Annotated in this window: 57 protein-coding genes and 1 tRNA gene (1 of these 58 running past the window's edge); 25 read left to right on the top strand and 33 right to left on the bottom strand. The window is 71.3% G+C overall.

Annotated elements, in window-relative coordinates:
- A protein-coding gene (locus tag GCL84_RS08315) for an NAD(P)/FAD-dependent oxidoreductase (protein ID WP_197523099.1) crosses the window boundary here: on the bottom strand, positions 1-246 show its 5' end (the start). The gene continues 735 nt to the left of window position 1, outside the view; the window shows 246 of its 981 coding nt (coding positions 1-246); it begins with the start codon at positions 244-246; the stop codon falls past the left edge of the window.
- A 90-nt stretch (positions 247-336) separates the two neighbouring features.
- Here GCL84_RS08315 and GCL84_RS08310 point away from each other — a divergent pair, with 90 nt between their 5' ends.
- Positions 337-1,728, top strand: a complete 1,392-nt coding sequence (locus GCL84_RS08310; RefSeq protein ID WP_156754791.1) for a class II fumarate hydratase — start codon at positions 337-339, stop codon at positions 1,726-1,728.
- Positions 1,729-1,746: 18 nt separating this feature from the next.
- On the opposite strand, the gene GCL84_RS08305 is transcribed toward GCL84_RS08310, so the two are convergent.
- From GCL84_RS08305 to GCL84_RS08285, 5 genes are all read right to left on the bottom strand, one after another.
- Positions 1,747-2,208: a DUF3558 family protein gene (locus tag GCL84_RS08305; RefSeq protein WP_268891339.1), complete on the bottom strand. Its 462-nt coding sequence runs from the start codon at positions 2,206-2,208 to the stop codon at positions 1,747-1,749.
- A 340-nt stretch (positions 2,209-2,548) separates the two neighbouring features.
- Positions 2,549-3,082 (bottom strand): DUF3558 family protein, encoded by a 534-nt coding sequence (locus tag GCL84_RS08300; RefSeq protein ID WP_268891338.1) that lies wholly within the window; start codon positions 3,080-3,082, stop codon positions 2,549-2,551.
- A gap of 62 nt (positions 3,083-3,144) precedes the next feature.
- Positions 3,145-3,528, bottom strand: a complete 384-nt coding sequence (locus tag GCL84_RS08295) for a hypothetical protein (protein ID WP_156754788.1) — start codon at positions 3,526-3,528, stop codon at positions 3,145-3,147.
- A gap of 135 nt (positions 3,529-3,663) precedes the next feature.
- Positions 3,664-3,849, bottom strand: coding sequence for a DUF397 domain-containing protein (locus GCL84_RS08290; RefSeq protein WP_156754787.1), 186 nt, complete (start codon positions 3,847-3,849; stop codon positions 3,664-3,666).
- A gap of 11 nt (positions 3,850-3,860) precedes the next feature.
- Complete coding sequence (locus GCL84_RS08285; protein ID WP_156754848.1) at positions 3,861-4,712, bottom strand: helix-turn-helix domain-containing protein; 852 nt, start codon at positions 4,710-4,712, stop codon at positions 3,861-3,863.
- 88 nt (positions 4,713-4,800) lie between these two features.
- Here GCL84_RS08285 and GCL84_RS08280 point away from each other — a divergent pair, with 88 nt between their 5' ends.
- The 6 genes from GCL84_RS08280 to GCL84_RS08255 all read left to right on the top strand — a co-directional run bounded on the left by GCL84_RS08280 (position 4,801) and on the right by GCL84_RS08255 (position 10,593).
- A complete protein-coding gene (locus tag GCL84_RS08280) occupies positions 4,801-5,061 on the top strand; it encodes a hypothetical protein (protein WP_156754786.1) in 261 nt (86 codons plus the stop codon).
- A 44-nt stretch (positions 5,062-5,105) separates the two neighbouring features.
- Entirely contained in the window at positions 5,106-6,623 is a 1,518-nt protein-coding gene (locus tag GCL84_RS08275) for an ATP-dependent DNA ligase (RefSeq protein WP_156754847.1), read from the top strand.
- An 8-nt stretch (positions 6,624-6,631) separates the two neighbouring features.
- Positions 6,632-7,234: a LysE family translocator gene (locus GCL84_RS29180; protein WP_197523097.1), complete on the top strand. Its 603-nt coding sequence runs from the start codon at positions 6,632-6,634 to the stop codon at positions 7,232-7,234.
- Positions 7,235-7,261: 27 nt separating this feature from the next.
- Positions 7,262-8,695: a GuaB1 family IMP dehydrogenase-related protein gene (locus GCL84_RS08265; protein ID WP_156754784.1), complete on the top strand. Its 1,434-nt coding sequence runs from the start codon at positions 7,262-7,264 to the stop codon at positions 8,693-8,695.
- A gap of 63 nt (positions 8,696-8,758) precedes the next feature.
- Complete coding sequence (locus GCL84_RS08260; RefSeq protein ID WP_156754783.1) at positions 8,759-9,760, top strand: ABC transporter ATP-binding protein; 1,002 nt, start codon at positions 8,759-8,761, stop codon at positions 9,758-9,760.
- Entirely contained in the window at positions 9,757-10,593 is an 837-nt protein-coding gene (locus GCL84_RS08255; RefSeq protein WP_156754782.1) for an ABC transporter permease, read from the top strand. The genes GCL84_RS08260 and GCL84_RS08255 overlap by 4 nt, the downstream gene beginning before the upstream one ends.
- 64 nt (positions 10,594-10,657) lie before the next feature.
- Here the strand turns inward: GCL84_RS08255 and GCL84_RS08250 are convergent, their stop codons facing one another.
- The 3 genes from GCL84_RS08250 to GCL84_RS08240 form a co-directional block, all read right to left on the bottom strand.
- Complete coding sequence (locus tag GCL84_RS08250; protein ID WP_156754781.1) at positions 10,658-11,521, bottom strand: SGNH/GDSL hydrolase family protein; 864 nt, start codon at positions 11,519-11,521, stop codon at positions 10,658-10,660.
- A 151-nt stretch (positions 11,522-11,672) separates the two neighbouring features.
- Positions 11,673-13,067, bottom strand: a complete 1,395-nt coding sequence (locus GCL84_RS08245) for a PhoH family protein (RefSeq protein ID WP_156754780.1) — start codon at positions 13,065-13,067, stop codon at positions 11,673-11,675.
- Between the two features lie 479 nt (positions 13,068-13,546).
- Positions 13,547-14,323: an isoprenyl transferase gene (locus GCL84_RS08240; protein ID WP_235926076.1), complete on the bottom strand. Its 777-nt coding sequence runs from the start codon at positions 14,321-14,323 to the stop codon at positions 13,547-13,549.
- Positions 14,324-14,375: 52 nt separating this feature from the next.
- Between GCL84_RS08240 and GCL84_RS08235 the strand changes: the two genes are divergently transcribed.
- The 5 genes from GCL84_RS08235 (at position 14,376) to GCL84_RS08215 (ending at position 20,413) form a co-directional block, all read left to right on the top strand.
- Entirely contained in the window at positions 14,376-14,813 is a 438-nt protein-coding gene (locus tag GCL84_RS08235) for a CoA-binding protein (protein ID WP_156754778.1), read from the top strand.
- Between the two features lie 118 nt (positions 14,814-14,931).
- A complete protein-coding gene (trhA, locus tag GCL84_RS08230) occupies positions 14,932-15,552 on the top strand; it encodes a PAQR family membrane homeostasis protein TrhA (protein ID WP_235926089.1) in 621 nt (206 codons plus the stop codon).
- 59 nt (positions 15,553-15,611) lie between these two features.
- Positions 15,612-16,466, top strand: a complete 855-nt coding sequence (locus tag GCL84_RS08225; protein WP_156754776.1) for a class I SAM-dependent methyltransferase — start codon at positions 15,612-15,614, stop codon at positions 16,464-16,466.
- A gap of 48 nt (positions 16,467-16,514) precedes the next feature.
- Entirely contained in the window at positions 16,515-17,900 is a 1,386-nt protein-coding gene (locus tag GCL84_RS08220; RefSeq protein ID WP_156754775.1) for a 3' terminal RNA ribose 2'-O-methyltransferase Hen1, read from the top strand.
- Positions 17,900-20,413 carry a polynucleotide kinase-phosphatase gene (locus GCL84_RS08215; protein ID WP_156754774.1) on the top strand — a complete coding sequence of 838 codons (2,514 nt, stop codon included), beginning with the start codon at positions 17,900-17,902 and terminating at the stop codon, positions 20,411-20,413. The genes GCL84_RS08220 and GCL84_RS08215 overlap by 1 nt, the downstream gene beginning before the upstream one ends.
- 39 nt (positions 20,414-20,452) lie before the next feature.
- Here the strand turns inward: GCL84_RS08215 and GCL84_RS08210 are convergent, their stop codons facing one another.
- Positions 20,453-20,743, bottom strand: a complete 291-nt coding sequence (locus tag GCL84_RS08210; protein WP_407924376.1) for a hypothetical protein — start codon at positions 20,741-20,743, stop codon at positions 20,453-20,455.
- Positions 20,740-21,621 carry a mycothiol conjugate amidase Mca gene (gene mca, locus GCL84_RS08205; protein ID WP_156754773.1) on the bottom strand — a complete coding sequence of 294 codons (882 nt, stop codon included), beginning with the start codon at positions 21,619-21,621 and terminating at the stop codon, positions 20,740-20,742. Before mca ends, GCL84_RS08210 begins: the two co-directional genes overlap by 4 nt.
- A gap of 120 nt (positions 21,622-21,741) precedes the next feature.
- Between mca and GCL84_RS08200 the strand changes: the two genes are divergently transcribed.
- Positions 21,742-22,182, top strand: coding sequence for a DUF4307 domain-containing protein (locus tag GCL84_RS08200; protein WP_156754772.1), 441 nt, complete (start codon positions 21,742-21,744; stop codon positions 22,180-22,182).
- Positions 22,183-22,338: 156 nt separating this feature from the next.
- Positions 22,339-22,833 (top strand): transcription elongation factor GreA, encoded by a 495-nt coding sequence (gene greA, locus GCL84_RS08195; RefSeq protein ID WP_197523096.1) that lies wholly within the window; start codon positions 22,339-22,341, stop codon positions 22,831-22,833.
- 57 nt (positions 22,834-22,890) lie between these two features.
- Here greA and GCL84_RS08190 read toward each other — a convergent pair whose 3' ends face one another.
- On the bottom strand, positions 22,891-23,355 hold the full coding sequence (locus tag GCL84_RS08190) for an Lrp/AsnC family transcriptional regulator (protein WP_156754770.1): 465 nt from the start codon (positions 23,353-23,355) through the stop codon (positions 22,891-22,893).
- Positions 23,356-23,513: 158 nt separating this feature from the next.
- Between GCL84_RS08190 and hppD the strand changes: the two genes are divergently transcribed.
- Positions 23,514-24,683, top strand: a complete 1,170-nt coding sequence (hppD, locus tag GCL84_RS08185; protein ID WP_156754845.1) for a 4-hydroxyphenylpyruvate dioxygenase — start codon at positions 23,514-23,516, stop codon at positions 24,681-24,683.
- 117 nt (positions 24,684-24,800) lie between these two features.
- Positions 24,801-25,064 carry a hypothetical protein gene (locus GCL84_RS08180; RefSeq protein ID WP_156754769.1) on the top strand — a complete coding sequence of 88 codons (264 nt, stop codon included), beginning with the start codon at positions 24,801-24,803 and terminating at the stop codon, positions 25,062-25,064.
- A 59-nt stretch (positions 25,065-25,123) separates the two neighbouring features.
- Here GCL84_RS08180 and GCL84_RS08175 read toward each other — a convergent pair whose 3' ends face one another.
- The 3 genes from GCL84_RS08175 to GCL84_RS08165 all read right to left on the bottom strand — a co-directional run bounded on the left by GCL84_RS08175 (position 25,124) and on the right by GCL84_RS08165 (position 29,192).
- Complete coding sequence (locus GCL84_RS08175; RefSeq protein ID WP_156754768.1) at positions 25,124-26,278, bottom strand: cystathionine gamma-synthase; 1,155 nt, start codon at positions 26,276-26,278, stop codon at positions 25,124-25,126.
- A gap of 129 nt (positions 26,279-26,407) precedes the next feature.
- Entirely contained in the window at positions 26,408-27,697 is a 1,290-nt protein-coding gene (locus GCL84_RS08170; protein WP_156754767.1) for a hypothetical protein, read from the bottom strand.
- A 121-nt stretch (positions 27,698-27,818) separates the two neighbouring features.
- Complete coding sequence (locus GCL84_RS08165; protein ID WP_156754766.1) at positions 27,819-29,192, bottom strand: cystathionine beta-synthase; 1,374 nt, start codon at positions 29,190-29,192, stop codon at positions 27,819-27,821.
- A gap of 142 nt (positions 29,193-29,334) precedes the next feature.
- Between GCL84_RS08165 and GCL84_RS08160 the strand changes: the two genes are divergently transcribed.
- From GCL84_RS08160 to GCL84_RS08150, 3 genes are all read left to right on the top strand, one after another.
- Positions 29,335-30,150 (top strand): SGNH/GDSL hydrolase family protein, encoded by an 816-nt coding sequence (locus GCL84_RS08160; RefSeq protein ID WP_156754765.1) that lies wholly within the window; start codon positions 29,335-29,337, stop codon positions 30,148-30,150.
- A 534-nt stretch (positions 30,151-30,684) separates the two neighbouring features.
- Positions 30,685-31,410 carry a class I SAM-dependent methyltransferase gene (locus tag GCL84_RS08155; RefSeq protein WP_197523095.1) on the top strand — a complete coding sequence of 242 codons (726 nt, stop codon included), beginning with the start codon at positions 30,685-30,687 and terminating at the stop codon, positions 31,408-31,410.
- Positions 31,411-31,489: 79 nt separating this feature from the next.
- The gene (locus GCL84_RS08150; RefSeq protein ID WP_156754763.1) at positions 31,490-32,710 is read left to right on the top strand and encodes an acetyl-CoA C-acetyltransferase; all 1,221 of its coding nucleotides are present in this window, start codon (positions 31,490-31,492) and stop codon (positions 32,708-32,710) included.
- Between the two features lie 58 nt (positions 32,711-32,768).
- Here GCL84_RS08150 and GCL84_RS29910 read toward each other — a convergent pair whose 3' ends face one another.
- The 4 genes from GCL84_RS29910 to GCL84_RS08140 form a co-directional block, all read right to left on the bottom strand.
- Positions 32,769-32,999 carry a PIN domain-containing protein gene (locus tag GCL84_RS29910; RefSeq protein WP_235926075.1) on the bottom strand — a complete coding sequence of 77 codons (231 nt, stop codon included), beginning with the start codon at positions 32,997-32,999 and terminating at the stop codon, positions 32,769-32,771.
- A gap of 31 nt (positions 33,000-33,030) precedes the next feature.
- The gene (locus GCL84_RS29905; protein ID WP_235926074.1) at positions 33,031-33,189 is read right to left on the bottom strand and encodes a PIN domain-containing protein; all 159 of its coding nucleotides are present in this window, start codon (positions 33,187-33,189) and stop codon (positions 33,031-33,033) included.
- A complete protein-coding gene (locus tag GCL84_RS30595) occupies positions 33,186-33,308 on the bottom strand; it encodes a hypothetical protein (RefSeq protein ID WP_268891337.1) in 123 nt (40 codons plus the stop codon). Before GCL84_RS30595 ends, GCL84_RS29905 begins: the two co-directional genes overlap by 4 nt.
- A 335-nt stretch (positions 33,309-33,643) precedes the next feature.
- Complete coding sequence (locus GCL84_RS08140) at positions 33,644-34,453, bottom strand: Bax inhibitor-1/YccA family protein (protein ID WP_156754762.1); 810 nt, start codon at positions 34,451-34,453, stop codon at positions 33,644-33,646.
- Positions 34,454-34,869: 416 nt separating this feature from the next.
- Here GCL84_RS08140 and GCL84_RS08135 point away from each other — a divergent pair, with 416 nt between their 5' ends.
- The 4 genes from GCL84_RS08135 to GCL84_RS08120 all read left to right on the top strand — a co-directional run bounded on the left by GCL84_RS08135 (position 34,870) and on the right by GCL84_RS08120 (position 38,869).
- The gene (locus GCL84_RS08135; protein ID WP_197523094.1) at positions 34,870-36,339 is read left to right on the top strand and encodes an MSCRAMM family protein; all 1,470 of its coding nucleotides are present in this window, start codon (positions 34,870-34,872) and stop codon (positions 36,337-36,339) included.
- A gap of 6 nt (positions 36,340-36,345) precedes the next feature.
- On the top strand, positions 36,346-37,068 hold the full coding sequence (locus tag GCL84_RS08130; protein WP_156754761.1) for a class F sortase: 723 nt from the start codon (positions 36,346-36,348) through the stop codon (positions 37,066-37,068).
- Positions 37,069-37,565: 497 nt separating this feature from the next.
- A complete protein-coding gene (locus GCL84_RS08125; protein WP_156754760.1) occupies positions 37,566-38,441 on the top strand; it encodes a coiled-coil domain-containing protein in 876 nt (291 codons plus the stop codon).
- Positions 38,442-38,482: 41 nt separating this feature from the next.
- Entirely contained in the window at positions 38,483-38,869 is a 387-nt protein-coding gene (locus GCL84_RS08120; protein ID WP_156754759.1) for a hypothetical protein, read from the top strand.
- An 8-nt stretch (positions 38,870-38,877) separates the two neighbouring features.
- Here the strand turns inward: GCL84_RS08120 and GCL84_RS08115 are convergent, their stop codons facing one another.
- The 7 genes from GCL84_RS08115 to GCL84_RS08085 form a co-directional block, all read right to left on the bottom strand.
- Positions 38,878-39,840, bottom strand: a complete 963-nt coding sequence (locus GCL84_RS08115; protein WP_235926073.1) for a PDR/VanB family oxidoreductase — start codon at positions 39,838-39,840, stop codon at positions 38,878-38,880.
- Positions 39,837-40,691, bottom strand: a complete 855-nt coding sequence (locus GCL84_RS08110; protein WP_197523093.1) for a metal-dependent hydrolase — start codon at positions 40,689-40,691, stop codon at positions 39,837-39,839. Before GCL84_RS08110 ends, GCL84_RS08115 begins: the two co-directional genes overlap by 4 nt.
- 11 nt (positions 40,692-40,702) lie before the next feature.
- The gene (locus GCL84_RS08105; RefSeq protein ID WP_235926072.1) at positions 40,703-42,466 is read right to left on the bottom strand and encodes an SDR family oxidoreductase; all 1,764 of its coding nucleotides are present in this window, start codon (positions 42,464-42,466) and stop codon (positions 40,703-40,705) included.
- A 239-nt stretch (positions 42,467-42,705) separates the two neighbouring features.
- Positions 42,706-43,452, bottom strand: a complete 747-nt coding sequence (locus GCL84_RS08100; RefSeq protein WP_156754757.1) for a MerR family transcriptional regulator — start codon at positions 43,450-43,452, stop codon at positions 42,706-42,708.
- 303 nt (positions 43,453-43,755) lie between these two features.
- Positions 43,756-43,832: transfer RNA gene (locus GCL84_RS08095), tRNA-Leu, on the bottom strand.
- Between the two features lie 87 nt (positions 43,833-43,919).
- Positions 43,920-45,242 (bottom strand): NAD(P)/FAD-dependent oxidoreductase, encoded by a 1,323-nt coding sequence (locus GCL84_RS08090; protein ID WP_156754756.1) that lies wholly within the window; start codon positions 45,240-45,242, stop codon positions 43,920-43,922.
- 131 nt (positions 45,243-45,373) lie between these two features.
- Entirely contained in the window at positions 45,374-46,075 is a 702-nt protein-coding gene (locus tag GCL84_RS08085; RefSeq protein ID WP_156754755.1) for a uracil-DNA glycosylase, read from the bottom strand.
- Positions 46,076-46,105: 30 nt separating this feature from the next.
- On the opposite strand from GCL84_RS08085, the gene GCL84_RS08080 reads away from it, so the two are divergent.
- Complete coding sequence (locus GCL84_RS08080) at positions 46,106-47,572, top strand: S10 family peptidase (protein ID WP_156754754.1); 1,467 nt, start codon at positions 46,106-46,108, stop codon at positions 47,570-47,572.
- 382 nt (positions 47,573-47,954) lie between these two features.
- Here the strand turns inward: GCL84_RS08080 and GCL84_RS08075 are convergent, their stop codons facing one another.
- Positions 47,955-48,134, bottom strand: a complete 180-nt coding sequence (locus GCL84_RS08075; protein ID WP_156754753.1) for a hypothetical protein — start codon at positions 48,132-48,134, stop codon at positions 47,955-47,957.
- Between the two features lie 210 nt (positions 48,135-48,344).
- A complete protein-coding gene (locus tag GCL84_RS29175) occupies positions 48,345-49,202 on the bottom strand; it encodes a Scr1 family TA system antitoxin-like transcriptional regulator (RefSeq protein WP_268891336.1) in 858 nt (285 codons plus the stop codon).
- Between the two features lie 356 nt (positions 49,203-49,558).
- On the opposite strand from GCL84_RS29175, the gene GCL84_RS08065 reads away from it, so the two are divergent.
- Positions 49,559-49,738 carry a DUF397 domain-containing protein gene (locus tag GCL84_RS08065; RefSeq protein ID WP_156754751.1) on the top strand — a complete coding sequence of 60 codons (180 nt, stop codon included), beginning with the start codon at positions 49,559-49,561 and terminating at the stop codon, positions 49,736-49,738.
- A gap of 58 nt (positions 49,739-49,796) precedes the next feature.
- Here GCL84_RS08065 and GCL84_RS08060 read toward each other — a convergent pair whose 3' ends face one another.
- From GCL84_RS08060 to GCL84_RS08040, 5 genes are read right to left on the bottom strand one after another with little or no spacing between them, the layout of a single operon-like run.
- Entirely contained in the window at positions 49,797-51,551 is a 1,755-nt protein-coding gene (locus GCL84_RS08060) for a S8 family serine peptidase (RefSeq protein WP_156754750.1), read from the bottom strand.
- A gap of 43 nt (positions 51,552-51,594) precedes the next feature.
- Entirely contained in the window at positions 51,595-52,596 is a 1,002-nt protein-coding gene (locus tag GCL84_RS08055; protein ID WP_156754749.1) for an ABC transporter ATP-binding protein, read from the bottom strand.
- Complete coding sequence (locus GCL84_RS08050; protein WP_407924375.1) at positions 52,589-53,614, bottom strand: ABC transporter ATP-binding protein; 1,026 nt, start codon at positions 53,612-53,614, stop codon at positions 52,589-52,591. Before GCL84_RS08050 ends, GCL84_RS08055 begins: the two co-directional genes overlap by 8 nt.
- 5 nt (positions 53,615-53,619) lie before the next feature.
- Entirely contained in the window at positions 53,620-54,576 is a 957-nt protein-coding gene (locus GCL84_RS08045) for an ABC transporter permease (RefSeq protein WP_156754748.1), read from the bottom strand.
- Positions 54,569-55,498 carry an ABC transporter permease gene (locus tag GCL84_RS08040; RefSeq protein WP_156754747.1) on the bottom strand — a complete coding sequence of 310 codons (930 nt, stop codon included), beginning with the start codon at positions 55,496-55,498 and terminating at the stop codon, positions 54,569-54,571. Before GCL84_RS08040 ends, GCL84_RS08045 begins: the two co-directional genes overlap by 8 nt.
- Positions 55,499-55,529 lie beyond the last annotated feature (31 nt).

The following is a 55,529-nucleotide window of genomic DNA, read 5'->3' as shown; positions in this document are numbered from 1 at the left end:
CTGCCACCGGTCGGCCTGCTCGACCAGTGCCTGGACCAGGTCGCGGCCGCGCACGGCGGGGAAGCCGGCCACGTCGTAGATCATCTTCTCCGGGTACATGGCGGTGACCTGCCCGCCCGCCTCCGGCAGCGAGTCGACCACGGCGGTGGTCAGCTCGCGGAACCCGGCGTAGTAGGCGGCGTAGAGGCCGGTGGGTCCGGCGCCCACGATCAACAGGTCGACGTCGGTGATGGTCGGCGAGGTCATGCGCCCTGCCCTCCGCGTGGTGGTGGTGTGATCCACGTTATGTGGCGGACCGCTCAAGCACGAGCGGGGGAACCGGGACAAACTGGGGACATGACCGAGTACCGCATCGAACACGACACCATGGGCGAGGTCCGCGTCCCGGCCGACGCCCTGTGGCGCGCGCAGACCCAGCGCGCGGTGGAGAACTTCCCCATCTCCGGCCGGGGCCTCGAGCGCGCCCAGATCCGCGCGCTCGGCCTGCTCAAGGCCGCGACGGCCCGGGTCAACGCGCGGTTCGGGGTGCTCGACGACGACCTGGCGACCGCCATCGCCGACGCGGCCACCGCCGTGGCCGACGGCCAGCACGACGACCAGTTCCCCATCGACGTGTTCCAGACCGGCTCGGGCACCTCGTCGAACATGAACGCCAACGAGGTCATCGCCACCCTGGCCACCAAGGCCCTGGGCCGCGACGTGCACCCCAACGACCACGTCAACGCCTCCCAGTCGTCCAACGACACCTTCCCCACGACGCTGCGCGTTGCCGCCACCGAGGCGCTGGCCACCGATGTGGTGCCCGCCCTGGAACAGTTGGCGCAAGCGCTTGAGGACCGGGCCGACGACTGGGCCGACGTGGTCAAGTCCGGCCGCACGCACCTGATGGACGCGGTGCCGATCACGCTGGGCCAGGAGGCCGGGGCGTGGGCCGCGCAGGTCCGCTTCGGCGTCGAGCGGGTGCACGCGGTGCTGCCCCGGCTGGCCGAGCTGCCCATCGGCGGGACAGCGGTGGGCAGCGGCCTCAACGCCCCGCACGGTTTCGGCCTGGCGGTCTCGGCGGAGCTGGCGGACAACACCGGCCTGCCGCTGACCGAGGCGCGCGACCACTTCGAGGCCCAGGCGACCCAGGACTCCGCCGTGGAGGCCTCCGGGGCCCTGCGCACCGTGGCCGTGTCCCTGTTCAAGATCGCCAACGACATCCGCTGGCTCGGTTCCGGCCCCCGCACCGGCCTGGGCGAGCTGGCCCTGCCGGACCTGCAACCGGGTTCGTCGATCATGCCCGGCAAGGTCAACCCGGTCATCCCCGAGGCCACGATGATGGTCGTCGCCCAGGTCATCGGCAACGACGCGGCGGTGGCGTTCGCGGGCACCCAGGGCAACTTCCAGCTCAACGTGATGCTGCCGGTGATCGCCCGCAACATCCTGGAGAGCGCCCGGCTGTTGTCGGCGGTGGCCCGCCTGCTGGCGACCAAGGTCGTGGAGGGCATGGAGCCCAACACCGAGCACCTGCGCGAACTGGCGGAGTCGAGCCCGTCGATCGTGACGCCGTTGAACTCCTACCTCGGCTACGAGGAGGCGGCGTCGATCGCCAAGCAGTCACTCAAGGAGCGCAGGACGATCCGCGAGGTCGTCATCGAACGCGGCCACGTGGCCGACGGCAAGCTCACCGAGGCGCAGCTCGATGAGGCGCTGGACGTGCTGCGCATGGCTCGGGGCGGCAAGTAGTCCCGGGCGGGGTGGCGGTCACTTCGGCAGTTCGGGCTCGAGCAACTCCGCCGCCGCCTGCACCTTCGGGCACAACAGCGAACCGTCGTTGCTGCCCGCCCCTGTTCCCGTCACCTCCACCCGCGAGGTGGCCGTGACCTCAATCGACACCGCGCAGACACTGCCCCCCACACCCAAGGACTGGATTCCGCGCCGCGAATTAACCATCAACGGCTTCTTCTCACCGACGGCGACAACCTTATCAATACCACTTTTGAAGAGAACAGGAACGCCATAAGTATAACTGGTCGCAGTCGTGCCACCGTCGACCCGCCATTGACACAACTTGGAAGTCGAGCCGCCCTGCGTTTGCGGCGCCCCGACAATCCCCAAGGTAGCCTTTATCGACGGAGTCAACAATTCACACGGGTCGACGGAAGCGAGCGAGTTTTCCCCACCTGGCGAAAGAGTCGGTCGAATCGGGAGTTGTTGTCTCCCCATCGGACCCCCCAGTCGCGATCGCGTCTTGGTCGGCGACAGCATTTCCTGAAGTCTGCGTGGAACACGCACCCACAGTCGACGAGAGCAAGGCGACAAACAGAGCACACACCATGACACGCTCCACAGGAACTTCACCCTATCATGCGAGCTTGTCCGCACTGTCCTCGTCCACCTGACGATAGTTCTCCATCGCCTTCATGATGACTTCTTCGGCTTGGTCAAGGAATCACAGACGGCGAGCAGTTGCGCCAGGCCCCCCTTGGTGGCCGATGGCCGCTTGCCGACATACGGCTTCATCACCTTCGCCGCGTTGCTGCTGCCACGCGGGGGTGGCAGTGGGTCATTTCGGCAATTCGGGCTCAATCAACTCGGCAGCCGCCAGCGCTTTGGGGCAGATCAGCGAACCATCGTTACTGCCCGCCCCTGTCGCCTGCATGTCAACCCGCGATGTCGCCGTCACCTCGATCGATATCGCACATACACCACTGGCGGCACGGAGAGATTGAATGGCGCGACGAGAACCAACGGTGACCGGCTTCTTCTCACCATCAGCGACTACATCATCGATCCCAGTTTTCGGAAAAATGGCGATCGAGAAGTTGAACCGGTTGGAAATCTCACCATCCCCAACCTGCCACGAGCAGGATTTGGAAGACGGAAGAGTTAAGGTCTGCGGCGTTTTGGTGAGCCCCAACGTCGTCTTCATCGACGGGGTCGGCAACGTACACGGGTCCAGAGAGATCAACGGATTATCGCCCTTCGGCGACGAGTCGGTTGATGTGGACGGCGTACCCGGCCCGCCAGACCCCTCGGTCCCGTCCATTCCTCGGTCGGGGACAGCACGCCCCGGGGTCCGCTCGGAACACGCGACCATGGTCAACGAAAGCAACACAGCAGACACCGCACACACGGCACGCTTCACAGGATACTCACCCTTCATGCAAGTTCGTCCGCATTTCCCTCGTCCGTTTGACGGTAGTTTTCCATCGCCTTGATGATGGCCTGTTCAGCCTTCACCAAGGAATCATAGAGGGCGTACAGTTGCGTCAGGAAACCTTGGTGGTCGACGGCCACCTGCTGCATGTACGGCTTCATCACCTTCGCCGCGTTGCTGCTGCCCAGTGGGGGCTCCTGCTCCAAGAGTCCGAACGGCCCTCGCTTGCTGTCGATCCAGTCGGTCATCCTGCGGATGGCGGCGAGGAGGGCGTCGCCGCCCTGTTGGTTGACGGCGAACTGGCCTGCGGCGGCGGAGGCCGCGAAGGCGTCCATCGACGCGCCGATGGCTCCGAGCGAGGTGAACTCGCCCTCATCGATGTACACCGGCGCCCCCTGGTGACGGTCTACGAACTCGGGGCCACCGTACAAGCCGGAAGGGGAACGTGTCTCAGGTTCTGAAAAGCATCGGCTCGCGTCACCCGGCGGGGTGAGGTCGGGCCGGGGCCCGACCTCACCGGGTCACCTGATGTGGGTGAGCAGGGACGGCAGGGCGGACTCCGGGAACACCAGTGCCGGACCGTCCGGGTTCTTCGAGTCGCGGATCGCCGTCACCGGGCTCGGCGTGGCCAGCTCGACGCAGTTGCCGGTGTTGCTGCTGCGGCTGCTCTTGCGCCAGTTCGCGGTACTCAGGTCAAGCGCAGACATCCGCGCTCCTCTCACTTGGTCAGCTCGGCGATCAAGGCCGTCAACGCCGCTTCTGTTGCATCGGGTGCAACGGCCTCACTCAGAATATTGCGCAGCGCGAGTCGATACCCGGCCAGATCGGCTTCCTCTTCGAGGAACAATCCCGTGTCCTGGTTCTCTATGTAGACCAGCGAGGGTTCCTCGGCGAACTCCAGGATCATGAACGGCCCGCGCAGGCCCGAGTGCGCGCCCGAGCTGGCAGGCACCACGCGGATGGTGATGTTCGCCCGCTCCCCCAGGTCGATCAGCCGCCGCAACTGGCGAACCATCACGCTCGGACCACCCACCGGGATGCGCAGTGCCGACTCGTGGATGCACGCCACGTACTGCGGCGCCCGGTGGCCGATGAGCAGGCTGTGCCGGGCCATCCGGGTGGCGACGAGGTTGTCCAGCTCAGCACCCGACAAGGTGGGTTCGGTTCCGCGCAGCAGCGCCGCCGCGTACTCGTCGGTCTGGAGCAGGCCGGGGACGATCAGTGGCTCGTAGTTCTGGATTCTGGTGGCCTTGTTCTCGAAGTCGATGACCGCGCGCCAGATGCTCGGCAGGTTGGCCTGGCGTTCCCACCACCCCTTCTGGTCCCCGCGTTTGAGCAGGTCCAGCAGCTCGGTACGCTTCTTCGCGGAGACCTCGTAGAACCCCAGCAGGGCCGCGACGTCCTCCACCTGCAAGCCGCTGTGGCCGGTCTCCATCCGGCTGATCTTGCTGGCGGAGGCGCCGAGCTTCTCGCCGACCTCCGCGCAGCTCAGGCCGCGCGACTCGCGGAACTTGCGCAGCTCGGCTGCGACGGTGCGGGATCGCACGGACGTGTGCGAGTTTCCTGGCATGGCGTGATGGTCTCCGCATCGCAGTCCGATACGCAATCACTCAATTGGGCCATGGCGTGCACCGCTTGCAACGGGTCACTCTGTCGGCATGGGACCAGAAGAGGCCACAGTAGACAGTTCGAGCACCGAGCACCTGCACCGCGCGATCATGAAACACGCGCCGCTGGAGCGCACCTGGCGGGTGCCGGGGCACGACGGCGTCCCGGAGGCGCTGATGACGCTGCGGATGCCGGATGTGACGATCACCGATGGGCAGGGGCGCAGCGTCGTGCTCTCCCCCAAGCAGTCCGCCGTGGTTGGGCACTACCTGTCATCGGTGATGGATTGGATCGACGTAGACCTCGACTAGCTCGTCCGGTGATTGTCAGTCCCGTGGCGCACCATGGGGTCATGCTGACGCTGACCGAGGTCGCGTCCACCTCCGCCGAGGTGGGCGCCACCCGTTCCCGCCTGGCGAAGGTCGACGCCCTCGCCGGGGTGTTGCGGCGCGCGGACTCCGCCGATGAGGTCGAAGTCGTGGTGGCCTTCCTGTCCGGGGCGCCGAGGCAGGGGCGGATCGGGGCGGGGTGGCGCACGTTGGCGTCGCTGGCGCCGTCGGCCGCGTCTGGGGCGTCGTTGACCGTGGGGGAGGTCGACGACGCTCTCACGGCCACCGCGCGGGCGTCCGGCAAGGGGGCGGCGGCGGCCAGGGCCGAGGTGCTGGGTGGGTTGTTCGCCCGCGCGACCGCCGGGGAGCAGGCGTTCCTGCGCGCGCTGCTCACGGGCGAGCTGCGGCAGGGCGCGCTGGAGGGCGTCATGCTCGACGCGATCGCCCGGGCCGCCGACGTGCCGGGGACCGCTGTGCGCCGCGCGTTCATGCTCTCCGGTCGGCTGCCCGCGACAGCGCGGGCAGCGCTCGACGGCGGCGCGGAGGCGTTGGCGGGGTTCGGGTTGGAGCTGCACCGGCCCGTGCGGCCGATGCTGGCCTCGCCGGGGACCTCGCTCGCCGAGGCGGTGGAGTCGCTGTCGCCGTGTCTGGTCGAGTACAAGATGGACGGTGCGCGCATCCAGGTGCACAAGACCCCGGGCCGGGTCTCGGTCTACACCCGCACGCTGCGCGACATCACCGCGAGCGTCCCGGAGCTGGTGGCGCTGGTTGAGCAACTTCCCTGCCACACAACCGTTTTGGATGGCGAGACGCTGGCATTGCGCGACGACGGCAAGCCCCGGCCGTTCCAGGAGACCATGTCCCGCTTCGGCAGCACGCAGGAGGAGCAGATCGCGGCCCTGCTGCTGCGGCCGTACTTCTTCGACTGCCTGCACCTCGACGGCCGCGACCTGCTCGACTCCCCGCTGCGCGAGCGCAACGAGGCCCTGCGCGCCGCCGTGGGCGACCACCTCATCCCCGGCGTGGTCGAGCCGACCCAGGAGCAGGCCGAGGAGCTGACCGCCGCCGCGCTGGACGCGGGCCACGAGGGCGTGATGGTCAAGGGCCTCGACTCGGCCTACGCCGCGGGCAGGCGCGGCAAGGCCTGGCAGAAGGTCAAGCCCGTGCACACCTTCGACCTCGTCGTCCTCGCCGCCGAGTGGGGGCACGGCCGCCGCGCCGGCCTGCTGAGCAACCTGCACCTCGGCGCCCGCGACCCCGACGGCGGGCCGCCGATCATGGTCGGCAAGACCTTCAAGGGTCTCACCGACGAACTCCTGGCCTGGCAGACCGAGGAGTTCCAGAAACGCGAGTCCCACCGCGACGACTGGGTGGTGCACCTCGAGGACCAACCGGTGGTGGAGATCGCCCTCGACGGCGTGCAGTCCAGCCCCCGCTACCCCGGCTCCATCGCCCTGCGCTTCGCGCGGGTCGTGCGCTACCGGCCCGACAAGACCCCGGCCGAGGCCGACACGATCGATGCCCTCAAGGCCCTGCGGAACTGAGGAGTGCTGTGAGCTGGGAGTTCCTGGTGGTCGTCCTCGCGGTGGTGGTCGTTCCCGGGGCCGATTTCATCGTCACCCTGCGCAACACCGTCGCGGGCGGGCCCGGCGCGGGTGCCGCCACCGCGGTGGGGGTCGGCACCGCCTCGCTCGTCCAGGCCACGCTGGTCTCGGTCGGGCTCGGGACGCTGGTCGTGCGGTCCCAGCCGGTGTTCACGACCTTGAAGTGGGTGGGCATCGCCTACCTGCTGTTCCTGGCCGCGCAGGCGTTGCGGTCGGCGTGGCGCGGGCGGTGCGACCCGACCGCCCGCCCGACCGGGCCCGGTCGGGGGCTGCGGCAGGGCTTCCTCTGCAACATCACCAACCCGAAGATGATGGTCTTCTACCTCTCGCTGCTCCCCCAGTTCGTCGGGCCGGACGCGTCAGTCTGGTCGTGGATGGGCCACGCGTGGGCGCTGCCGCTGATCGGGACCGCGTGGCTGCTCGCCGTCGTCGTGCTCGGGGCCGCGGTCCGGGAGAAGCTGCTCAGGCCGCTGGCCCGCCGGGTCACCGACGCCGTCTCCGGGCTCGCGCTGCTCGGGTTCGGCGCCCGGCTCGCTCTTCATCGCGGCTGACCGGGGACGGGCCACTAGATTCGGGGCATGCGCTTCTACCACGCCAAGCCGGAGCACGACCTCACCTACGACGACGTGTTCCTGATGCCGGGGCGGTCGGCGATCGAGAGCCGGTTCGAGGTCGACCTGTCCACCTCGGATGGCACCGGAGCCACGATCCCCATCGTCGTGGCGAACATGACCGCGGTGTCGGGGCGGCGGATGGCGGAGACCGTGGCCAGGCGCGGCGGGCTGGTCGTGCTGCCGCAGGACGTCGATGCCGAGGCGGTCGGGGCCATTACGGCCTGGGTGAAGGGGCGCGACACCGTCTGGGACACGCCGCTGGTGCTGACGGCGGGGGACGCGGTGGCCGACGCGCTGAACCTGCTGCCCAAGCGGGCGCACGGGGCCGTGGTCGTGGTCGACGGCGAGGGCAGGCCGCTGGGCACGGTGGACGAGGACGCCTGCCGCGGGGTCGACCGGTTCACCAGGCTGGGCGACCTGGTCGCGGCCGCGCCGGTGCTGCCGGTGGCGACGGAGCCGCGCGCGGTGTTCGACGCGCTCGACCACACGCCCGCCCGGATAGCCGTGGGCGTGGACGGCGAGGGCAGGGTGGCCGGGGTGCTGACCGTGCGCGGGGCGCTGCGGGCCGGGATCTACCAGCCCGCGCTCGACGACAAGGGCCGCCTGCGGGTGGCCGCCGCGGTCGGGGTCAACGGCGACGTGGGGGCCAAGGCGGCGGCGCTGCTGGCTTCCGGGGTGGACGCTCTGGTCGTCGACACCGCGCACGGGCACCAGGAGAAGATGATCGCCGCGCTGCGGGCCGTGCGCGCGGTCGACCCGGGCGTGCCGGTGGTCGCGGGCAACGTCGTCACCCCCGACGGCGTGCGCGACCTGGTCGAGGCGGGTGCGGACGTGGTCAAGGTCGGCGTCGGCCCCGGCGCCATGTGCACCACCCGGATGATGACCGGTGTCGGCCGCCCGCAGTTCTCCGCCGTCCTGGAGTGCGCGGAGACCGCGCGCGGGCTGGGCAAGCACGTCTGGGCCGACGGCGGCGTGCGCCACCCCCGCGACGTCGCCCTGGCGCTGGCCGCGGGCGCGTCCTCGGTCATGGTCGGCTCCTGGTTCGCGGGCACCTACGAGTCCCCCGGCGACCTGCTGCGCGACGAGCAGGGCCGGGCCTACAAGGAGTCCTTCGGCATGGCCTCCAAGCGCGCCGTGTCCGCCCGCACCCGCACCGACAGCGGCTTCGACCGCGCCCGCAAGGGCCTGTTCGAGGAGGGCATCTCCAGCTCCCGGATGCGCCTGGACCCGACCGCCCCCAGCGTCGAGGACCTCATCGACAAGATCTGCTCCGGTGTGCGCTCGGCCTGCACCTACGCGGGCGCCGCCACCCTGGCCCAGTTCCACGAGCTGGCCACCGTCGGCGTGCAGTCGGCGGCGGGGTTCGCCGAGGGCAGGCCGCTCCCGGCGGGCTGGTGACGCCGGACTTAGGGGCCCCTGAACCCGGTCGAATTGTGGCGTGGGGGCCGCCCGGGCGGGTTTATGGTGGCTCGCGTGAGCGCGGTCGAGGTCATCGAACTGGCCAAACAGTACAAAAAGAACCCCAAACCCGCCGTTGACGGGCTGAGTTTCAGCGTCCGGCAGGGTGAGGTGTTCGGCTTGCTGGGGCCCAACGGCGCGGGGAAGACGACCACCGTCGGCGTCCTCACGACCCGGGTGCTGCCAACGGGCGGTCAGGCGCTGGTGCACGGCGTCGACGTCGTGCGGGAGGCCAAGCGGGCGCGGCAGCTCCTCGCCGTGGTGCCGCAGCGCAACAACCTGGACCGGTCGCTGAACATCAGGCAGAACCTGCTGTTCCACGCGGCCTACCACGGGATGGCGCGGGCCGAGCGCGTCGCGCGGGCCGATGAGCTGCTCGAGCGGATGGGCCTGGCCGACCGCGCCAAGTCGAAGGTCGACATGGTGTCCGGGGGGCAGGCGCAGCGGGTCATGATCGCGCGGGCGCTGATGCACAAGCCCCGGGTCATGTTCCTCGACGAGCCCTCCACCGGGCTGGACCCGCAGGCGCGGCTGTTCGTGCACGACCGGGTGGCCGAGCTCAAGAGCGAGGGCGTCACCGTCGTGCTGACCACGCACGACATGGACGAGGCCGAGAAGCTCTGCGACCGCATCGGCATCGTCGACCACGGCAAGCTGCTCTCCCTGGACACCCCGGCCGCGCTGACCAGGGCCCTGCCCGGCAGCACGACCGTGAGCGTCACCGTGAAGCTGCACCGGGCCGACCCGGCCGCGGTCGAGTCGGCGCTGGGCGCGCTCGCGGGCGTGGAGCGGGTCGAGTGGCTCAACGCCGCCCCGCAGGCGACCGCGACCGAGCCGGACGCCGTCGCCCAGTACCGCCTCTACAGCGACCACGAGGCCGCCGCGCTGCTGCCCGCGGTCCTGCGCTCCCTCGGCGACCAGTCGTGCGAGGTGGCCGACCTGGCCATCGGCACGCCGAGCCTGGAAGACGTCTTCATCCACCTGACCGGTCGGGAGCTGCGATGACCGCCACGACCACGTCCACGCCGCCGACCGCGCCGGAGCAGGAGGCGCCGCAGGTCGGGCTGGGCACCGCGCTGCGCACGTTCCGGGCCGTGCTGTGGCGCGACACCTTCGTCACCGGCCGCGAGCTCGGCTCGTTCCTGGCGCAGGTGATCATCCAGCCGTTCTTCACCCTGTTCATCTTCGGCAAGGTGCTGACCGGCATCGGCTACGTCGGCGACGACTACACCGCCATCCTGCTGCCCGGCGTCGTCGCCCTGAACGGGTTCCTGACCGCGCTGCAGAACACGACGATGCCGCTGATCCTGGACTTCTCCTGGACCCGCGAGATCGAGGACCGGCTGCTCGCGCCGATCCCCATCGGCTGGGTGGCGGTCGAGAAGATGCTCTTCGGCGCGATCCGGGGCATCCTCGCCGCGGTGATCATGGTGCCGATCGGCTTCCTGATCCTGGACGACATGAGCTGGCCCGCGGGCGCCTACCTGCCGGTCTTCGGCATCATCGTCCTCGGCTCGCTCGCGGGCGCGGCGATCGGCATGATCATCGGCACCTCGGTCCCGCCGACCAGAATCAACATCCTGTTCGCGGTCATCCTGATGCCGCTGATGTTCACCGGCAGCACCCAGTTCCCGTGGTTCGGCCTGGAGAACCTGCGCTGGTTCCAGGTCGTGTGCGCGCTCAACCCGCTGACCTACGTCAGCGAGGCCATGCGGGCGGAGCTGGTGCCGCACGTGCCGCACATCCCGATGTGGGTCAACCTCCTCGTGATCACCGGCTCCTGCGTGGTCTTCGGCGCCATCGGCATCCGCGGCTTCCTGCGCCGCGCCATCGACTAGGGCTCCGGGCGCGCGGAAAAGCCCCCGGCTCATCGCTGAGCCGGGGGCCTATTCGTGCTCAAGGTCAGCCGATGCCGAGCGCGGCCATGGCGGCCTTGGCCATCTCGCGCTCGCCCAGCGCGTTCGGGTGGGCGAAGATCGAGTTCTCGGCGTTGATCGGCGGCTCGATCCAGCGGGTGCCCCTGGGCGCGCACACGTCGTGCCCGTCCGAGAGCTGGTTGAGGTCGACGTAGATGGCGCCGGTCTCCCGCGCGGCGCGGCCGACCGCGTCGTTCAGGGTGGTCTGCAGCGAGCGCATGTAGGGGACGTCGCCCTCGGCGAGCGGGATGACGTCGAAGCAGCTCCCCGAGGCCGGGACGATCCACGGGTAGCCCAGGACGGCGACCTTGGCGTTCGGGGCCTTCTCGCGCACGGCGGTCAGGGCCTTCACCAGGTCCGGGTAGGTGGTGTCGCGGACGGTGTCCTCGAAGGACGTGCCGTTCTGGTCCTTGCAGGGGCTGCCCTTGCCGCCCGCGAACCAGCCCGCGGCGGCGCAGGTCAGCGACGCGCGGATGAAGGTGCCGCTGTCGTTGCCGCCGATGGTCAGGGTGACCACGTCGGTGTCGGCGCTGAGCGCGTCGACCTGGGGCTTGAGGCCGGGGTACTGGGCCGAGGTGAAGTGCGCCGTGGTGGCCCCGCCGCAGGTGACGTCGGTCAGCGCGGCGCCGGTCTGCTCGGCGATCACGTTCGGGTAGTTCAGCGCGGAGCGCAGGCACTGCATGGGCGAGCCGGGCGCGGACGGCGAGATGCCGGAGCCCGCGCTGTAGGAGTCGCCGATGGCGACGTAGTTGATCGGGTCGGCGGCGTTCGCCGAGCCGATCGAGGACACGGCGATGGAGCCCGCCGCCGCGACGGCGGCGGCGGCGATGGCGATCAGGCGTCGGGGCATGGTCTCTCTCACGGCGTCGATGACGGGATCCGGCAACTACTCGAAAGTAGATAACGCGGGCCCAGCTTGTCCCACGTCACACCCGGTGTCAACGCGAACGCCCCGGCCCGGCGCGAAGCCGGACCGGGGCGCGCCGCCGGTCTCGAATGGGTTACGGCGTGTGCTCCTCGAGCATCTCGGTGACCAGCGCGGCGATCGGCGACCGCTCGGAGCGGGTCAGCGTCACGTGCGCGAACAGCGGGTGGCCCTTGAGCTTCTCGATGACCGCCGCGACCCCGTCGTGCCTGCCCACGCGCAGGTTGTCGCGCTGGGCCACGTCGTGGGTCAGCACCACCCGCGAGCCGCTGCCCAGCCGCGACAGCACGGTCAGCAGCACGTTGCGCTCCAACGACTGCGCCTCGTCGACGATCACGAAGGTGTCGTGCAGCGACCGGCCGCGGATGTGGGTCAGCGGCAGCACCTCCAGCATGCCGCGGGCCAGCACCTCCTCGATCACGGTCTGCCCGGCCAGCGCGCCGAGGGTGTCGAACACCGCCTGCGCCCAGGGCCCCATCTTCTCGCTCTCGGACCCGGGCAGGTAGCCCAGCTCCTGGCCGCCGACGGCGTACATCGGGCGGAACACGACGACCTTCTTGTGCAGGCCGCGCTCGAGCACCGCCTCCAGGCCCGCGCACAGCGCCAGCGCCGACTTGCCGGTGCCCGCGCGGCCGCCGAGCGAGACGATGCCGATGTCCGGGTCGAGCAGCAGCTCCAGCGCGATGCGCTGCTCGGCGGAGCGCCCGTGCAGGCCGAAGGCCTCCCGGTCGCCGCGCACGAGCTGGATCGACTTGTCGGCCACCACCCGGCCCAGCGCGTGGCTGGACCCGGCGATCAGCTTGAGCCCGGTGTTGCAGGGCAGCTCGTCGGACAGGTCGTGGTCGACCGGGTCGATCCGGCCCTCGGCGAACAGGGTGTCGATCGCGGTCTGGTCCGCCTCGACCTCGGCCATGCCGGTCCAGCCGGACGGGGTGACCTCGCCCGCCCGGTACTCCTCGGCGTCGAGGCCCACCGCGCCCGCCTTGACCCGCAGCGGGATGTCCTTGGTGACCAGGCGGACACCGGGGATCTCGGCGGCGAGGTTGAGCGCGCAGGCCAGGATGCGCGCGTCGTTGCCGTCGGAGCGGAAGCCCTGCGGCAGGACGCTGGGGTCGGTGTGGTTGAGCTCGACGTGCAGGCTGCCGCCCAGGTCCCCGACGGGCAGCGGCTTGTCGAGTCTGCCGTGGCTCAGGCGCAGGTCGTCGAGCAGCCGCAGCGTCTCACGGGCGAACCAGCCCAGCTCCGGGTGGTGGCGCTTGGCCTCGAGCTCGCTGATCACCACGAGGGGGATCACCACGGCGTGCTCGGCGAAGCGGGTGGCGGCCCACGGGTCCGACAGGAGCACCGAGGTGTCGAGGACGTAGGTCCGCCTGGCTGGGGCGGGGTCCGGGGAGCCGGTGGGCGCTCCCTCGGTCGGGGCGCTGTTCGCCGGGGACGAGCCTGAGGAAACGCTGGAACGCGAAGCGGTCACGGCAACTCCTCGCGAACGCGGCACCGCGCCCGCACTCTCGGTGGGCCGGGCACAAGACCCCGGTGGACGGCGGTCATGCCTGCGGCTGGGCCGCAGTCATTCCCCCCCTGCCACGGGGGCCGGGTGCCGGCCCCCTCGCGATCGAATCGCTCACGACCAGGGCCTCCCGGGCCGGGCCACTGTGGTCAGGACCCGACAAGACCGAAGCTACCTGCGCGGACCGACCGGATGCCAGGCTGCCACACAGGTGATTTTCGATTTCGTCATCGCCAGGACACGCGCACGCCACGTGATCGGTCGTTAGCCCAGGTCAGTCCACACACCACGCTGGGTGACCAGCCATTCGTGCCGCGATGAGCAGGTGATCCGGCTCCGCCGACCGATCCGGTCGTCACACTGGGTAACCCGTCCGAGCCGGGGAGCGTTTATCACCGCGGAAGCGTGCGGCGACGTCTCCCGCGTTCGACGCGGGCGGCTGCTCAGCTACCGAAACGGCGGTGGCGGATGCCGTAGGCGCGCAGCGCGCGCAGGAAGTCGGTGCGCCGGAAATCGGGCCAGTAGGCCTCGCAGAAGTGGAACTCCGAGTGCGCCGACTGCCACAGCAGGAAGCCCGAGAGCCGCTGCTCCCCCGAGGTGCGGATGACCAGGTCGGGGTCGGGCTGCCCGGAGGTGTAGAGGTGCTCGGCGATGTGGTCGACGTCGAGGACCTCGGCCAGCTCCTCGATCGTGGTGCCCGCCTCGGCGTGCCGCACCAGCAGCTTGCGCACCGCGTCGGCGATCTCCCGGCGCCCGCCGTACCCCACAGCGATGTTGACCTCCATGCCGGAGCGGCCCGAGGTGCGGGTGGCCGCCGCGGTCAGCCGGTCGGCGGTCGGCCCGGGCAGGATGTCCAGCGCGCCGATGATCCGCAGCCGCCACGGCCGGTCCGGCTCGGCCAGCTCGTCGACCACGTCGCCGATGATCTCCAGCAGCGGCCTGAGCTCGGCGTCGGGCCGGTTGAGGTTGTCGGTCGAGAGCATCCAGAGCGTGGCCACCTCGACCCCGGCGTCGGTGCACCAGCCGAGGAAGTCCGCGACCCGCTGCGCCCCGACCCGGTGCCCGTCGTTGACGTCGGTGAACCCGGCCTCCCGCGCCCACCGGCGGTTGCCGTCGAGCATGATGCCGACGTGCCGGGGGATCTTGCCGCCCGCCTGCTGGAACAACCGCTTCTCGTAGAGGCCGTAGACCACGTCGGCGACCCGCCTGCGAATGCTCACCACGGCCGGTGACAGTACGCCGCCCCGCGGCCCGCGGGGGCACACTGGGCACATGCGAGGCGACGGCATCAATCCGGTATGGCAGGACCTGGGCGTCATCGAGCGGCTGGTCAGGGAGGCGCGGCGGGTCGCGGTGGTCGGGCTCAGCGCCCGCCCGGACCGGCCGAGCCACGGCGTGGCCAGGTACCTGGCCGCCGCCGGGATCGAGGTGGTGCCGGTGAACCCCGCCCTGACCGAGTGGGAGGGCCGCAAGGCCTACCCGTCGCTGACCGAGGTCCCCGGCCACCTCGACGTCGTCGACGTGTTCCGGCGCCCGTCGGAGGTCGAGGAGGTGGCCAGGGAGGCGGTGGCGGTCGGGGCGGGCGCGCTGTGGCTGCAACTGGGCGTGATCAACAACCAGGCCGCCCGAGTGGCGGGCGAGGCGGGGCTGGACGTCGTCGTGGACCGGTGCCTGGCCGTGGAGCACCGCGAGGTCGTAGGCTGGTCTTAACCCATTCGGGCGTGTCCGGGGTCACTGGAAATGGATGGTCAACCTACGGTCCCGTAACCTTGAGCCGGTGACGTCAACGACCCACAAAGGACCGCCTCCGGGCTTCGTGAAGCCCAAGATGCGCGGTGTGATCCACTTCTGGTCGTTCATCGTGTCCCTGGTGACCGGGGCATGCCTGGTCGCGCTCGCCGCCACCGTCTCCGGCGTGGCGGTCCTGGCGACCTCGGTCTACTCCGCCACCGTGCTGGGCCTGTTCGGGGTCAGCGCGCTCTACCACCGGCGCTGGTGGGTGACCGAGCGCGCGCGCACCTGGATGAAGCGCCTCGACCACTCGATGATCTTCCTGTTCATCGCGGGCACCTACACCCCCTTCTGCCTGCTGGCCATGCCCAGGACCACCGGCTACGTGGTCCTCGCCATCGTCTGGGGCGGCGCGGTCCTCGGCGTCGCGCTCAAGCTCCTGTGGCCGCACGCCCCCCGCTGGCTGGGCACCCCCATCTACATCGCCCTGGGCTGGGTGGCCATCTTCGTCCTCCCAGACCTCCTCACCAACGGTGGCGTCGCCGCCCTGGTCCTGATCCTCGCGGGCGGCCTCTTCTACACCGTGGGCGCCGTCTTCTACGCCACGAAGTGGCCCAACCCGTGGCCCGCCTTCGGCCACCACGAGTTCTTCCACGCCGCCACGGTGCTGGCCGCCCTGAGCCACTACATCGCGATCTGGCTGGTCATGTACGCCTAGACCAGCGGCTCGGAAATTCGGTGGCCCCCTCGACATGCCCGCCCCTACCGTCGACCCCCGTGATCCACGAGGACCCCAAGGCCTACCTGGTCGCGGTGGAGGGCATGGCCCTGCTCCGCGCGTTCACCGGACACCACGACGCCGCCTTCACCCGGGCCAGGTTGGACGAGGTGCGGCGTGTCCTCGACCTGCCGCTGGAGCCGGTCGAGGTCGAGCGGGCGGACACCGTCACCGGCTATCGGGCCTGGGCGGCGACCTACGACGGCGAGGAGAACGCCGCCTTCGCCGACGCGCCGCTGGTCGAGGAGGTGCTTGCCGGGGTGCCGTCGGGGCGGGCGCTCGACGCGGCGGCGGGGACGGGGAGGCTGACCAGGCTGTTGGGTGGGCACGAGGTCATCGCCGTGGACAGTTCGCCGGAGATGTTGGCGCTCAACCCCGCCGTGGACAAGCGGCTTGGTGAGTTGACCGCGCTGCCGGTGGGGGACGCGGAGGTGGACCTCGTCGTGTGCGGTCTGGCGTTGTCGCACGTGCCTGATCTGGTGGCGGTGTTGGGTGAGTTCGCCAGGGTGCTGCGGCCGGGCGGGCACCTGGTCACCTCCGACGTCCACCCCGAGGCGGTGGCCAAGGGGTCGATCCCGGCCGTGCGCGGGCCCGGCGGGCAGCCGATGCGCCTGCCCGCCCACGAGCACCTGGTCGGCGACTACCTGCGCGCGGCGCTGGGCGCGGGTCTGGAACTGCTGCGCTGCGAGGAGCCCCGCCTCCCCAGCCCGCCCCACCGGCCCGCGACGACCGACCCCGGTTCGTGGGACACCTGGCCGTGGAGCTTGGCGGCGATGGTCCCCGAGGCCGCGCGGGCGGTGACGGCCGGGCGCCCGGGGATGCTCCTGCTCCAGTGGCGGCGCCCGCTCGGGTAGCGGCGCAAATGGGGTGCCCCGCGCCGGTCGATCAGCCAGACTTGCGCGGTGCTCCTGACGCTCACCACCACCCACACGCCTGCGACTGACCTGAGTCACCTGCTGTTCAAGCACCCCGACAACCCCCAGTCGTTCGACACCTCGGTGGGCGTCGCGCACGTCTTCTACCCCCGCGCGGACGAGGACGAGTGCACGGTGGCGCTGCTGCTCGAGGTCGACCCGGTGGCGTTGGCGCGGGGCAAGGGCGACAAGCGGCAGACCAGGACGCTGAGCAGCTACGTCAACGACCGGCCGTACGCGGCGGGATCGATGTTGTCGGTGGCGCTGGGCAAGGTGTTCGGCACGGCCATGACCGGGCGGGGCGGGCAGCGGCAGCAGGTCGCTGACGCGGCGATGCCGCTGCGGGTGGCGTTGCCCGCCGCCGCGTGCCGGGGTGGGGTGGCGTTGGCGGAGCGGCTGTTCACGCCGCTGGGGTGGGCGGTGGAGGCGGCGGCGGTGCCGCTGGACCCGGAGTTCCCCGAGTGGGGCGAGTCCGACTACCTCGACCTTGTCCTCATCGGACGGTTGCGGCTCGCCGACGCGCTGCGGCAGCTCTACGTGCTGCTGCCGGTGATGGACGGGTCGAAGCACTACCGGATCGACGAGTCCGAAGTGGACAAACTGGTGCGCGCCGGGGGCTCCTGGCTGCCCGCGCACCCGGAGCGCGACCTGATCAGCGCCCGCTACCTCGACCACCGGCACGCCTACGTCGCCACGGCCCTGGACCGGCTGTCCGAGCTGGACGCCAGCCCGCCGCCCGCGCAGGACGAAGCCGAGGTCCCCGCGGAGCGCACGCCGCTGGCCGCCGTGCGGCGGCAGGTGGTGCGCGATGAGTTGCGGGCCCTGGGCGCGCGGCGGGTGCTCGACCTGGGCTGCGGGCGCGGCGCGCTGCTGCTGCAACTGGCCGAGGACCCGGCGTTCACCGAGGTCGTCGGGGTGGACGTGAGCGCGGCCGCGCTGCGGATCGCGGCCAAGCGGGTGGACAAGCTGCCCGACCGGGTCCGGTCCCGGGTGGCGGTGCGGCAGTCGTCGCTGGTCTACGGCGACGCCACGCTGGCCGGGTACGACGCGGCCGTGCTGGTGGAGGTCGTCGAGCACATCGACCCGGGGCGGCTGCCCGCGATGGAGCAGGCGGTGTTCGGCACGGCCAGGCCCGCGCACGTCCTGGTGACCACACCCAACGTCGAGCACAACGCGCTGTTCGAGGGCTTGGCCGAGGGCGCGCTGCGCCACGACGACCACCGGTTCGAGTGGACCAGGGCGCAGTTCCGGGAGTGGGCCGGGGGTGTCGCCGAGCGCAGCGGCTACACCGTGCGGCACGTGCCCATCGGGCCCGACGACCCCGTGCACGGCCCGCCGACCCAGTTGGCCGTGTTCAGCCGAGCGGAGGCGTGATGGAGCTGAGGATCCCGGACATGTCCCTGGTGGTGCTCATCGGCGCCTCCGGCTCGGGCAAGTCGACGTTCGCGGCCAAGCACTTCAGGCCGACCCAGGTGCTCTCCAGCGACTTCTTCCGCGGCCTGGTCAGCGATGACGAGAACGACCAGGCCGCCTCCCGCGACGCGTTCGACGCCCTGCACTATGTGGCGGGCAAGCGCTTGCGGGCCGGGCTGGTGACGGTCGTCGACGCGACCAACGTGCAGAAGGAGGGCCGCGCGCAGCTCATCCGGCTGGCCCGCGAGCACAACGTGCTGCCGGTGGCCGTCGTCCTCGACATCCCCGAGCGCGACTGCGTCGAGCGCAACGCCACCCGGCCCGACCGCGACTTCGGGGCGCGCGTGGTGCGCAGGCACGTCAGCGAGCTGCGCCGGTCGCTGCCGCACCTGGCCCGCGAGGGCTTCCGCGACGTCCACCACCTGCGCGGTCAGGAGCAGGTCGACGCGGCGGTGTTCGTCCGCGAGCGGCTGCGCAACGACCTGCGCGACCGGACCGGCCCGTTCGACGTGATCGGCGACGTGCACGGCTGCCGGGCGGAGCTGGAGGAGCTGCTGGCCGAGCTGGGCTACGCCGTCGAGCGCGACGCCGCGGGCCGGGCCGTCGGGGCCGCGCACCCGCTGGGGCGCACGGCGGTGTTCGTCGGCGACCTGGTCGACCGCGGCCCGGACACCCCGGGCGTGCTGCGGCTGGTGATGGGCATGGTCGGCGCGGGCACCGCGCTGTGCGTCAGCGGGAACCACGAGTTCAAGCTGGTCAAGGCGCTGCGGGGGAACAAGGTCACCATCAGGCACGGCCTGGCCGAGACGCTCGAGCAGTTGCGGGCCGCCGGCCCGGAGTTCACCGCCGAGGTGCGGCGGTTCTGCGATGGGCTGCGCGCCCACTACGTCCTCGACGGGGGCGACCTCGTCGTCGCGCACGCCGGGCTGCCCGAGCACTACCACGGCCGCGCGTCCGGCCGGGTGCGCAGCTTCGCGCTCTACGGCGACACCACCGGTGAGACGGATGAGTACGGCCTGCCCGTCCGCTACCCGTGGGCGGAGGAGTACCGGGGCAGGGCGATGGTGCTCTACGGCCACACGCCCGTCCCCGAGGTGGAGTGGGTCAACGGCACCATGTGCCTGGACACCGGCTGCGTGTTCGGCGGGAAGCTGACCGCGCTGCGCTACCCGGAGCGCGAGATCGTCGACGTGCCGGCACATGAAACGCACTACGAGCCGACCCGGCCGCTGCGGCCCGCCCGCGCGGCCCGGCAGCTCGCGCTGACCGACGTGCTGGGCAAGCGGGTCGTCGAGACCGGGCTGATGGGCAAGGTCACTATCCGGGAGGACCGGGCCGCGGCCGCGCTGGAGGTCATGAGCCGCTTCGCCACCGACCCGCGCTGGCTGCTGTACCTGCCGCCGACGATGGCGCCCACGGAGACCTCGGCGCTGCCCGGCCTGCTGGAACACCCCGTGGAGGCGTTCGCCGGGTACGCCGGGCAGGGGGTGCGCGAGGTCGTGTGCGAGGAGAAGCACATGGGCTCGCGCGCGGTGCTCCTGGCGACCAGGGACGCCTCGGTGGGCCCCCGCCGCTTCGGCATCGAGGGCGACGGCGCGCTGCACACCCGCACCGGGCGGCCGTTCTTCGACGACGCCCTGGGCGGGGAGTTGCTGCTGCGCGCCCGGTCGGCGATCACCGCGGCGGGCCTGTGGGACGAGCTGGGCACGGACTGGCTGCTGCTCGACGCGGAGCTGATGCCGTGGAACGCCAAGGCCACGGGCCTGATCACCAGCACCTACGCGGCCACGGGCGCGGCGTCGACGGCCTCGCTGCCCGCCGCGGTGTCGGCCCTTCATGCCGCCACGGCGCGCGGCCTCGACGTCTCCGCGCTGCTGGACCGGACGTCGGCGCGCTCGGCCAACGCCTTCGCCTACCGCGACGCCTACCGCCGCTACTGCGCACCGGTGTCCGGTGTGGACGACATCCGGATCGCCCCGTTCCAGGTGCTCGCCGCCGAGGGCTCGACCTTCCACACCCGCCCCCACCTGTGGCACCTGGACACCGCCGACCGGCTGCGCGCGGCCGACCCCCTGTTCACCCTGACCCGCCACCGGCTCGTCGACGTCACCGACCCCGCGTCGGTGGCCGACGGGGTGGCGTGGTGGGAGGAGCTGACCGCGGCGGGCGGTGAGGGCATGGTGGTCAAACCGGCCGCCAACCAGACCGGGGCGGGCCGCGGGCTGGCGCAGCCCGGGGTGAAGGTGCGCGGACCGGAGTACCTGCGGATCATCTACGGCCCCGACTACCAGCGGCACTTGGACGTGCTGCGCGTGCGCAACGTCGCGCACAAGCGGTCGCTGGCGGTGCGGGAGTACGCGCTCGGCGTGGAGGCACTCAGCCGTGTCGCGGCGGGCGAGGCGCTGTGGCGCGTGCACGAGTGCGTGTTCGCGGTCCTGGCGATGGAATCCGAGCCCATCGACCCCCGGCTCTGAGCACTCACCTCGCAGTGCGCAGGCCCAGCGCCAGCCCGGCTACGCGCGGGGAGAGTCCTCGGTGCCCGCCTTATCGGACTCCTCGGCGGGCTTGCCCGCCCCCTCGGCAGGCTCGTCGAAGGACGCTGGCAGCCGCTTGAGGTGCTTGGTCATCGAGCGGATCAGGAACGCGACCGCAACGAAGAACAGCACCAGGATGAGGAAGCCCAGCGGTGAGGACTTGCCGAAGTCCTCACCCTGGCCGCCCGGGTCGGCGGGCACGGGCGGTGTGGCGGGCTGGGACTGCAGGGCGACGTACTGCGAGGCGTCCGGCTGGGGCGGGAGGATCACAAGGCGGCCTTTTCACGCAGGCCCGAGAACAGGTCGTCCTCGGGGAGGGTGCTGTCGACCAGGGACCGGACCAGCTCGTACTCCTCGACCGGCCACACCGCGCGCTGGATGTCCAGCGGCACGGCGAACCAGCGGCTGTTCGGGTCGATCTGGGTCGCGTGGGCGAGCAGGGCCGCGTCGCGGACCTCGAAGTACTCGGCGCACTCGACGCGGCTGGTCACCCGCTGGCCGGGGTCGGGGCGGTCGTCGCCCCAGTTGTCCAGCCACTCCTGGTAGGGCGACTCCTGGCCCGCCTCGACCAGCGCGCCGTGGATGGCCTGGATGCGGGCCTTGGAGAAGCCGTGCGAGTAGTAGAGCTTGAGCGGCTGCCAGGGCTCGCCCAGCTCGGGGTAGGCGTCCGGCTCGGCGGCGGCGTCGTAGGCCGCGACCGAGACCTCGTGGCAGCGGATGTGGTCGGGGTGCGGGTAGCCGCCGTTCTCGTCGTAGGTGATCACGACGTGCGGGCGGAACTCGCGGATCGCCTGGACCAGCGGCGGCACCGACTTCTCCAGCGGCACCAGCGCGAAGCAGCCCTCCGGCAGCGGCGGCATGGGGTCGCCCTCCGGCAGGCCGGAGTCGACGAAGCCCAGCCAGCGGTGCTGCACGCCGAGGATCTCCGCGGCCCTGGCCATCTCCTGCTTGCGCACGGTCGAGATGTCGGCGGTGACCTCCGGGCGGTCCATCGCCGGGTTGAGGATGTCGCCGCGCTCCCCCCCGGTGCAGGTCACGACCATCACCTCGTGCCCCTCGGCGACGTACCTGGCCATCGTCGCCGCGCCCTTGCTCGACTCGTCGTCCGGATGGGCGTGCACCGCCATCAACCGCAACTTGTCCGCCATGAGCTCTCCCGGCCCCCTCGTCATCTGCCATCCCGCGCGAAGCGGATACTCGGTGGGAAACGCACCGCGCGGGTCCCATTGTTCCCGCCGACCGGACCGCCACCCGCAGGAGGGCCCAAGATGAGCACGGCACCCCAGGCCCTGCCCGAGGGGCGCTACGGCAAGCCCAAGGCGGGCAGGTCGCGGACCTCGCTGGTCCTGCTGACCGCGCTCGGCCTGCTCGCGGGCGGGTTGGTGGCGTGGGTCGCCTACCAGAACCTGGGGTCGGCGCCGATCGAGACCGAGCGGGCGACCTTCGCCAACCTCCCGGACGACCGGATGCGGTTCACCTTCGAGGTGACCAGGGCGACACCGGACCAGGCGGCCGTGTGCGTCGTGCGGGCCAGGGTCCTCGACGGGGGCGAGGGGGGCCGCAGGGAGGTCCTCGTGCCGCCGGGGCCGGAGACGGTCCGGGTGTCCACGGTCATCGCCAGCACCGCCGAACCGGTGACCGCCGACGTGTTCGGCTGCTCCTACCAGGTGCCGGAGTACCTGTCCACTGATCAGCCGCCATCGGAGTGAACTCGGCGGCCAGTGGCCGGTAAACGGACATTTCGGGCTATTTAGCACGCTTGATCGTGGTATTCTCGGTGACCGGCACGGCCCCTAGGAGGGCCGTGTTTTTCACATCCCGGGTGTGTCGGACGGCTCGGGAGCACTTGGTACGACGAGGAGTTGGTGACCGTGAGCGACACCCAGGTGACCTGGCTTACCCAGGAGGCCTACAGCCGGCTCAAGCAGGAACTCGACGAGCTGATCGAGAACCGCCCGGTCATCGCGCAGAAGATCAACACCAGTCGCGAGGAAGGCGACCTCAAGGAGAACGGCGGCTACCACGCCGCCCGCGAGGAGCAGGGCCAGCAGGAGGCGCGCATCCGCCACCTGCAGGAACTGCTGCGCGGCGCCAAGGTCGGCGAGACGCCGGCCGCCAACGGCATCGCCAGCCCCGGCATGCTCCTCACCGTCCGCTACGCAGGCGACGACGAGGACGAGACCTTCCTCCTGGCCACCCGCGAGGAGGGTGGCGAGGGCGAGGTGGAGGTCTACTCCCCGGAGTCCCCCCTGGGCCGGGCGCTCCTGGGCGCCAAGGAGGGCGAGACCCGCGAGTACGAGCTCCCCAACGGCAAGACCCAGAAGGTCGCCCTCACCAAGGCCGTCCCGTACACCGGCTGATCTTCGAGCGGTACCGAGCTCCCGAGGCCCCCGCCACCCGGCGGGGGCCTCGCTCGTTCACCCGCGCCGCGCCACCCGCTCCAACAACGGCCGGACCCGCGGCTCCACCGGGGTGGACAGGGCGATCGACGTCGAGGTCCGCCGGACCCACTCGAAGTCCACCACCTGGTCGATCACCCGTTGCAGGTCGTCGTTGTCCCGCGCCACCATCCGCACCAGCAGGTCCCCCTCCCCCGTGGTCGCGTGCGCCTCGCAGACCTCCGGGATCTCCCGCAACCGCGCGACCACCGACGACCTCTTGCCCTGCGCGATCTCCAGGACCGCGAAGGCCGTCAGCCCGTACCCCATCGCCACCAGGTCCAGCGCGGGCGGGAACCCCCGGAGCACCCCCCGGCCCTCGAGCCGGTCCATGCGCGCCTGCACGGTCCCCCGGGCCACGCCCAGCCTGCGCGAGCACTCGAGCACGCCCAGCCGGGGCTCGTCGGTCAGCAGGAGCAGCAGTTGGGCATCCAGGGCATCCATGGCGACCTCCTGGGCAGACTGCCCATTTTGCTGATACCAACCCGCTGAACAGTAGCCAGGTTGTCCAGCGAAAAGCAGGTCCCTTGCGCATCCTGCCCGGCCGCCAGACCCTGGGGTCACCGCTGGACCGACAAGGAGGCACCGCCGTGACCCGTGCGATGGACGAGGTGAGCTACGACCAGCTCCGCCAGCTCGTGGGGCTGGTGGACTACGACGCCAGCCGGGACCCGTTCCCGGTGCGGGCGATGGACGCAGTGGTGTTCGTGGTGGGCAACGCGACTCAGACGGCGCTGTTCTACCAGGCGGCGTTCGGGATGGCGCTGGTCGCGTACTCGGGGCCGGAGACGGGGAACCGGGACCACAAGTCCTTCGTGCTCGAGTCCGGGTCGGCGCGGTTCGTGGTCAAGGGCGGGGTGGACCCGGGGTCGCCGCTGCTCGACCACCAGCGCGAGCACGGGGACGGGGTCGTCGACCTGGCCCTGGAGGTCGGGGACGTCGACAGGTGCGTCGAGCACGCGCGGGCCCAGGGGGCGACCGTCCTCGACGAGCCGCACGAGGTGTCCGACGAGCACGGCACGGTGCGCGTGGCCGCGATCGCCACCTACGGCAAGACCCGGCACACCCTGGTCGACCGGTCCCGCTACAGCGGCCCCTACCTGCCCGGCTACGTCGCCAGGAGCGGCGGCTTCGTCAAGCCCGCGGGCGCGCCCAAGCGGATCTTCCAGGCGGTCGACCACTGCGTCGGCAACGTCGAACTGGGCAGGATGGACTACTGGGTCGACTGGTACAACCGCGTCATGGGCTTCGTGAACATGGCGGAGTTCGTCGGCGACGACATCGCCACCGAGTACTCGGCGCTGATGAGCAAGGTCGTCTCCAACGGCAACCACCGGGTCAAGTTCCCGCTCAACGAGCCCGCGATCGCGCGGAAGAAGTCGCAGATCGACGAGTACCTGGAGTTCTACGGCGGCCCCGGCTGCCAGCACATCGCCCTGGCCACCAACGACATCATCCGCACCGTGGCGGCCATGCGCGACGCGGGCGTGGAGTTCCTCGACGTCCCCGACTCCTACTACGAGGACCCGGGGCTGCGCGCGCGCATCGGCGAGGTGCGGGTGCCGATCGAGGTGCTCCAGGAGAACTCGATCCTGGTCGACCGGGACGAGGACGGCTACCTGCTGCAGATCTTCACCAAGCCCATCGGCGACCGCCCCACCGTCTTCTACGAGATGATCGAGCGGCACGGCTCGCTGGGGTTCGGCAAGGGCAACTTCAAGGCCCTGTTCGAGGCGATCGAGCGCGAGCAGGAGCGCAGGGGCAATTTGTGACCAGGTGATGAAGAACGCCGCCCACTCCCCGGTCTCAGGCGCTGCTCAGGTGGCGGAATTGACCGGGGAGTAGGCTTGCGCGCAATCAGCCTGAATCGGGAGTGGGAGCGGGTGGCAATGGCGCGCGGCACACGATCCACGGGGGCGGTGGCCCTGGCCTCCGCCGCCGCGGCCGCGCTGACCCTCGCGGGCGTCGCGGTCTTCACCGTCAGCACCGCGGGCTGCGCCAACGCGGGCGAGTACCACCAGAACGGCGGCTCGGTCGAGCTGACCAGCGGCTGCGTCGACACCAACGACCTCCCGGTCGCCCCGCGGACCCCGCACGCCCCGGCCGACAACCCGGGCGCGGGCATCGACCAACTGCGCGATGTGAACCCGTAGCCGACGCGCGGGCCGGACAGGCTCTCGCACCCCGCCCGGCCCCGCGCGTCTTCTGCTGCTCAGCCCAGCGCGCCCAACAGGTCCGTGACCAGGTCGGCGCCGTCCTCGATGCCCACCGACAGCCGCAGCAGGTCGGCGGGCACCTGCAGCGGTGATCCCTCGGTACTGGCGTGGGTCATCCTCCCCGGGTGCTCGATGAGCGACTCGATGCCGCCCAGCGACTCGCCGAGGGTGAACAGCTTGGTGCTGGCGGCCACCCGCAGCGCCGCCTCCTCGCCGCCCTCGACCGCGAACGACACCATGCCGCCGAAGCGGCGCATCTGCTTGGCGGCGGTCTCGTGGCCGGGGTGCTCGGTGAGGCCGGGGTAGTACACGCGGGTCACGCGCTCGTGCCCGAGCAGCGCCTCGACGACCCGCTCGGCGTTGTCGCTGTGCCGCTCCATCCGCAGCGCCAGGGTCTTGGCGCCGCGCAGCACCAGCCACGAGTCGAACGGGCCGGGCACCGCGCCCGCGGCGTTGCGCAGGAACGCGAACTGGTCGTTGAGCTCCTCGTCCGAGGTGATCAGCGCGCCGCCGACCACGTCGGAGTGGCCGCCGAGGTACTTGGTCGTCGAGTGCAGGACGACGTCGGCGCCCAGGCCCAGCGGGGACTGCAGGTACGGGGTGGCGAAGGTGTTGTCGATGACCAGCCGCGCCCCGGCCTCGGCGGCGACGGAGGCCAGGCCCGCGATGTCGGCGATGCCCAGCAGCGGGTTGGTCGGCGTCTCGGCCCAGATCACCTTGGTGTTCGGGCGGACGGCCGCGCGGGTGGCGGCGAGGTCGGCCAGGTCGACCGGGGTGTACTCGACGCCCCACAGGGTCAGGACCTTGTCGAGCAGGCGGAACGTGCCGCCGTAGGCGTCGTTGCCGAGGATGACGTGGTCGCCGGGACGGGTCATCGACCGCAGCGCGACATCCGAGGCGGCCATGCCGGAGGCGAAGGCCAGGCCGTACCGGCCGCCCTCGAGCGAGGCCAGCGCCTCCTCCAGGGCCGTCCGCGTCGGGTTGCCGGTGCGGGAGTACTCGTACCCGCCCTCGCGCAGCCCGCCGACGCCGTCCTGGGCGAAGGTCGACGTCGCGTAGATCGGGACGATCACCGAGCCGGTCCGCGGGTCCGGCTCCTGGCCTGCGTGGATGGCTCGGGTCTCGAATCCCCACCTGGTGTCTTCAGACATACCCCCAGGTTACGACCGCGGGCCACCGTGCCCACGATGCGGGAGGCCTTTTCACCACGTCGGACCGCCGTGGACGGCGAAGGCCCCGACCACACCCGTGGTCGGGGCCTTCGTCAGGTCTTGCTCAGCTCACCACTGCTGCGGGGGCGGCGGCTGCTGGCCCGGGGGCGGGCCGTAGGGGTTCTGCTGCTGTTGCTGCGGCGGCTGGCCGTACGGGCCCGGCTGCTGCTGCTGCTGCGGCTGGCCGTACGGGCCCGGCTGTTGCTGCGGCGGCTGCTGGCCGTAAGGGTTCTGCTGCTGCGGCGGCTGCTGCTGGCCATACGGGTTCTGCTGTTGCTGCGGCGGCTGGCCGTACGGGCCCGGCTGACCGAAGCCGCCAGGACCACCGGGGCCGCCAGGACCGCCCAAGCTGGCCAGCGGCGGGCTCGCCACCAGGAACTGGCGCAGGTTCGGCACGAACCACAGCGCGCCCGCGGCCGCGATGAGCAGACCGAAGATCAGCAGCGTGACCAACTGGCCCGCGAAGTCGTAGGTCGCGCCGAGGATGATCGACAGCACCAGCATGGCCACGCCACCGCCGAGCACCAGGAAGTGCGCGAAGGTGGTCTTCTTCAGGAACAGCAGCACCGCGCCCGCGATCGCCGCGCCGGAGGCGAGGATCAGCACGATGGACAGCAGCACGCCGAGGGTGCCGCTGGTGCCGCCCGCGATCTGGTCGCAGTTGATCCCGAACTCTCCACCGGGGTTGAGCCGCTCGCACTGCGCCTTGGCGTCGCTGACCGCCGAGCTGGCCTTGATGAAGTCGGACATCAGGACGATCGACAGGATCAGGCCGATCAGACCGAGCAGCGCCACCGCGCCCTGCACGACCATGGCGATGACACCGGCCTGGGAGCCCTGACCGCCCTGGTGCGGCGGCTGGCCGTAGGGACCCTGCGGCGGCTGGCCGTAGGGGCCGGGCTGGCCGTACTGCCCCGGCGGGGGCTGCTGGCCGAACTGTCCTGGCTGCTGACCGAACTGACCTGGCTGCTGTCCGTACTGGCCGGGCTGCTGCTGGCCGTAGGGCTGCTGCTGCTGACCGTAGGGACCCGGCTGACCGGGGTAGCCCTGCTGGTCGGCCGCGCTGGGCGGCGGGGCGTAGGGCGGGGACTGCGGGACCGAGCCCGGCGGCACCATCTGGGTGGCGTCGCCACCCTGGGCCGTCGCACCGCCCTGGGCCGTCGCGCCACCTTCTTCCGGGCGCACGACCTGGGTGCGGTCGGACTCGTCCTGGCCTGCTGCTTCCTGGCCGGGAACGGGCTGGCCGGGCTGGATCGCCTGGGTGCGCTCGACGCCGTCGGCGCCAACCGTGTCACCGGACGGTGGCGGGCTCTCTGATCCGGGCTGCCCCGGCTGGTTGGGCGGCTGCGGAGCGCTCATCGGGTCTTCCACCCCTTTTGACCTGGAATGTCACCTTGTATGGCTGGTAACGCTATCGGATGCGCCACTCGGGTGCCGGACCCGGCACGCGGGGTGGTCGCGGTCTTCCCGGCGCCCGGGTTCAACGGCCCGCGAGGAACCCGAGCAGGTCCTGCCGGGTCACGACACCCGCGGGCTTGCCGTCGAGCAGCACCAGAGCGGCATCGGCGCTGGTCAGCGCCCCCATGGCGGACTCGACGCCCTCGCCCGCGCCGATGGTCGGCAGCGGCTGGCCCATGTGCCGGTCGAGCGTGTCGGCCAGCGCCGCCTTGCCCGCGAACAGCGAGTCGAGCAGGTCCTTCTCGTTGACCGCGCCGACGACCTCGGCCGCCATGACCGGCGGCTCGGCGTTGACCACGGGCATCTGGCTGACCCCGTACTCGCGCAGGATCGTCACCGCGTCGGCGACGGTCTCGGTCGGGTGGGCGTGGATGAAGTCGGGGATGGCGCCGCTGCCCTTCCCGCGCAGGACGTCGCCGACGGTGGCGCCGGTGTGCTCGGGCGGCAGGAAGCCGTACTGGCTCATCCACGGGTCGCTGAACACCTTCGACAGGTAGCCCCGGCCGCCGTCGGGCAGCAGCACGACCACCACGTCGTCCGGGCCGAGGCGCTCGGCCAGCTTGACCGCCGCCGCGGCCGCCATCCCGCAGGAGCCGCCGACGAGCAGCCCCTCCTCGCGCGCCAGCCGCCGGGTGACCTCGAAGGACTCCCGGTCGCTGATGGCGATGATCTCGTCGGCCACCCCCCGGTCGTAGGTGGTCGGCCAGAAGTCCTCGCCGACGCCCTCGACCAGGTACGGGCGGCCGGACCCGCCGGAGTACACCGAGCCCTCCGGGTCCGCGCCGATGACCTTGACCCGGCCGCCGGAGACCTCCTTGAGGTAGCGGCCGGTGCCCGAGATCGTCCCGCCGGTGCCCACTCCCGCGACGAAGTGGGTGATCTTGCCCTCGGTCTGCGCCCACAGCTCGGGTCCGGTCGAGCGGTAGTGGCTCTCCGGGTTCTCCTGGTTGGCGTACTGGTTGGGCTTCCAGGCGTTGTCGATCTCGCGGACGAGCCGGTCGGAGACGTTGTAGTAGGAGTCCGGGTGCTCGGGGGCCACCGAGGTCGGGCAGACGACCACCTCGGCGCCGTAGGCCTTGAGCACGTTGCGCTTGTCCTCGCTGACCTTGTCCGGGCAGACGAACACGCACTTGTAGCCCTTGCGCTGGGCGATCAAGGCCAGGCCCACACCGGTGTTGCCCGAGGTCGGCTCGACGATCGTGCCACCGGGCTTGAGCTCGCCGGACCGCTCCGCCGCCTCGACCATGCGCACGGCGATCCGGTCCTTGACGCTGCCACCGGGGTTGAAATACTCGACCTTGGCCAGCACCGTGGCCTCGACCCCCTCGGCCAGGGAGTTGAGCTTGACCAACGGGGTGTTGCCGACCAGGTCGATGATGTGCTCGACGTACTGCACCGGTGTGCCTCCTGCACTTGACCACGCCATACGGGGTGTGGGACCACCCTAACCACGCACGCGGCGAGCGGCTCGGGGTAACGGGGAACCGGGGTCTCGACCGATGAGTCAGATGAACGCCGCGCGACCGGAGGGAGTCCAGATGCTGCTCGGACCACGCGGATTCCGCACCCTTGCCCTCACCGCGGGTTCCGTCGGCGGCCTGTCCGGCGCCGCCTACTCGCTGCTCACCACCCAATCCCGCCAGGCCCGCACCATCATCGGCACCCCCACCGAACGCCCCTTCCTGGCCGACGGCCACTACCTCCCCGACGGCACCGGCCCCCTCCCCCTGGCCGACGCCGACCGCCTGCTCACCCTGGCCGTCCTGGGCGATTCCACCGCGGCGGGCCTGGGCGCGGAGTCCCCCGACCACCTCCCCGGCGTCCTCCTCGCCCGCGGCCTGGCCGAGGAGTCCACCCAGGCCGTCCGCCTCACCACCCACGCCCGCACCGGCTCCCGCACCCCCGACCTCGTCCCCCAGGTCGACGACGCCCTCACCACCCCACCCGACGTCGCGGTGATCATCGTCGGCGGCAACGACGTGACGGCGCGGTTGAGCATCCCCACCTCGGCCGCGCTGCTGGCCGCCCAGGCGCGGCGGCTGTTGGACGCGGGGACCGCCGTGGTGGTGGGGACGTGCCCGGACTTGGGGGCGATCATGCCGATCCCACAGCCGCTGCGGACTGTCGCTCGGCGGTGGAGCTTGGCTCTGGCGCGTGCCCAGGCTCGTGAGCTGAGCCGGACGGAGGCGGCGTCGGTGCCGTTGGCGGCGTTGTTGTCGCCGCATTTCCTGAGTCGGCCGCAGGACCTGTTCAGTGGTGACCGCTTCCACCCGAATGGGGCGGGGTACGCCTTGGCGGCTGGGGTTTTGCTGCCGTCGGTGTGCACGGCGGCGGGGGTGTGGCGGGAGAAGTGAAGGAGGAATGGGGGCGGGGCTTGTAAAATCCCAGCTCAAGAAGTGTCTTCCCCGCACACGCGGGGCTGCTCCACGGCCTCGACCCGCCGCAGATCCACCAGATGCGGTCTTCCCCGCACACGCGGGGCTGCTCCCGTCAGCCGCCTCTCGTGGACCGAGGTTCAGGCCGTCTTCCCCGCACACGCGGGGCTGCTCCCAGCGGCCCCGAGGTGATCCCCCCGACCCCGGCGTCTTCCCCGCACACGCGGGGCTGTTCCGCACCTGTCGAATCAGCACCAGCCCCCAGTCGATCGACGGACCCCCGGTACCCGACTCGACCACTGCGGGCTACCGCCATCCAGCCGATAGCCGTCGTCACCGGATCGATCGAAACGAGTACGCTCCGCCGCTATGACGCTGCCTCGCCAAGCGGCTCGGCGACTCGCCGAGCCGGTTCTGAGTCGAATCGCCAATCGGGCCGCGAGTCGGGCTGCGGCGTTGCAGCCCGCCCAGGACCAGACGACCACCGAACTGTTGCTCGGGCCCGTGGGGCGGTTGAACGATCGGCGGGTCACCGCGGAGCAGATTGATCACCTGGCGGCGCAGTTGCACACGACGACGGGGGTCGTCGACCCCTATCCGCACATCGCGCAGACCTACCGGACGCTCGTCGACCTCGAGTCGCGGTGCGTCGGGCGGATCGCGGGGACCACGTCGAACATCATCGGGAAGTTGACGGCGGCGCCGCTGCTCGCTGGGGCGGGGAGCGGGCCGCTGCGGGTGTTGGAGATCGGGACGCTGTTCGGTGTGTTCGCGGCGGGGTTGCACCGGCAGTTGCTCCGGCACGGCAAGGAGCACGACCTCACCATCGTCGACCCGCTGGAGTCGGTCCAGTTGCAGCCCGAGCGGGAGCGGGCGGGCGACCCGTCGGGCACGCCGGTGACCGAGGCGACGGTGCGGGCGAACATGCGGTTCGGGGGCGTCGACACCGAGCGGCTGCGGATCGTGCGCGGGTTCTCCACCGACGCCGAGGTGCAGGAGCAGGTCGGGGTGGGCTACGACCTCATCGTCGTCGACGGCGACCACTCGCGGTCGGGGGTGTTCAAGGACCTGCGGTGGGCCGAGGAGATCGCCAACCCGGGTGCGGTGGTGGTGATGGACGACTACGGCGACCCCGGGTGGCCCGGTGTCGCGGAGGCGCTCGACGACCACCGCAAGGGCGGTTCGCGGATGCGGCTGGCCGGGGTGGTGGCGACCTCGGCGTTCCTGGTCCTGCCGTGAGCGCCGCGCCACACTTGCCCATTGGTTACCCAGGAGTAACATCGCGTCCGTAGTAGTGGCCCACCGAATGGAGTGCCCCATGCCAGAGGCTGTCATCGTCTCCGCCGCCCGGTCCCCGATCGGCCGCGCCGGGAAGGGGTCGCTGGTCGGCGTGCGCCCGGACGACCTGGCCGCGCAGATGGTCAAGGCGGCGCTGGCCAAGGTGCCCGAGCTGGACCCGCGCGAGATCGACGACCTGATGCTGGGCTGCGGCCTGCCCGGCGGCGAGCAGGGCTTCAACATGGGCCGCGTCGTCGCGGTGCTGGCCGGGTTCGACCACCTGCCCGGCTGCACGGTCACCCGCTACTGCGCCTCCTCGCTGCAGACCACCCGCATGGCGCTGCACGCGATCAAGGCGGGCGAGGGCGACGTGTTCATCTCCGCGGGCGTCGAGGTCGTGTCGAGCTTCGCCCGGGGCAGCTCCGACTCGTGGCCGGACACGCAGAACCCGCTGTTCGCCGACGCCGTGGCGCGCACCGCGAGCACCGCCGAGAAGGGCGCGGACTCCTGGCACGACCCGCGCGAGGACGGCCTGCTGCCCGACGCCTACATCGCGATGGGCCAGACCGCGGAGAACCTGGCGCTGCTCAAGAACGTCAGCCGCGAGGACATGGACCACTTCGGCGTGCGGTCGCAGAACCTCGCCGAGGCGGCCATCAAGGCCGGGTTCTGGCAGCGCGAGATCGTCCCGGTCACCCGGCCCGACGGCACCGTGGTCGACAGCGACGACGGCCCCCGCCCGGGGATCACCTACGAGAAGACCTCGACCCTCAAGCCGGTCTTCCGCCCCGACGGCCGGGTCACCGCGGGCAACTGCTGCCCGCTCAACGACGGCGCCGCCGCCCTGGTGATCATGTCCGACACCAAGGCCAAGGACCTGGGCCTGACCCCGCTGGCCCGCGTGGTCTCCACCGGCGTCTCCGGCCTGTCCCCGGAGATCATGGGCTACGGCCCGGTCGAGGCCTCCCAGCGCGCACTGGCCAAGGCGGGCCTGTCGGTCGGCGACATCGACCTGTTCGAGATCAACGAGGCCTTCGCCGCCCAGGTCCTCCCCTCGGCCCGCGACCTCGACATCCCCGAGGACAAGCTCAACGTCAACGGCGGCGCCATCGCCATCGGCCACCCCTTCGGCATGACCGGCGCCCGCATCACCACCACGCTCATCAACAGCCTCCAGTGGCACGACAAGCAGTTCGGCCTGGAGACCATGTGCGTGGGCGGCGGCCAGGGCATGGCCATGGTGCTCGAGCGCCTGAGCTAACTCCCGGGTGCGCCATCGAGGCCCTCGCTCAAGCATGTCGGGCGAGGGCCTCGACGCGTCAGGCCAGCATCCCGGGGGCCGCGACCGGCATCCCCTCCGCTTCGGCGGCATCGAGCAGGCGCTTGTCGTAGCTGACGAACGCGTGCAGGGGGTTCTCGGCGTCGGCGGCGAGCACTTGGGCAGTCGCGAGGTGAATGGCGTCGAGCGACCGCAAGCGGGGATCGAGGTAAGCGGCGGCTGTAGCCCGGATGATCTCGGTGATCTGGGCGCGGTGCAGCCGCGCGATCACCGACGGGACACCGGAGAGGGCGCGTGGGGCACTACGCCTCAGTGCGCGGACGTACCTCGATCTCGACGAGCACCGAGGACACGAGGGGCCCAGCGAGCAGCGAATCCTGATTCAGCCACTCGACGAGGTCTCGGCTGTGCGCTTCGGAGTGGATCAGCTTCACCACCGCGCACGAGTCGAGGTAGATCACCAGTTCTCCTCATCGCGCATCGCGGCGATGACCCCCGAGACCTCGACCTCCGGCGCACTGGCGGGCGGGAGGGGGATCAAGCCGAACACGGTTGGGGGCAGCACTTCCCCGCTGACCACGAGCCGGTCCAACCCGCTCTCATCACAGGAATCGACCTCCCCCGGCGCAGTCACCCATCGCGCCACCGCGCTGCGGGGCGGATGGGGCGAGAGTTTGCGACCCCACCCCGTGCCCGCCGCTTGCGGACGTTCTCGGTCAGCCCCGCAGGCACAGCGAAATGGCCAGCCTGGGTTGACCGGTCCGGCACATCCCCTGCAGCCGTGGATCCCACACAGCCCATTCTACGGCCACGGCGCCGGGATGAACCACGATGTCATTCGCTGGAACAGGTGCGGAAAGCGAAACAGGGCGCCCGGCCGATGCCGAGCGCCCTGCCCCTTGGGGACGTCTGCTGTCAGTCGCCGCTCTGCAGCATGTACAGCAGACGCAGGACCTCCAGGTACAGCCAGACCAGGGTGGTCATCAGGCCGAAGGCGACGTACCAGGCGAACTTGGCCGGGGTGCCCGCCCGGATCATCTTGTCGGCCTGGTCGAAGTCGAGCAGGAAGCTGAACGCGGCGATGCCGATGAACAGCACGCTGATGCCGATCGCCAGCGGGGTGGCCGTGTTGCTGCGGATGCCCATGTCGACGCCGAAGAGGCCGAGGACCAGGTTGACCAGCATCAGGCCCGCCGCGCCCGCGACCGCGCCGATGATCCACTTGGTGAGGCGGGGGGTGACCTTGACCGCGCCGGTCTTGTAGACCACCAGCATGGTGCCGAAGACGATCGAGGTGCCCAGGATGGCCTGCAGGGCGATGCCCGGCATCAGGGCCTCGAACACGCCGGTGATGGCGCCGAGGAACAAGCCCTCGAAGGCGGAGTAGGCCAGGACGAGGCCCGGGTTGGGGGTCTTCTTGAAGATGACGACCAGCGCCAGGCCGAGGCCTCCGAGCAGGCCGATGATCATCGGCGGGTAGGGGCTGATGGCCTCGCTCAGGACCGCGATGGCGGTGATGATGCCGACGACGAGCGCGGCGCCCAGGGTCATCGCGGTCTTGGTGACCACGTCGTCGACGGTCATCGGTCGGTCGTCGGAGACCGGCTGCTGGTAGCCGCCGTACCCGGGCGCCTCTTGCGGGTGGCCCGGGGCCTGCTGCTGGAAGCCCGCATAGCCTCCGCTAACCGGAAGGTTGCGGAACGCGGGGTTGCTTGTAGAACGCACCTGATCCTCCATAGGGCCTGCATGGCGCCTTCAGGGAAAGAACGATCGGGCAGGCCGACCGGTTCCCGTGTGGGTAAAACCTACTTTACCCACTACCGCCCGGCTTACCAGCGGGAACCGCTCGAACGCTGCGTGATCGATATCCGGCCTCTCGGCGGCCACATCATCCGCCCGGTCGGTCACGGTCCGTACAGAGCGGCACCGACCAGGGCAAACCGGGGCACGACCACCGACAGAGTCCCCCCTTCCGGTGGATTGCGCCACCGAGGCGTGAACGCCAAGGTGGCACGTGGTGCGCTCCCTGTGTCCCCCGGCTTCCACATGGTCGTCGGTGTTCCGCGCGCCCGCTCGTCCCTGACGTCGAGCGCCCGTGGCGGGTGCGCCGCCGAGGGCGCGGCAAGGAGCCGAACCCGACCATGGTCCGATCCACGGTCCGACCCTCCCTCGCGGGCAGGCTGGCGGCGGGGGTGACCGGCGCGGCCCTCGTGGCGGGCGCGGTCCTCGTCGCGGGCGCGCCGTCGGCGAGTGCCGAGATCCAGCAGAGCATCGGCCACGAGACCAAGCCCGCCCAGCCCTACCAGGGCAACCAGGAGCCGTCCGACTGGCTCGGCTCGTACCTGGTCAACGGCAAGCAGGTCTGGTGCGTCCAGTACGCCCACCTCGCCCCGGACACCGACGAGCAGTACCAGCCCGGTGAGACGCTGAAGACGAAGTGGGGCACGGAGCTGCCCGCCGACGTCGCGGCCAACATCTCCTACCTGCTGCTGCGCTACACCAGCACGGCCGACGCCGACGAGTCCGCCGCGCTGGCGCACCTGCTGCACTCGTGGACCGCGGCCCCGCAGAACCCGGGCCAGCTCGACCCGGCCAACGACTTCCGTAACATCGCCTACGACGCGCCGTTCCACCTGGCGAAGCTGCCCCCGGGCGCCCAGCAGGCCGTCGAGCGGCTGCGCGCGGACGCCGTGGCCAACCACGGGCCGTGGACGACGAAGATCACCAAGCCGACCGGGGCCCAGGTCATCGGCACCCCCGACACGTGGACCGTCGAGGTCCGCAACGCCGCGGGCAAGGGCGTCTCCGAGGTCCCGGTGACGGTCGAGCTCACCGACGCCACGGTCGAGGGCAAGTCCGAGGTCACCGTGCCGACGCGGGCGGACGGGTCGGCCGCCGAGCTCGAGGTCACCCCGACCGGTCCGAACCCGGCGGTGGCGATCTCGCTGCTCAGCCCGGCGGACAAGCCGGTGGTGCAGCAGGCCGTGCAGGTCGACACCCAGCGCGTGGTCAGCACCGGCGGCGAGAAGGAGCTGGTGGCCAACGAGGCCGTCACCGCCGTCACCGCGCCGGGCGCGGTCAAGGTCGGCAAGACCGACGCCAAGACCGGCGCGGGCATCGCGGACGTCCAACTCCGGGTGACCGGGGCGGACAAGCAGACCCCGGCCGTGGGCCAGGACGACGAGCCGCTGGTCGGCGACGACGGTGCCGCGCTGGTGGTCACCACCGGCGCGGACGGGACGGCGGAGGTCCCCGACCTCAAGACCCCGCAGGAGGTCTGCGTCGTCGAGGTCGCCGCGCCGCCGGGCTACGAGCAGGGCTTCGACCCCGGCTCGCCGCCCTCGGCGTGCGGGACGCTGGAGCCGGGCCAGACCCTGGAGCTGGCCCTGGTGAACCAGCCGAACAAGCCCACCGTCCCGACCGCGATCCCGGCGGGCGAGGGGCCCGTGCAGCCCACGGCGGCGATGAGCGCGGGCGGCCCGTCCGGCGGTCTGCTCACCGCGCTGGGCGCGCTGGTCCTGATGGCGGCGAGCGGTCTGCTGTTCCTGTTCAAGACCGCGCGCGGCAAGCAGGTCGTCAGCAAGCGGATGCGCCGCGACTGGGGGCACTGACCGGCGATGCCCGGAACCTCGGTTTCCCGACTGGCCCCGCCCGCGTTCGCGGGCGGGGCCGGTGTGCTGATCGTGCTCATCGGCGCCCTGGCGGTGGGCGGCCCGACGACGGTCGACGGCAGCCCGGTCGCGGCGGCGGCGACGACGGCCGCCGCGCCCAGCGGCGCGGCGATCGCCGCCGCCCCGCCGCCGAGCCTGCCCACCTCCGCCACGCCCCCGCCCGCCGCGCCGACGACCGAGGTCCCGGCCACGTCCGCCCCGCCCGCCGAGCCACCGGCCCAACCACCCGCACAGCGCCCGGGCACGGTGCGGCTGACCAACGGCGGGACGGCCGCGCTGGTCCGCCAGGAGCTCGCTGCCGACGCCACCCTCCCCGTGCCCGCCTCCCTGGGCGAGGCGACGTGGTGGGGCGCGGACCTCAACGGCGGGGCAGGCGCGATGGTGCTCGCGGGCCACGTCAATTGGAAGGGCAAGATCGGCCCCTTCTCCGAGCTGTGGGACTCCCGCGTGGGCGACCCCGTCACGGTGGTCGGCGCGGACGGGACAACCAGGAGGTTCACCGTCTCGAAGATCGACACGGTGGCCAAGGAGGCGCTGCCCGGCCGCGCCGAGGAGCTGTTCGGCCAGACCGGCCCGCACCGCCTGGTCCTGGTCACCTGCGGCGGCCGCTGGGTCGGCGGCCACGACGGCTACGAGTCGAACCGGGTGGTCACCGCCCTTCCGGCCTAGCGCGGTTGTCGCGGACACGGGCCTGTGGACAACTTCCCGCGGACATCGGCGATCGGTGCGATGCTCGTCCCCCAAGCCGGAGACGGCTGAGGACACGCCCCGCCCGCCCGCCTCGACGTCACCGCGCCGGGGCGGGGCGGCGGCTCCTCCACCTGGTCTCGCCGTGGCCGCGGTCGGTGGCGGAGACCTGCGACGCCTTCGGCCTGCCTGCCTGCCCACCAGGTGAGGCAGGCCGGTGCGGGAGCGGCGGGGAACGCGCTGGGCGGGTCGGGAATGGCGGCGCCGGACCTGTGCGCCCGCTTGCTGGGCGCGGCGGCTCGACCTGTTCCGCGCCGGGCGGGACGAGGGCCTGCGGGGTGTGCTCACCGGGGCGACCTCGGGCACCGGGCCTGCCGGTCGTTCCCGGACTCGGGGCAGCCACTGGCGGGGGGCGCACGACCGAGTGATGGTTCACCCGCGCTGTCCTGTGCGACGGGGGTCCGGGTACCGTCAACAGCATGGCCTTCCAGCAGGAACGCGACCCTGATCCGGGTTTCGCCGTCGTGCGCAACGGGTTCGACCGCGCCCAGGTCACCGAGTACGTGCGCGCCGCGGAGGCCAGCGCGGAGCGAGCGCAGGCCAAGGCGCGCAGCGCCCAGTCCGAGGTGGCCGAGCTGTCGGGGCAGCTCGAGCTGGCGCGGCGGGAGATCGAGGCGCTGACGCAGCGGTTGGACAAGATCGGGACCGCGGCGGCAGCGGCGGCGGCGCCCAACGCCGGGGAGCGGGCGGCGCGGGCGGCGGTGGTGGCCAGGGCGCAGGCCAAGGAGGTCACCGCGCGGGCGCAGGCGGCGGCGGAGACGGCGTGGTCGGCGGCTGAGGAGTCCTCGAACGCGCTGCGCGAGCGGTACCGCAGGCTGATCGCCGACCTGGACTCCCAGCACACCGAGCTGCACTCGGCCCACCAGCAGGTGATGGACGAGGCCAGGGCCAAGGTCGCGGAGATGACCACGGCCGCCGAGCAGCGCCAGCGCGAGATCGATGAGAACGCCGAGCGCGAGCGCCAGCGGATGGAGCAGCGCTTCCAGGAGCAGCAGGCCGAGCAGCGCGCGGCGCTGGCCGACGAGATCGAGCGCAAGCGGACCGAGGCCGAGACCGAGGCCACCCGCCTGGTCGAAGAGGCCACCGACGAGGCCGACAACCGCATCGCCGCCGCGACCAGCGTCGTCGAGCGGCTCACCGCCCTGCGCGAGCAGCTCGCGTCGCGGCTGCGCGGCACCAACGACCTGCTGAACCGCAGCGCGTCGCTGCTCGAGCCGATCGAGGCGGAGAACGAGCTGCTGCCCGACTCCCCCGCCGAGCTCACCCCGGACAAGGCGCCCAGCCCCCAGCCGTGAGAACCGGGCAAATCCGCCCCTGACGCCCCTACGATGGGGCGGTGCGCATTCTGCTGTCCTGGCTGCTGACCCTCGGTGGGCTGACCGCCGTCGGCCTCGGGGCCACCGGGTCGTGGTTCGAGGACCGCCCGGCGGCGGACCTGCCGTTCGGCGACCTGTTCAGCGGACTCTCCCGCGACACCGCCTCGGTGCCCACGTCGATGGTCGTGCCGCTGGCGATCGGCGCCCTGGTGGTCGTCGTGGGCCTGTTCGGCAAGCGCGGGCTGGCGCTCCTGGGCGGTCTGGTGCTGGTCGTGTCGTCGCTGGGCTGGATCGCCAGGGCGCACGAGGTGGTGTCGCTGGCGGAGCTGGGTTCCGGGGTGTGGAACACGTTGTTCGGCAGCCTGCTGGTCCTCGTCGGGGCCGCGGTCAAGCCCAGCCGGGGCTAGGTCGTGTCCTAGAGGTCGAGCACGACCCGGCCGGTGGCGCGCTCGGTGCACGGCAGGAATGTGTCGTCTGTGGACAGGACCCGGACCCGGCACGTCCCGCAGAACCCCTGCCCGCACGAGTAGACCGTCTCCGGCCGCACCCGCCGCAGCGCGGTCAGCGCCGACTCGACCCCGGAGACGGGCACGACCGGACCGCCCGCGCCGAGCTGCACCTCGAACGGGTCGCCGTCGACGATCGGCGGGGGCGAGAAGCGCTCGAAGTGGACCGGTCCCGACCAGGCCGCGCGCACGGCGTCGAGCATCGGGGGCGGACCGCACGCGTACACCGACGCGCCCGCGGGCGCGGACGACAGGATCTCCTCGGCCGAGGGGATGCCGGTCAGCACCCGGACCCGGTCCCGGAGGTCGGCCAGCTCGTCGAGGAACGGCATCGAGTCCAGCGACCGTCCACAGTAGACGAGGTAACCGGCTGGCGAGGCCCTGAGCATCGGCAGCAGCGGCGTGATCCCGATGCCCCCGGCCACGAACACGTGCGGACCGGCCCCCACCAGCGGGAACGCCGTCCGCGGGCCCTGCACGGTGATCGGGTCGCCGATCCGGACCGACGAGTGGACCTGCGCGGACGCCTCGCCGACGCGGCGGACCGCGATGCGGTAGGTGCGGCGGTCGGCCGGGTCGCCGCACAGCGAGTACTGCCTGCGCAGCCCCGAGGGCAGCCGGACGTCGAGGTGGCAGCCGGGCTCCCACGGTGGCAGGTCGGAACCCGAGGCCAGGGTCAGCGACACCACGTCCACCGCCTCCAGCCGGCGGTCGACCACGGTCAGCGGCAGGTCGCGGTCGACGGCGGGCACCGGCCGGTGCCCGCGGACCCCGCGCCTGCTGAACCACAGGTGCGCGGCGGCGACCGGGCGCAGCAGCCCGAACATGCGGTCTGGCCGGTCCCGGCCGTAGAGGTCCGGTGGCGCGCTCACCGCGCCGCCGCCCTGGCCGCCGGGGAGGTGGCCAGGTAGGCCACGGCGGCCTCGGTGCCCCCGTCGGCGCTGGGGTGGTAGGAGGGCGGCAGGTAGCGCCAGGTCGCGCGCAGCAAGGCGGGCAGGCTGGGCAGCAGGCCACGGCGCGCGGCCCGGCGGGCGTCGCGCAGCCGGGGCCCGCCGGGGCGCTGCGGGTCGTTGGCCATGAGCCAGCGGGCGCTGCGGGCGAACAGCCAGCCCAGCACCGGCCCGGCGACGACCATCGCGCGGACCCGGCGCGACCAGCGGCCGTCGAGGTGCATGTAGAGGTCGTAGGCCACCGAGCGGTGCTCGACCTCCTCGGCGCCGTGCCAGCGCAGCAGGTCGACCATCGTCGGGTCGGCGCCCGCGCTCTCCAGCGGGGCCTCGAGGACCCACCGGCCCAGCACGGCGGTGAAGTGCTCGATGGCGGCGATGAGCGCCAACCGCTCCAGCAGCCACTGGTGCCGCACGGCGGCGGGCAGGTCGCGGTGGCCGAGCAGGGTGCGGAACAGCCAGCTCACCTGGTCGATGAACGGCTGCGGGTTCATCCCCTGGGCGGCGAGGTGGTCGGCGGCGCCCTGGTGCGCCTCGGCGTGCACGGCCTCCTGCCCGATGAACCCGATGACGTCCTGGCGCAGCCGCTCGTCGCGGATGTGCGGCAGGGCCTGGCCGAAGACCTCGACGAACCAGCGCTCGCCCTCGGGCAGCACCAGGTGCAGGGTGTTCATCACGTGGGTGACCAGCGGCTCGCCGGGCACCCAGTGCGCGGGCACCGCCGACCAGTCGAAGGCGACGTCGCGCGGGGCGAGGACCAGGTTGGGCTCGGACACGGGGACCTCCGTCAGCGGACCACGTCGATGCGGGCGAACTTGCGCATGAGGCCGGGCGAGAGCCGCGACAGCACGCGGCCGACCTTGGCCTCGGGGGTCACCGGGACGACCGCGGTGTCGCGCTCCACGGCGCGGACGATCTCGGCGGCGACCCGCTCGGGGCCGTAGCCGCGGCGGGCGTAGGCCCTGGTCGCCTTGCGCCGCAGCCGCTGCTGCTCGACCTCGTCGACCCCGGTGAAGCGGGCGGTGCCGGTGATGTCGGTGGCGACGATGCCGGGGCAGACCGCCGTGACGCCGATCCCGTGCGCGGCGAACTCGGCGCGCAGGGCCTCCGACAGCGCCAGCACGGCGGCCTTGGTCGCCGAGTAGGCGGGCAGGGCCCGGCTCACGGCGTAGGCGGCGGCCGAGGACAGGTTGACGATGTGCCCGCCCTCGCCGCGCTCGGCCATCTGCGCGCCGAACTCGCGGCAGCCGTGGACGACGCCGAGCAGGTTGACGTCGATCACGCGCTGCCAGTCGGCCTCGGAGGTGCCCAGGAACGGCCCGGCCACGGCGATCCCGGCGTTGTTGACCACCACGTCGGGCACGCCGTGCTCGGCGGCCACGTCCTCGGCGAACTCCCGCACGGCCGCCTCATCGGCGACGTCGACCTGGTAGGCGTAGGCGCCCGCGCCGATGTCCGCGGCGGCGGCCTTGGCCGCGTCCCCGTCGACGTCGGCGATGACGACCTCGGCGCCGCGCGCCGCGAACGCCTCCGCCGTGGCCCGCCCGATCCCGCGTGCTGCCCCGGTGACCACCACCAGCCGGTTGGCGAACCCGACGTCGGGCGAGCCGGACCGGCCGCGCTGCAGCCCCCTGGTCATCGGCGCGCCGCTGGTGTGCTCGACGAACTCCTCGACCATCGCCGCGATCGCGCGCGGGTGCGAGGCGGGGGCCCAGTGGCCCGCGTGCACGGTGCGCCGCCACAGCCCGCCCCGGCCGACCCAGCGCTCGAGGTCGTCGGCGAGACCGGCGGTGACGTAGTGGTCGCGAGCGGGGAGGACGACCTGGACGGGCACGTTCGTCTTGCGCACCCGGGGGTTGGTCAGGCGTGGGAACATGTTGGCCCGGTACAGGTTGACCCCGTTGGCCGCGTCGGCGCCGATGGTCGGCGCCGGGTGGCCGGGCAGCCGGGGCACACCCTCGACGGCGCGCAGCAGCGCCCCCCAGCGCGGTCCCAGCACGGTGCGCCAGAGCAGCGGGGGCAGCACCGGGATGTGGAAGAAGTAGACGTACCAGGAGTGCAGGAGCTGGCCGAGCGCCTGGCGCAGGTGCCGCGGGGTCGGGGTGGCCGCGCGCCGCCGCATCCAGTGCCCCACGTGGTCGAGGCAGGGACCGGAGATCGTGGTGAACGACGCGAACCGCGTCTGGGAGCGCGAATCGGTGATGGCCTCCCACGCCTGGATCGACCCCCAGTCGTGCGCCACCACGTGCACCGGCTCCGCCGGGCTGACCGCGTCCGCGACGGCGAAGAGGTCCTCCCCCAGCTCGGCCAGCCGGTAGGCCCGCAGGCCGCTGGGGGCCGTCGACTCGCCCGCGCCCCGGGTGTCGTACCGCACGACGTGGTAGTTCTCCGCCAGCGCCTCGGCGACCCCGTCCCACATCGCGTGCGTGTCCGGGTAGCCGTGCACCAGCACCACGGTGGGCGAGGACGAGTCCCCCTGCTCGAACACCGCGAGGTCCACATCGCCCTGCCGCACCACGCGCCGCCGCGCACCCAACCCAGCACTGCCCACGGCGCACCCCTTCAGAATGTGAACGGCGTTACACAGAAGTTCCGGGGAACGTTACAACGCTCATTGACAAGGTGCAAGCGTCCATCGGCGTCATGATCAAGCTGAGCGATCCTCGGATCAGCGGCCTGCGCTCGCTCGTCTTGGGCGCTTCACGCGTTGGTCCAATGCGGGGTGGAAGGGATTCCGCCGTGGCAGCAATGTGCCACCGCGGCGGTGGTGGGATCAATCGATGAATGGGGTCAGTCGGCTTTCTTGGCCTTCTCCGCCAGGGCGATGAGCCGGTCTCCCATGATTTCCGGGATGACGCGCCGCGCACTGCGGTCGACCGCCGCGCTGAGCGCCGACATGACCAAGGGGTGCAGGCGCGTGATCACGTCGGCGTAGTGCGGCAGCTCCTCGCCGCTGGGCAACCAGTCCGGGCCCTTGGGGTCGAGGACGTACTTGCGGACCAGGCCGATGAGCAGCCCGGTGATCCGGTCGGTCTCGGTCTGCAGCTCGGCGGCGAGCGCGAGGGCCTCGGCGAGCGGGACGTCGAGCTTGACCAGTTCGTGCCCCGCCTCCAGCAGGCGCGGGCTGGGGGCGACGAACTGGGCGCCGCGCCGCTCGAGGACGCCCAGCTCGAGCGCCCTGCGGATGTTGGCGGGGGTGAGCTGCGCGCCGAACATGCGCAGCAGGTCGGTCATCGGCACGACCTCGGCCGCCTCGTGCGACCACGCCGCGCCGGTGGCCTCCTCCAGGCCCAGCACGTCGCCGAGGCTGTGGCCCGCGCGCCAGGCGTCGAGCATCTCCCGGATCTGGGCGAAGGCGTAGCCGCGGTCGAGCATGTTGAGGATCAGCCGCAGCCGCGACAGGTGGCCGTCGCCGTAGATGGCGGCGCGGCCGCGGCGGACCGGGGCCTCGAGCAGCTCCCGGTCCTGGTACACGCGGACGTTGCGGACCGAGGTGCCCGCGGCCCTGGCCAGCTCGTCGATCCGGTACTCCGCCACCCCGGGGAGCTTAGTTCGCGCCGAAGCGGTCGAGCGGTCCGACGCGGCCGAACGGCCCGGCCGCCACCGCGCCGCCGACGGGGCGCCCACCCCGCCCGCGGTCACCCCCAGGGCAAGCCATATCGCTCTGCGCGACGAGATAAAGAACCGATGACCGGATTAGGACATCCATTCACTGATTGACTAGAAAAACAGTGATCGGCACACACCGAGATCGCGGCCGCGATCACCACACCCGCAGGTGAAACGAACGAAAGCCCAGCCCCAGACGGTGATGACGCTGCGTGGTTAACCGGTTTCGCATGGTGCCCCCGACCGGATTCGAACCGGCACTCGACCCCTTTTAAGGGGGCTGCCTCTGCCTGTTGGGCTACGGGGGCGAGAGCAGCCTATGGGGCGATAACTTAAGGCAGGAGCCGTTTCGAAAAATTCAGCCCGGGTGGACCAAGATCTTGGTCCGTTTGCCGTCAGCCCTTGGAAACCCGAGCGAACTCCGCCTTCGGGTCGTTGATCTGCCCCATGGAGATGACCTCGCGGCGGAACAGCCCACCAGTTAACCAGTCGAGGGTGATCCGGACCTTGCGGTTGAACGTGGGCATCGCCTTGACGTGGTAGGCGCGGTGCATGGCCCAGGCGACGAAGCCCTTGGCCTTGATGTTGAACACGTCGCCGACGCCGTGGTGCAGGCCGAGGCTGGCCACCGAGCCGATGTTCTTGTGGAAGTAGTCCTTGGGCTCGCCGCCGCGCAGCGCGGTCACGATGTTCTTCGCCAGCAGCCGCGCCTGGCGCACCGCGTTCTGGGCGTTGGGCGCGCAGATGGCGTTCGGGTCGTCCTTGGTGCGCGACAGGTCGGGCACCGCGGCGCAGTCGCCAGCGGTCCACGCGTCGGGCAGCCCCTCGACCCGCAGGGCGGCGGTCGCGCGCAGCCTGCCCTGCTTGGTCAGCGGCAGGTCGGAGTTGGCGATGACCGGGTTGGACTTCACACCCGCGGTCCAGACGATGGTGTCGCTGTCGAACTCGGTGCCGTCGGAGAGCACGACCCGCCCGCCCTCGAACGACTTGGCCAACGTCGACAGGTAGACCTCGATGCCGCGCTTCTCGAGCTGCATCACCGTGTAGACGCCCAGGCTCTCGCGCACCTCGGGCAGCACCCGCCCGGCCGCCTCGACCATGACGAAGCGCAGGTCCTCCGGCTGGACGTTCTTGTAGTACTGGGTGGCGAACCGGGCCATGTCCTCCAGCTCGGCCAGCGCCTCGATCCCGGCGAACCCGCCACCGACGAAGGTGAACGTCAGCAGCTTCTTGCGCAGCTCGGGGTCGAGCGTGGAGTCGGCCTCGTCGAGCTTGGTCATCACGTGGTTGCGCAGGTAGATGGCCTCGCCGATGGTCTTGAAGGTGATGCCGTGCTCGACCAGGCCCGGGATCGGCAGCAGCCGGGCGACCGAGCCGAGCGCCACGACGAGCACGTCATAGCCCACTTCCTCGGTGTGCCCGTCGGGGGCTTCGATCGTGACGACCTTGCGCGCGTGCTCGACACCGGTCGCGCGCGCGGTGATGACGTGGCAGCGCTTGAGCGTGCGCCGCAGCGGCACGACGACGTGGCGCGGCTCGATCGCCCCGGCGGCGGCCTCGGGCAGGAACGGCTGGTAGGTCATGTGCGGCTGCGGGTCGATCACGGTGACAGAGGCCTCGCCGGAGCGCAGCTTGCGCTGCAACCCGAGGGCTGTGTACAGCCCCACGTAACCGCCGCCCAGGATCACGATCCGGGTGGGCTCTGCCTTCTTCGCCATGGGTCAATGGTCGCACCGCGTGGACACCCGCGCGAGTCGCCCCCTGGCAGTTGTGACCCCGGTCGCTGACGGCGTTTCCGCTGGTGTGACCCGCATCGCCCGGCTGGCGGATCGATCAAGAACAACCGCCTTCACGCGAGTCCGGCGGTTCGCTTCGCCTGGGTCAGGACGTCCTCGACCATGGCCGGGGTGAGCCTGCCGGTGAAGGTGTTCTGCTGGCTGACGTGGTAGCAGCCGAACAGGTGCAGGGGGTTGCCCTCGGCCTTGGGCTGGAGGACGACGTGGGCGGCGTGGCCGAACCTGGGGCGGGGCGCCGGGACGACCCAGTCGTGGGCCAGGACGGGCAGGAGGGCCTGCCAGCCGAAGGCGCCGAGGACGACGGTGGCCTTGAGGGTGGGGCGCAGGAGGGCCAGTTCGCGTTCGAGCCAGGGGCGGCAGTTGTCGCGCTCGGCCGGGGTGGGCTTGTTGGCGGGCGGGGCGCACTTGACCGGGGAGGTGATCCGGACGCCGGTGAGGCGGAGGCCGTCGTCGGCGTGCGTGGCGGTGGGCTGGTTGGCGAGACCGACAGCGTGCAGGGCGGCGTAGAGGACGTCGCCGGAGCGGTCGCCGGTGAACATGCGGCCGGTGCGGTTGGCGCCGTGGGCGGCGGGGGCGAGGCCGACGATGGCGATGCGCGCGTCCGGCGGGCCGAAGCCGGGGACGGGGCGGCCCCAGTACTCCTGGTCGCGGAAGGCGGCGCGCTTGACCTGGGCGACCTCCTCCCGCCAGGCCACCAGCCGGGGGCAGCGGCGGCAGTGGGTCACCGCCTGGTCCAGGTCCGCGAGAGCAGCCATGCCCCGATCACACCACAGTAGGGTCGGGACATGCCTTCCACGGACACCGGCGACGATGCCACGACCCCTGCCGCGGACCCTGTCGACGACCTGGTCACCACCACTCACTCGCTGACGGTCCGCAGGCGCAAGCTCAACTACACGGCGACGACCGGGCGGGTCGTGCTGCGGCGCGAGGTGGTGACCGACGGCAAGGTGGAGGGCCACCTGCCCAAGGCGGAGGTCTTCCTGACCGCCTACACCCTCGACGGGGCCGACCCGGCGCAGCGGCCGGTGACCTTCGCGTTCAACGGCGGGCCGGGGGCGGCCAGCGTGTGGCTGCACCTGGGGGTGCTCGGGCCGCGGCGGGCGGTGTCCGGGGACGTGGGCGCGCTCGCCCAGCCGCCGTACCGGTTGGTGGACAACCCGGAGACGCTGCTCGCGCAGAGCGACCTGGTGTTCATCGACCCGGTCGGCACCGGCATGTCCCGCCCGGCCAAGGGCGAGAAGTCCGGCGAGTTCTCCGGCTTCCAGCCCGACCTGGAGTCCGTCGCGGAGGTCATCCGCCTCTGGACCACCCGCTCCGGCCGCTGGCTGTCGCCCAAGTTCCTCGCGGGCGAGTCCTACGGCACCACCCGCGCGGCGGGCCTCGCCGAGCACCTTCAGCGCCGCCACGGCATGTACCTCAACGGCGTCATGCTGATCTCGGCCGTCCTGGACTTCGCCACCATCCGGTTCACCGCGGGCAACGACAAGCCCTACCCGCTCTTCCTGCCCACCTACGCGGCCATCGCGCACTACCACGGCCTGCACGGCGATCGGGACCTCGCCGACGTCCTCGCCGAGGCCGAGGACTTCGCCGCCCGCGACTACCCCTGGGCCCTGGCCCGCGGCTCCCGCCTCACCGCCGCCGAGCGCGCGGCGGCCGTCACCAAGCTGGCCGCCCTCACCGGCCTGTCCGAGGACTACGTCGACCGCGTCGACCTGCGCGTCGAGCACATCCGCTTCTTCACCGAGCTCCTCCGCCACCGCAGGCTCACCGTCGGCCGCCTCGACGGCCGCTTCACCGGCTGGGAGACCGACTACGCCCGCGAGCAGCTCGGCACCGACCCCGCGATGGCCGCCATCACCGGCCCGTACACCGCGGCGATCAACCACTACCTGCGCACGGAGTTGGCCTACCCCAGCGACCTGCCGTACGAGGTGCTCAGCAGCGCGGTGTTCCGGGAGTGGTCCTACAAGGAGTTCGAGAACTCCCACGTGACCGTCGCGGACAAGCTCGCGGCGGCGATGCGCACCAACCCGGCGCTGAAGGTGCACGTCGCCTCGGGCTACCACGACGGCGCCACGCCGTACTTCGCGACGGAGGAGACGCTGGCGCAGTTGGCGATCCCAGCGGAGTTGCGGGACAACATCGAGGTCAAGTACTACGAGGCCGGGCACATGATGTACGTGCACGACGAGTCCCGGAGCCGGCAGGCCGCCGACCTCGCCGCGTTCGTCAAGGCGTCGTCGTAGTCGACGGCAGCGCGGGCGCCGAGGCGGGAATCCGACGAGTTACTGATCCAAACGGGTGACGTGCGGCAGCTTCTTGGCAACGCCGGGGCTCAGGCCCGCGACCATACCCACGAGTAGGCTCGAACAGCGCGGACTGGACGAAGTGGAGCACCATGCCTGACGCCCGGGAGGCACCGGCGGGGTCTTCGCGTGCCGTCGTCACACACGTCCTCTTCTGCGCCTTCACCGGTTCTCTGGCCGTGCTCACCGGCGTGGGGGTTCACGCGCTCGTGCGCGACGACAGCGCCGTCAGCCACGTGCTGCCGTACGTGGCAGGCGGCGCGGTGGTCGTCGGGGCGGGACTCTGCCTGGACCGGATCGTGCGGTGGCTGGCACCGGTGGCTCAGCGCCCGCCGAACTTGCGCTTGATCGCGGACACCACGGACACCGCCGCGCCTGCGGGCAGCACCAGCAGCAGCACGGGTACCACGGCGGCCACCACGACCACCACGAGCAAGAGGACGAGGGACAGCGCCATCACCACGTAGGGCTTGTCCCGCACCAGGTCCGTGATGACCTTCACGGTTCCGTTGGCGCGCGTGTACTCCAGTTTCCCCTGGGGTGCGGGAACGCTCCACAACCTGGGCCGATCAACGCCCTGCTTCCCAGACGCGGGCAGGTTCGGCGGCCCACCCGGCTCCGAGGTCTCCGACGGGTCAGGTGGTGGCGAGGCCATGTTCGTGCTCCAGGGAAGCGGAGGGCGGGTGGAGGGCACACGGGGCGAGCGCGGCTTTCACAACGACCTCCTCAGATCCGCGATCCGCGCCTCGATGAGCGCGGCCGTGTCCGCACAGGACAAGGCGGCCCCCACGGCCCCGTCCCAGAGCGCGAGGTGCGCCGCCACCACGGTGTCGTCGTCGGTGTGGATGGCGGCCTCGTCGCCGCTGACGACGATCGACTCCCGCACGCCGATCCGGTCGTCGTCGACGAACACCAGGCCGAAGGGGGCGCCGTCCCCCGGGTAGCCACCGGCGGAGAACGGGACGATGCGGATGTCGTGGCGGTCGTCGTGAGCCAGGACGAGCAGGTGCTCGAGTTGCTCGACCATCACGCGCGGGCCCCCGTACAGCCTGGTCACGGCGAACTCGTCCATCACCACCGAGATCCTCGGCGGGTCGGGGCGCTCGTTCAACGCCTGGACGCGGAACAGCCGGGCGTGCACACCCGCCGTCGACGCCGCCTCGTCCTGGTAGCGCGGTGCGATCAGGGCGCGGGCGTAGCCCTCGGTCTGGAGCTGCCCGGGGATCACCCGCGTGTGCAGCTCGCGCATCTCGACCGCCACCCCGTCGAAGCTCAGGACGTTCAGGCCGCTCTCCCCGAAGAACTCGACGTTCTCCTCGTACCAGTCGAGGTTCTGCCCCTCCTCGGCCCACTCGGCGAGCTGGGCGGCCTTGGCCGCCGGAATCTCGTAGAGCTCCGCGAGCCTGCGCAGGTCGGGTTCGGAAATCGACGACTCGCCAGACTCCTGCCGGATGCACGTGCGCACGTTCCGGCCGATCGCATCGGCGACCTGCTTCTGCGAGAAGTCCATGCGCAACCGGTGACCCCGGAGGCGCCGCCCCACTAATTGCCGCAGATAGCGCGAAGTCATCCGGTAGCTCACCCGATCCTCCTCGTGAGATGCACACTCACCTGTTTGAGCGAGCGAGATAATCTTGTCACCCAGACTTGTCACGTGACTCAGCGGGTCTGGAAACCAACGCTCACCTGCGAAAAGACGGATGCACACGGCCAGGCGATCCGTCACGCACGGCACCATGAGCCACCATCGTGTCCACGAGCCACCCCCCGTTCGAGACGGTGTCTCACCCTGCGTGGACTGGTCCCAACGCTGAAGAAGGCCACGGAATGCACCCCACCCGTGCAGAGGATTCGATTGGGCGGCGGCTGCGACGAGAATCGCCTTATTCGCCTCCCACGCGCGGGGGCCGGAATGAGGACAAAAACATGTCAGGACAAAAGAAGGACGCATGGCGGAAAAGCTCGCACTGCCTGCACACGACCTGCGTCGAACTGTCCCGCGAGGCAGACGGCCTGCGGGTGCGAGACGGGAAGGCGCCGCACGAGGTGCTGATCTTCACCGAGGTCAACGCCCGTCAGTTCATCCGGTTCGTCTCCGGGCGGTGAGAACGCGGAAGGGCCCTCCTCCCGGGATCAGGAGAAGGGCCCTTCCGTCGAGCAGGTGCTACTTCAGGAACTTCTTGCCGTTGGTCACAGCGGCCCACGCGTCAACAGACCCGTGGCCGTAGAACCCGTTGAAGTTCGCGCCACCCTCGCAGGTCGCGTTGAACTCAGCCGGGCGGCCGACCGCCGTGTAGTCCACGGTGCGCGGTGTCGGGCAGGCGATGGGGGCTGCCGTGCCCTCGAGGACCGCGCGGGTCTTGTCCGGGGCCAGGGAGACCGACTTGCCCTTGTAGGCGCCGTACTGGGACACGATCAGGGCCGCCACGCCGGAGGCGTGGGGGGAGGCCATGGAGGTGCCCTGGAGGAACTGGTAGTAGCCGACCGAGCCGTCGGGGCGGACGGACTTCTGGACGCCCGCGGCCTCACCGTCGGGGGTGATGTTCCCGGCTTCGTCGATGGCGCCCTCGGTGAGTGCGACGTTCCTCGGGTACGTCGAGAGGATCAGGTTCTCGTTGGTCTGGTACCAGTCGGTGCCGAGGCCGTCGCGGAAGTAGCCGCCGGGGGCGGAGATGGAGATGTGCTCGCCGTAGTTGCTGTAGTCGGCCTTGGCCTGGGAGGGGCCGTAGGAGCTGACGCCGATGGCGTGGGGGCCTTCGGTGGGGAGGGAGAAGCACGTGGCGTTGTCGATGGTGCGGGGATGGGCGTTGCCAGCCGGGAAGTTCGGGCTGGACGCGTCCGGGAGGGGGTTGGCCAGGTCCATGTGGCCGTTGCCCAGCGAGGTCACCTGGGCGACGCCCTTGCGGTGGGCGTACTCCATGGCGCGGTTGACGGCCTTGATGGTCAGGCGCTGCTCGGCGCGCTGCTCCGGGGTGTCGGCCGCGTTGTCGGTGCAGTTGAACAGCCACGGGTCGATGTAGAAGGACATGTTGACCACGTCCAGGCCCGCGTCACCGGAGTAGGTGATGGCGTCGACCACCGGCTGCAGGAAGAAGTAGCCGGAGTCCTGGCCGCCGCGGATGTTGACCAGCGAGACGTTCGGCGCGACACCGGAGACGCCGTAGCCGTCGGCCGCCGCGGCGATGGTGCCCGCGACGTGGGTGCCGTGGCCGCCGTTGTCGACGTCGGCCGGGTCGACGCAGCCGCGGTACTCGCACGGGCCGTCGACGACCTCGCCGTTCTCGTCGAACGGGATGTCGCGGGTGAAGTTGCGCGACAGCGCCCGGTCGAAGTTCGGCGCGATGTCCGGGTGCGAGCCGTCCACGCCGGTGTCGAGCACGCCGACCTTGACCCGCTTGTCACCGGCCTGCTTGGTGCGCGCGAGGTCGGAGCGGACCGCGGACAGGCCCCAGAGCTGCGAGTCCAGCGGGTCCATGCCCGCGGTGGCGGGCTCGTCCCTGTCCTTCTTGGCCGCCTTCTCGGCTGCCTTGTTGCTCGCGGCCTTGTGCTCCTGCTCGACGGCCTTGGCCTTCGCCTTGGCGGACTTGTCCCCCTTCGGCGCCTGGCCGATGGACTTGACCCGCGCGGCGCCGTCGACGGCGCCGCTGGCCTGGACCGCGGCGGCGAAGCCGTTCTCCGGCGCCCGCACCGTGAGCAGACCCGTCGCGCTGTTGCTGGTGACGACCGTGCCCCCGGCCGCCCGGACCGCCGCCTCGGCCTGCGCGGCGGTGGCGCCGTCAGCCGCGAGGACGTTGAACTCCACGGTCTTGCCCGACAGCGCCGCAGGCGCGGCGGTGGCCGCCCCGGGCGCCGCGACCGCGGCCAAGCTGAGTAATACCGGCACTGCGACCGCCACTGCCAGCGTTCTGCGTCGCTTCACGCGTTCCTCCTCGGTTACTGCCTGCCCCTGGGTCTGCCCCGACTCAGGGGACGATCGCGCGCTGCTCGGCGAAGTGGCAGGCACTCGGGTGGTCGCCTGCGTCTCGGGTGACGAGGGCAGGTTCCTCCTGGGCGCACAGGTCCTGTGCCTTCCAGCAGCGGGTGCGGAACCGACACCCCGACGGCGGGTCGACCGGGCTGGGGACGTCGCCCTCGAGCCGGATGACCTGCCGCTTGCCCCGCAGTTCGGGGTCGGGGACCGGGACGGCCGACAGCAGCGCCTGGGTGTAGGGGTGCGTCGGCCGCTCGTAGATCTCCTCCTCGGTGCCGATCTCGACGACCTTGCCCAGGTACATGACGGCCACCCGGTCGGACAGGTGGCGCACCACGGACAGGTCGTGCGCGATGAACACGTAGGACAGGCCGAACTCGGTCTGCAGGTCGCCGAGCAGGTTCATCACCTGGGCCTGGATGGACACGTCGAGCGCGGAGACCGGCTCGTCGCAGACGATCACCTTGGGCTTGAGCGCGAGCGCGCGGGCGATGCCGATGCGCTGGCGCTGGCCGCCGGAGAACTGGTGCGGGTACCGGTTGAGGTACTCGGGGTTGAGCCCGACCACGTCGAGCAGGTCGCGCACCTTCTCCCGGCGGGAGCCCTTGGGGGCCACCTCGGGGTGGATCTCGAACGGCTCGCCGATGATGTCGCCGACGGTCATCCTCGGGTTGAGCGAGGTGTACGGGTCCTGCAGCACGATCTGGATGTCGCGGCGCAGCTTGCGCAGCTCCGCACCCTTCATCGCGAACATGTCGCGGCCCTCGAACGTCGCCTGCCCGGAGGTCGGCGGCTCGAGGCGCATGAGCACCTGGGCCAGGGTCGACTTGCCGCAGCCGGACTCGCCGACGACGCCGAGGGTCTCCCCGCGCTTGAGCTCGAAGGACACGCCGTCGACCGCGCGGACGTGGCCGACGGTCTTCTTGAACAGCACGCCCACGCGGACCGGGAAGTGCTTGGTGAGGTCGCGGACCTCGATGATGTTGTCAGTCACCGGCGACCAGCTCCTCGGCGAAGTGGCAGGCGCTGAGCCGTCCTGGTTCCGGCTCGTGCTGCGGCGGGACGTCGGTGCGGCAGACGTCCCGCACGCGCTTGCACCTGGGGTGGAAGGGGCAGCCGCTGGGGATGTCCGCCAGGTTGGGCGGCAGCCCCTTGATGCTCCTGAGCTCGGTGCCCTTGAGGTCGAGCCGGGGCACCGACTCCAGCAGCGCCTCGGTGTAGGGGTGCGACGGGCGGCGGTACAGCGAGCGCGCGTCGGAGTGCTCGACGATGCGCCCGGCGTACATGACCGCGATCCGGTCGGCCACCTCGGCGACGACGCCCAGGTCGTGGGTGATGAGGACGAGCCCCATCTGCCGCTGGAGCTGCAACTCCTTGAGCAGGTCCATGATCTGGGCCTGCACGGTGACATCGAGCGCAGTGGTCGGCTCGTCGGCGATGAGCAGCTCCGGGTCCAGCGCCAGCGACATGGCGATCATGGCGCGCTGGCGCATGCCGCCGGAGAACTCGTGCGGGTACTGCTTGACCCGGCCCGCGGCGTTGGGGATCTTCACCTGCTCGAGCAGCTCGATGGCGCGCTTGCGGGCGTCCTTCCTGGACATCGCGCGGCGGACCCGCAACTGCTCCTCGATCTGGAAGCCGACGGTGAAGACCGGGTTGAGCGCGGACAGGGCGTCCTGGAAGATCATCGCGATGCCGGACCCGCGCACCTCGCGGCGGCGCTTGTCCGTCGCGGTGAGCAGCTCCTCGCCCTTGAACTCGATCGACCCGCCGGTGATGTGGCCGGGCGGCGTGTCGAGGATGCCCATGACGGTCTGGGCGGTGACGCTCTTGCCCGAGCCGGACTCGCCGAGCACGGCCAGCGTCTCACCTGCCTCGACGTCGTAGCTGACGCCGTTGAGCACCCTCGCGACGCTCTCGCGGGTGCGGAACTCCACGTGCAGGTCCCGCACGCGCAGCAGCGGCGTGCCCGGCGCGGTCCCCACCGGCAGCGCTTCGTCCTGGATGGACACTCCGGTCACCTCATCTTCGGGTCGAGCGCCTCGCGCACGGCGTCACCGAGCATGACGAACGCGAGCACGGTGGCGGTCAGGAACGCGGCGGGGAACAGCAGCGTGTGCGGCGCGACCCGGATGATGTCGCGGGAGTCCGCGATCATCACGCCCCAGGACACGACCGGCGCGCGCAGGCCGAGCCCGAGGAAGGACAGGGTCGCCTCGGCGCCGATGAACGCGCCCAGGGCGATGGTGGCATACACCAGCACCGGGGCGACCGCGTTCGGCAGCATGTGCCGGAGGATGATCCGCGGCCCGCTGGCGCCGAGCGCGCGGGCGGCCTTGACGTAGTCCTGCTGCCGCGCCGTGATGGCGGCCGAGCGCATGATGCGCATGGCGGTGGGCCAGCTCAGCAGCGAGATCGACAGGATCACCAGGAACAGGATCTGCGTCTGGCTGGTGGTGCCGGTCGAGCCGAAGCTGGACAGGATCACGATCGCGCCGAGCACGAACGGCAGGCCGAAGAAGATGTCGGCGATGCGCGACATCAGGCCGTCGAGCCAGCCGCCGTAGTACCCGGCGAGCAGGCCGAGCGTGCCGCCGATGAGCACCGTCAGCGCGGTGGCCACCAGGCCCACGATGATCGAGGCGCGTGCGCCGTAGATGGTGCGCGCGTAGATGTCGTAGCCCTGGTTGTCGTAGCCGAACCACGCCTGCGCGGAGGGTGTCCCGCGGCTGCGGCTGAGCTCGGCGTAGTTCGGGTCGGCCTGGGTGAACAGGAACGGGAACGCGGCCATCAGCAGGACCAGCAGGATCAACGCCGCCGAGACGATGAACAGCGGTCGGCGGCGCAGGTCGCGCCAGGCGTCCGAGGCCAGGCTGCGCGGCTTGGTCGTGGTGGGCTTGGCGTTCTCGGCTCCGGTGACGAACTGGTCCGCCTCGACGGAGGAGCCGGACGCCGCCGTAGACGGGTCAGTCATAGCGAATCCTTGGGTCGAGGACGGCGTAGAGCAGGTCGACGAGCAGGTTCGACATGAGGTAGACGACCACCAGCAGCGTCACCACGCCGGTGACGACGAGGCCGTCCTTGCCGATGATGCCGTCGTAGACCAGGTTGCCGATCCCCTTGATGTCGAAGATGCCCTCGGTGACGATCGCGCCGCCCATCAGCGCGCCGAGGTCGGTGCCGAGGAAGGTGAGGACCGGGATCGCCGAGTTGCGCAGCAGGTGCACGCCGACGACGCGGGACTGCGGCTGGCCCTTGGCGACCGCGGTGCGCACGAAGTCGGCGCGCTTGTTCTCCGCGATGGACGTCCGGGTCAGCCGGGCGACGTAGGCCATCGAGAGGCTGCCGAGCACGAAGCCGGGGGCTATGAGTTCGTCCCACGGGGCCGGGGACTTGCTGACCGTCGTCTTGATCCAGCCGAGCTCGAAGCCGAGGACGATCTGCAGCACGAAGCCGGTGACGAACACCGGCAGCGAGATCAGGAACAGCGTCGAGATCAGCACGACGTTGTCCAGGAAGCCGCGGCCGCGCAGGCCGGTCATGATGCCCGCGGCCAAGCCGATGATCGCCTCGATGACGAGCGCGACCAGCGCGAGGCGGATGGTGTTGGGGTAGGCGATCGCGATGAGGTCGCCCACCGAGGAGCCGCGGAACGTCTCGCCGAAGTCGCCCTGGAACAGGTTCCCCAGGTAGCGCAGGTACTGCACGATGACGGGCTCGTCGAGGTGGAACTTCTCCCGCATGAGCGAGATGTAGGCGTCCGGGCAGGGCCGTTCGCCGCACTTCCCGGCGAACGGGTCGCCGGGCAGGCTCCAGACGAGCCAGTAGATGAGGAAAGTGGTTCCCAGGAACACTGGGATCAATTGCAGCAGGCGGCGCAGGACGTAGCGTCCCATCTACCCCTCCCCCGACTCGGGACGGGCGCGC

Source organism: Actinokineospora pegani, from assembly GCF_009745975.1.
Lineage (GTDB): Bacteria > Actinomycetota > Actinomycetes > Mycobacteriales > Pseudonocardiaceae > Actinokineospora > Actinokineospora pegani.
The sequence above is the reverse complement of the archived record's forward strand: the minus strand, read 5'-3'. Positions and strand labels throughout refer to the sequence as shown.

Coding starts and splice junctions, on each gene's coding strand:
- GCL84_RS08235 (WP_156754778.1), top strand. CDS start 14,376: ATGCGAGGCGACGGCATCAATCCGGTATGGCAGGACCTGGGCGTCATC.
- GCL84_RS08180 (WP_156754769.1), top strand. CDS start 24,801: ATGGCGCGCGGCACACGATCCACGGGGGCGGTGGCCCTGGCCTCCGCC.
- GCL84_RS08170 (WP_156754767.1), bottom strand. CDS start 27,697: ATGAGCGCTCCGCAGCCGCCCAACCAGCCGGGGCAGCCCGGATCAGAG.
- GCL84_RS08255 (WP_156754782.1), top strand. CDS start 9,757: ATGACCGCCACGACCACGTCCACGCCGCCGACCGCGCCGGAGCAGGAG.
- GCL84_RS08285 (WP_156754848.1), bottom strand. CDS start 4,712: ATGCCAGGAAACTCGCACACGTCCGTGCGATCCCGCACCGTCGCAGCC.
- GCL84_RS08280 (WP_156754786.1), top strand. CDS start 4,801: ATGGGACCAGAAGAGGCCACAGTAGACAGTTCGAGCACCGAGCACCTG.
- GCL84_RS08215 (WP_156754774.1), top strand. CDS start 17,900: ATGGAGCTGAGGATCCCGGACATGTCCCTGGTGGTGCTCATCGGCGCC.
- GCL84_RS29175 (WP_268891336.1), bottom strand. CDS start 49,202: ATGACTTCGCGCTATCTGCGGCAATTAGTGGGGCGGCGCCTCCGGGGT.
- mca (WP_156754773.1), bottom strand. CDS start 21,621: ATGGCGGACAAGTTGCGGTTGATGGCGGTGCACGCCCATCCGGACGAC.
- GCL84_RS08265 (WP_156754784.1), top strand. CDS start 7,262: ATGCGCTTCTACCACGCCAAGCCGGAGCACGACCTCACCTACGACGAC.
- GCL84_RS08305 (WP_268891339.1), bottom strand. CDS start 2,208: ATGGGGAGACAACAACTCCCGATTCGACCGACTCTTTCGCCAGGTGGG.
- GCL84_RS08125 (WP_156754760.1), top strand. CDS start 37,566: ATGGCCTTCCAGCAGGAACGCGACCCTGATCCGGGTTTCGCCGTCGTG.
- GCL84_RS08260 (WP_156754783.1), top strand. CDS start 8,759: ATGGTGGCTCGCGTGAGCGCGGTCGAGGTCATCGAACTGGCCAAACAG.
- GCL84_RS08045 (WP_156754748.1), bottom strand. CDS start 54,576: ATGACTGACCCGTCTACGGCGGCGTCCGGCTCCTCCGTCGAGGCGGAC.
- GCL84_RS08080 (WP_156754754.1), top strand. CDS start 46,106: ATGCCTTCCACGGACACCGGCGACGATGCCACGACCCCTGCCGCGGAC.
- hppD (WP_156754845.1), top strand. CDS start 23,514: ATGGACGAGGTGAGCTACGACCAGCTCCGCCAGCTCGTGGGGCTGGTG.
- GCL84_RS08040 (WP_156754747.1), bottom strand. CDS start 55,498: ATGGGACGCTACGTCCTGCGCCGCCTGCTGCAATTGATCCCAGTGTTC.
- GCL84_RS08150 (WP_156754763.1), top strand. CDS start 31,490: ATGCCAGAGGCTGTCATCGTCTCCGCCGCCCGGTCCCCGATCGGCCGC.
- GCL84_RS08160 (WP_156754765.1), top strand. CDS start 29,335: ATGCTGCTCGGACCACGCGGATTCCGCACCCTTGCCCTCACCGCGGGT.
- GCL84_RS08130 (WP_156754761.1), top strand. CDS start 36,346: ATGCCCGGAACCTCGGTTTCCCGACTGGCCCCGCCCGCGTTCGCGGGC.
- GCL84_RS08250 (WP_156754781.1), bottom strand. CDS start 11,521: ATGCCCCGACGCCTGATCGCCATCGCCGCCGCCGCCGTCGCGGCGGCG.
- GCL84_RS08290 (WP_156754787.1), bottom strand. CDS start 3,849: ATGTCTGCGCTTGACCTGAGTACCGCGAACTGGCGCAAGAGCAGCCGC.
- GCL84_RS08085 (WP_156754755.1), bottom strand. CDS start 46,075: ATGGCTGCTCTCGCGGACCTGGACCAGGCGGTGACCCACTGCCGCCGC.
- trhA (WP_235926089.1), top strand. CDS start 14,932: ATGCGCGGTGTGATCCACTTCTGGTCGTTCATCGTGTCCCTGGTGACC.
- GCL84_RS08090 (WP_156754756.1), bottom strand. CDS start 45,242: ATGGCGAAGAAGGCAGAGCCCACCCGGATCGTGATCCTGGGCGGCGGT.
- GCL84_RS08310 (WP_156754791.1), top strand. CDS start 337: ATGACCGAGTACCGCATCGAACACGACACCATGGGCGAGGTCCGCGTC.
- GCL84_RS08135 (WP_197523094.1), top strand. CDS start 34,870: ATGGTCCGATCCACGGTCCGACCCTCCCTCGCGGGCAGGCTGGCGGCG.
- GCL84_RS08065 (WP_156754751.1), top strand. CDS start 49,559: ATGTCAGGACAAAAGAAGGACGCATGGCGGAAAAGCTCGCACTGCCTG.
- GCL84_RS08300 (WP_268891338.1), bottom strand. CDS start 3,082: ATGGTCGCGTGTTCCGAGCGGACCCCGGGGCGTGCTGTCCCCGACCGA.
- GCL84_RS08200 (WP_156754772.1), top strand. CDS start 21,742: ATGAGCACGGCACCCCAGGCCCTGCCCGAGGGGCGCTACGGCAAGCCC.
- GCL84_RS08190 (WP_156754770.1), bottom strand. CDS start 23,355: ATGGATGCCCTGGATGCCCAACTGCTGCTCCTGCTGACCGACGAGCCC.
- GCL84_RS08175 (WP_156754768.1), bottom strand. CDS start 26,278: ATGTCTGAAGACACCAGGTGGGGATTCGAGACCCGAGCCATCCACGCA.